The sequence below is a fragment of the Pseudoalteromonas sp. P1-7a genome, assembly GCF_001401855.1.
Lineage (GTDB): Bacteria > Pseudomonadota > Gammaproteobacteria > Enterobacterales > Alteromonadaceae > Pseudoalteromonas.
On sequence record NZ_LKDU01000015.1, the window covers coordinates 1 to 57671 of the forward strand.

Here is a 57671-nt window from a genome sequence, read left to right on the forward strand (position 1 = left end):
CTTGCTCACGTGAAAAGCGCAGCTTTTTAAATTAAGAAATAATCCACAAAGAGAAACAAATGAGGAGCAAATGAGAAGACATAAGCCACTAATCGTTTTTAATAAATCTCTTCCTCTAAAAGCGCAGCGCCTCTTACCCTCTTTGTGAATTAATCACTTTACGGGCTTTGCCCGTCACGCAAGCAAGCTTGGCGTCTACAAGTAAAACCCATACCTACACCTTGGTGGTAGGCGAAGAGCTTGCTCACGTGAAAAGCGCAGCTTTTTAAATTAAGAAATAATCCACAAAGAGAAACAAATGAGGAGCAAATGAGAAGACATAAGCCGTTAATCGTTTTTAGTAAATCTCTTCCTCTCAAAGCGCAGCGCCTCTTACCCTCTTTGTGAATAAATCACTTTACGGGCTTTGCCCGTCATGCAAGCAAGCTTGGCGTCTACAAGAAAACCCATACCTACACCTTGGTGGTAGGCGTAGAGCTTGCTCACGTGAAAAGCGCAGCTTTTTAAATTAAAAAATAATCCACAAAGAGAAACAAATGAGGAGTAAATGAGAATACATAAGCCATTAATCGTGTTTAATTAATCTCTTTCTCAAAAAGCGCAGCGCCTCATATCCTCTTTGTGAATTAATCATTTTACGGGCTTTGCCCGTCACGCAAGCAAGCTTGGCGTCTACAAGTAAAATCCATACCTACACCTTGGTGGTAGGCGAAGAGCTGGCTCAGGCGAAAAGTACAGCTTTTAATCTTTAAAATGTGAAACGTTATTTTTTATGCAGCGCTTCTATTCGTGCAAGTAAGCTTGATGTATCGTATCGGCCGCCACCAAGTGCTTGTACATCAGCGTAGTACTGATCAACCGTTGCGGTCATCGGTAACGTCGCACCGTTGTTTTTAGCTTCATCAAGCGCGATGCCTAAATCTTTACGCATCCAATCTACCGCAAAACCAAACTCGTACTCTCCTGCCCACATTGTTTTGTAGCGGTTTTCCATTTGCCACGACCCCGCAGCCCCTTTTGAAATGGTTTCAATTACTTTTTCACCATCAAGGCCTGCTTGCTTGGCAAAATGTAGGCCTTCTGCTAGGCCTTGCACTACGCCGGCAATACAAATTTGATTAACCATTTTACATAATTGCCCTGCGCCCACATCGCCTAATAACTGGCTAAAACGGCTATAGGCTGCCATTACGGGTTGCACTTTAGTAAATACAGCTTCGTTTCCGCCTGCCATAACTGTAAGCACGCCGTTTTCAGCACCAGCTTGCCCGCCTGATACGGGTGCGTCTATAAAATCGATATTTTGCAAAGCTGCTTTTGCTGCTACTTCACGCGCTACTTCAGCTGAGGTTGTTGTATGATCAACTAATACCGTGTGTGGTAACATGCCGGCTAAAACACCGTCGTCGCCATATACTACAGAGCGTAAATCGTTATCGTTCCCAACACACATAAACACTATATCGGCTTCACTTACCGCTTCACGTGGAGTGGGCGCAAAGCAACCTGTGTATTGTTCTGTCCACGTTTGAGCCTTAGCTGTAGTACGGTTATATACACACACATTAAAACCAGATTTTGCTAAATGCCCTGCCATTGGGTAACCCATTACCCCTAAACCTATAAATGCAACATTGATTGACATAAAAGTGCCTTATTTTCCTGATAACTTAGAAACTAGGCTCCGATTATGTCAATCGGATGGTGAAAAAGCGAATGAAAGTCTTTATAAAATTTCCATAAACTGGAAATTAAGTAGGTAACCTATGGATAGCATTTATCAATTCAACGCACCACTTTATAACAGTGAAAGTTTCCCCCTTAGCCAATTAAAAGGTAAAACCATACTTATTGTAAATACAGCCAGTAAGTGTAACTTTTCTATGCAGTTAAGTGCTCTTGAAAAACTTTATCAAGAATACAAAAAAAGCGGATTTACAATATTGGCGTTTCCGTGCAATCAATTTGGTCAAAATGAACCGCTTGATAATTTAGCCATTAAAGACTTTTACCAAGCGCAATTTAACGTCTCGTTTGAGGTGTTTGGAAAAGTGATGGTCAACGGCCCTGAAGCGCACCCGCTTTTTAATTATTTAAAAGCGCACACACGTGGTATTTCACAAAACCGCGCCGTAAAGTGGAACTTTACTAAATTTTTAATTAATTGTGATGGGCAGCTGGTTGCACGTTACGCTCCACGTACCAAGCCCGAAACACTAAAACAGGTCATTGAGGCAAACTTACCTAGCGCGGTGAGCGCTAATAATTTAAATAACGCTAAAATAATACCCAACTTTAATGCATTAAAAGGTGCTTAATTATTCTAAATCAATAAACCGGTGGTTACTCAAGCATGCTTTATTAAACTAGTTTAAGGTTATGTATAGTACCAACCACAATAATACTTAATTATTTTTGGGGCTAAACGTGTTGCTATCTGCGTTATAAAACTCTCATTTACGACTGCTTGAATGCAGAAGGTAGAGCAATGCAGGAGCAATTGCCGAGAACAACTAAATAGCGAATTTTTTGCCTTGCTATCAACACGTTCTTCCATCCTCAAAATAGCTCACTTGATTATGCGGATTGCTATAACAGCTCGGCTTTGGAGTAAATAACATGAACATTGCTTTTTTTAGTACGCAAAAATACGAGCAGCCATTTTTTGAGCGCAGTTTTAGTAAACACCCTCAAATAGAGGTTTGTTACTTTGAGCAAGCGCTTAACGAGCAAACAGCACTGCTTGCTAAAGGGTTTGATGCGGTGTGTGTATTTGTAAACGACACGGTTAATGCAGTCGTAATAGAGCAATTGGCAGAGCTTGGTGTGGGCACTATTTTACTTCGCTGTGCGGGGTTTAATAATGTTGATTTAGTTGCCGCTAAAGCACATAACATTAAGGTATTACGAGTACCCGCGTACAGCCCAGAAGCCGTAGCTGAGCACTGTGTGGCACTTATGCTTACCCTTAGTCGTAAAACACATAAAGCCTATAACCGCGTACGCGAAGACAACTTTGATTTAAACGGTTTATTAGGTTTTAACTTACATGGCAAAACAGTTGGAATTATAGGCTGTGGTAAAATTGGCCTTGCACTTTGTAAAATATTAAATGGCTTTGGCGCGCATATTTTAGTGTGCGACCCTTATGCAACACCTGACGATTACACTATTACCGATTTAGATTCGCTGCTTACGCAAAGCGATATAATTTCACTGCACTGCCCATTGAACGAGCACACACACCACTTAATAAACGATGACGCGTTTAATAAAATGAAACCCGGCGTTATGCTTATTAATACCTCGCGTGGCGCGCTACTTAATAGCAAAGCCTGTATAAACGCGCTTAAAACTAAAAAGCTTGGGTATTTAGGGCTTGACGTATACGAGCAGGAGTCTGAGCTGTTTTTTAAAAACCATAGCGATGAAATAAACCAAGACGATATATTCTCGCGCTTAGTGAGCTTTAAAAATGTATTAGTTACTGGCCATCAAGGCTTTTTTACCCAAGAAGCACTTACCGAAATTGCTAATACCACCTTACAAAATGCGCAGGAAATAAACCAAGGTAAGCAGCTCACTAATGAGGTTTTATAAATTATTTACCTTTAATTAGTAGGCACAAAAAAGCGAAGTAAGCTTTAAACTTACTTCGCTTTTTTATTTTACTTATCAGTTACTTTATGGCCTGATGATAATTAACCAAACGCAACGTTTGCAAAAACAAGGGTCATTAATATTGGGCACACAAAGCGAATATACTGTGCAAACCAATAATGCGCCCCTGTGGTTGCTTGGCGCAATTTATTACCACGCTGCCACATCCATCCTGCGGTAACAAAGTAAAACAAGCCCATAAGCGGTAATTGGTATTGGGTAAACAACATAATAACTAAACCAAATAACCACTCAAAATTTAATATAATGGCACTTGCGCATACAAGCACAATTAAACTGACAGCCCACGTGGCTTTAGTACGATCTACGCTGTGGTTTTCGACTAAAAAGGCAACGGGTATTTCGGTGGTTGAAATAGTTGATGTAACCGAGGCAATCGACATTAGTACAAAAAACAACAAGCCTATTAGTAAACCTATTTCACCCATCGTGCTAAATAGCTCTGGCAAAATAGCAAATATAAGCTGCCCTTCGCCAATTAGTTTACCGCCACTAAACACCTCAACCCCATTGTGTTGTGCAACGTAAATTGCTGGCACAATAAGTAAGCCTGCTAAAAATGCCACGCTGGTATCAAGCAGTGCAACGCTTGCGGTTAGTTTTGGCAGGTTAGCATTGGGCTGTAAGTACGAGCCGTAAATCATCATACAACCTACACCTAATGAGAGCGAGAAAAACGCCTGCCCCATAGCTGCAATAATTAAATTAGGGTCGAGCACTTGGCTAAAATCAGGTATTAAATACGCGGCAAAGCCTTCGCTTGCCCCCTCAAGGCTGGCTATATAAACAATTAAACCAACCAATAAAACTAATAGTAACGGCATTAAGCGGCGCGACCAGGTTTCAATACCCGATTTAACCCCTTTTAAAATAATGCTGGCGGTTAAAATAAGCATAAGCGGGGTAAATATAAAATTGCGCAGTACCGAGTCGCTATGTAAAAACTCGCTTACGCCATCAAAGCCTAAAAATGACGTTATGGGTTCAATAGCGTATGAAAGCATCCACCCGGCTACAATAGAATAAAAGCTAAGCATAACCACAGCGCCTGCAAGGCCTATATACCCCGCCGCAGCCCCAACTTTTTTGTTGGTATTTTGCCACGCATTCCCTAATGCTTTTACTGGGTTTGCTTGTGCTTGGTGCCCTAAATAAAGCTCGGTATAAAGCGCAGGTAGCGCAAGTAAAAATATAACAACAAAGTAAACCAATAAAAATGCACCGCCACCATGGTTGGCCGCTTGCGTAGGAAAACCCCATATATTACCTAAACCCACTGCTGCGCCTGCAGCGGCTAAAACAAAACCAAAACGGCTTTGAAATCCATCACGCACTTGTGCCATACATCTACAAATTCTGTTATTCTTTGATTATTGTGAATTAAACCATATTTAATGCCAACTGAGTAATAAAATTGCTGTTGGCATAAATAAGTGCTGTTAACCGCTCATTATTACAGCACTCTCTTAATTTAAGCGTGTATGACTAACCATTTTTTTAAAAACACCCTAAGTATTGCTCCCTCTTTTTATAGCGATTTACCCCGTAGCAACAATACTATTTTAGTGTTTAATGCCAACACACTTAATGTAGAACACCTTGATTTAAGCCAGTACCTAAGCCCATTTGAACTAAGCGTTATAAATCGCCGTAAACGTATGCAAGCAAAGCAAGAGTACCTTGCATCGCGCTTATTACTAAAGCAACTCGCAAAGCATACTCAGCCCCAATACGCGCACGTACCGCTTAATAAAATGAGCACCCACTTTAATGAAGAGTGCTCAAAACTGCAGCTCCATGTAAACCGCAGCGTTATTAATACGTGTATTTCGCACTCACATGGCTTAGTGGGTGTAGCTCTTAATGTTACTAATACAGAGTTTGGGTTTGATATTGAAAAAATAAGCTTAAAACGCCCATTCGAAAAGCTCGCTAAACATTTTTACAATAAAGCTGAAATTGACTTAATTACCGCACCTACTGCTATTGTGGATCAAGCGTACACATTCTTTAGAATTTGGACTTTAAAAGAGGCGCTCGCTAAAGCAACTAACCGCCCTATAGCGCAATTGCTTAGCCCAAATGTATTTAGTGAGTTCTCACAGCAAAACCTTCTAGCAGCGAGCAACAATATAGCGTGTGGCAATGCGCTATTTGATGTAAGCGTGGCATATAAAAAAAGCACCGACTGGCGGTGCTATGTGCTTAATAACTTAGATACTTAATGACTTGGCTTTATAAGCTTAGGCAGCGCTTTCTAATAAGCGGCTATGTATTGCTTGTACTACAGTATCAGATTCGCCCTGCTCTACTAAAAAGCAAAGGTTGTGCTTACTTGCACCGTGGCAAATTAAACGAATATTAAACTCTTTTAGAACATTCATTAAATTCATTTCGTGCTGGCGTAGCTGTATTTCAGAGCCTATAAGCGCCACTAACGTTAAGTTATTTTCAACCGATACATGGCAAAATTCAGCAAGCTTATCTAAACACGCTTGCTCAAGCTCGGGGCGCGAGGCATTGGGCGCGTTATCGAGGGTAATGGCTACGCTTATTTCTGAAGTTGTCACTAAATCTACCGATATATTAAACTCACTTAAAATGGTAAATACACGGGCTAAAAAGCCACTTGCTAATAGCATTTCAGGGCTTTTAAGAGTAAGCAATATTTGATTTTTACGTTGCGTTACAGCGCGTATACCCGGCTGCTGAGATTTTTCGCGCTCAATCCACGTGCCACCGCGCTCTGGCTCACGGCTTGAGCCGACAAATACATTAATGTGGCTGCGGCTGGCTGGTAAAATAGTAGCTGGGTGCAACACTTTTGCGCCAAATGTAGCCATTTCTGCGGCTTCGTCAAAGCTTAAACGGGCAATTGGTGTTGCTTTTGCACACAAACGAGGGTCGGTGCTAAATATACCCACTACGTCGGTCCAAATATGTACGCTTTTAGCGTTAATTGCCTCTGCAAGTAATGCTGCGCTGTAATCTGAGCCACCACGGCCAAGCGTGGTTGTTTGGCCAAACTCATCGCTGCCCACAAAACCTTGAGTCACAATTACTTGCTCATCTAGAAGCGGAATTAATACTTCTTTAGCCGCTTGCGCTGTGGCTTTAACATTAGGTGTTGCTTTACCAAATTGGCTGTCGGTTTTCAGTACTTTTCGTACATCAAAACGGTCAGCATTTAAGCCTTTTAAACGCAGCACTTGCGCAAATAAGTAAGACGACAAGCGCTCACCAAAGCTAAGTAATTCATCGTGTTGTTGATCTGTAGTAAGTGTTTCAAGGGCTAGTGTTTGGAATGCTTTTAATGTTTCGTTAAAGCCTACGGCTAAATCGGCATCAAGCGACAACTCATCTAAAATAGCCTGCTGAATAGCCAATACGCCATCAATGTGCTCTTGGCGTTGTTCTTTACTAAGGTCGGGTTTGCACAATGCAACTAAGTGGTTAGTTACGCCAGCACTGGCGCTCACAACAACAATACGTACGCTTTTATCTTCAACAATAATTTCGCTGCAACGATTCATCGCTTCAAAGTTTGCAACACTGGTTCCGCCAAATTTGGCAACGATGTAATCTGATTTTGCGCCTGATACTGTTTGTGGCACTGATTGGGTAGTCATTTCGTCTCCTTTCGCGGTATCCAGACCGCTGAAAAACAAGAAGAACTTGGCAAAGGAATATATTTGATGTGTCCGCTGCCAGAAGCTCTCCACCTAAGTTGGTGACAGTTTTGGGGATTCAGCCCCATAAACCGAAAAACATTGTCGACGTAACTTTGTTTTCCTCGGCGAGTACTTCCCTCTTTAATGGTTATGGGCGTTCGTCACCTACCATTAAATACCTAAGTATCGCACCTCTTCTGAATGCTTTATTAACCATTGGCTAAATAAAACAAAGCCCCGCTAATTAGCGGGGCTTTGAAAGTTATCGTTTAGACGTCTAGGTGTCAAGCATTTATAGTAAAATTAAACAAAGCTACCCATAAAATAAGCGCCTGTATAACCTACGGTATAACAAATTAATAATTGCAGTGATAATTTAAAATAACTAGTAAAAGTAAGTGCTTTAAGTTTGCTCATTGCAATTATACCCGCTGCTGAACCAATTATTAGCATTGACCCACCTACCCCTGTTGCATAGGTAAACGACAACCAATGCTGTTGGCTCATTACTATATCTGCTTTTAATAGCGCAGCGGTAAGCGGTACATTATCAACCCCAGCTGATAATATGCCCATTAAGTAGTTAGCGTACTCAGGTGACATTATTGCGTATAAATCGGTAAATTTACTTAAAATGCCAATCTCTTTTAATGCCCCTACCAATAATAAAACCCCAACGAAAAACAGTAGCGTGTCGTATTCTATGTCGCGCACAAAGTCTATTATGTCTTTGTTTATATCTTTTTTGCGCATTAAAAATTGCGCCACTAAAAACATAACCGACAAACCAAATAAAAATGTAAGTAGCGGCGGTACGCTGTAAATTACGCTAAGTGTTAACGTACTTACCACGGTTGATAAAAATATAATGGCAATAGTAATGTCAGTTTTTTCTATGCGTTTTTTTTGCGAGCCTTGGAACTCTATTTTCCCTTTCATACCAATAGAGAGCAAAAGCGCGAGTAGCATCACACTTATAAACGCAGGCGCTATAAGCAGTAATAAGTTGGCAATAGACACTTTGCCATCTAAAAATATCATTAAGGTGGTTACATCACCGGTTATTAACGATACACCGCCAGAGTTAACCCCAAACACAATAAGTGTGGCGTATTTAATCAGCTTTTTAGCTTCAAGCTGTAACGACATAACCACAGCAAGTGATATAAGGGTAGCGGTTACGTTGTCAGAAATAGACGAAAACAAAAAAGCAAACCCGCCCACTAAAAACATAAGTTGTCGCTCGCTAATGCTTTTAGGCATTACCCGATGCACTATGTTTTCTATAAACCCTTTAGAATTTAAATACGCAACAAAGGTCATGGCGGCCATTAAAAACAACCAAAGTGAGGCTATTTCTAGTATGTTTTCGTTTAAAAGGTGCTGAATTTCGGTGGGACTTTGCCCATGAAGAGGGTTAACAAAAAGTATAATCCAACAAAGCGTGCCAAAAAATAGCGTTGTTTTAGCTTTATTTACGTGAATTATATCTTCTATAACGATCAGTAAGAAGGCAATCGCTATTAGGGTTAAAATTATCGAGGGGACCATGGTAGTTAAATAACCTTTGATATAGTTTTAAAGAACACACAAAAATCACTCCTTTGTGCGTGCCCAATTTCGGTGCGAATTTTAGCACCGCCCTCATGCAAAAACTATTATTAAATGGTCTTAAAAACGAATACTATTTACTGGTAGAATACGTAATAATGAGTCAACTTTAAGAACTCAATAATAAAATACTAGGATGTTGTAACCTCTTATGATCCCAGCTAAAAAGCTGCTAAATACCCTTAGCGAACATTGGGGTGTTTTAGAGCTATTATTTAAACGTTTTAAAATGGCCGACTTTAGCCTAAAAGACGTACAAAACGCTATTAAACAAAAACAGCCTACGTGGACAAACGAGCGCATATACAAAGAAACAAATCGTTTGCTCAATCAAGATATACTTATTCCATTGGCTAAGTCTTCGCAGCTTGAAATTAACCGTGCCATTGCCGATTTTGCGACCTTTTTATTACAAGAAGAACACCTAGGTTTAGCACAAGAAATTAGCGTTTTGGTTGATGATTTAGCCCGCCTAGGAAACCGACTAGATAACGCAGGCGAAATGGAAGACTTTGACGATTTACGCCGTTTTAGCCGCATTATGGATGATCGGGTGCGTAAAATAATGAAGCTTTACGCACACAACGAAAACGCCATATTAAATATAGTTGAGCAGGCTAAATCTGATCATGCTGTGCAATCTTTGCAAAAGCGATACAAAGCCGTAATAGAGGCCTTTGACGAATACATAGAGCCCATGCTTGAAATGGTCGATATTAGAGGCGACTTTCATGCTTGCTTTACCCGTATTGAGCAGCAAATAAGTAAGCAAATAGAGCACATCGAACGCTCAGGTAAAGCGTACAGTGACAAACGCATGCTTGAGCAATTACGCACCCGTATACTCGAAATGCATTTGATTGGCCGAGAAAGCTTACGTAAAAGTGCCGATATGCTTATGCCACTGCGCGAAGAGCTGCGCCGTAATAACTTAATTACCCGTCAAGCGGCAAAAGTGCTTGGCCTGGTACGTAAAAATGGCGTAGACAACATGCTAAGCGCGGTGCAACCAAACTTTGTAAGTGATGCCCAACGTTACTCGCTTGGGCAACAGCGCCATATAGTAGCCTACATGGCAAGCTTGGTAGAATTTGAACACGAAGAATACCAGCTTCCAGAGCAACAAGACGTACCGGCATTTGTAACGCCTAACATTCCTGATTACCACGATGTTAAAAAAACCTTTGCAAAACGCTTTAATAAAAAACGCAAAAAGCCTCAGCCATTGCTGCAATTTTTAGACGAAAGCTACCCCGAGTTAGAGGCCGACGAAATGCTATTTTTATATCAAAAATTAGTCAGCGACAGTGAAATTCACATTAGCCAAAGCGATGAAAAAGCGCGCATAAAAATTGCCGGCCAGCATTTTTCGTTATACCCATTTAATTCAGCGCCTCAGCCAGATACACAGGCAGACGAGTAACACATGACACATATAAACCTAGACGAGCTAACACACCTGCAAGCCATTAATAAAAAATTAGGCGCGGGTTATCATATTTGCGAACAAGACAACGTAATGTGGCAAGAGCTTGACCAACACATAGAATCTTACAGTGCCTTATTTAGCGCCCTGGGCCACGATTTAAAACACGACAGCCGTGGCTTTTACTATTTTGCCAGCGACGAAAGTACACCGAATATGGGTAAAATCTCCCGTGCTATTGCGCTAACTATTTACATTTTAATTGAGCACTTTGCCAATACAGGTAAAGACCCAATGCGCGCCCTATTTGATGAAGTAAACGATTTAGAACTGATGCAAACCTTAGTGCAAATTAACAAACATTTGTTTGATCAGCTTGAGATCTTTTCGGGCTCAGATTTACGAAAAGACGTTTACCTGCGCATGGTACGTTTAGGGCTTGCCCGCGAAGTAGAAGGCGGCTTTATGCTACAAGCGCCTATTCACCGTTACATTGATGCACTCATGGAAGTAAACGAAGAAACCTACATTACGGAGGACGAGCAATGAAAAACTTATACGGACTAAGTAAACTCGCCCTACTTAATACCGCAGGTTATGCAAAGTGTGTGATCCCACTTGATAAAAGCAGCTCTATTTGTGCGCCAAACAATACCGGTAAAAGCTCGGTTATTAACGCCCTGCAATTTCCGCTAATAAACGATTTGCGCCTAACCGAATGGGACGGCCATGATTTAGATGAAACCCGTAAATTTTATTTTTCATCGGATCAATCGTACATTTTACTCGAAGCCAACCTCCCTCATGGCTCGGTCGTAATTGGGGTCGCAGGCCTTGGTAAAATAGCTGGTTATGCGCATCAGTACTTTTGTTATCAAGGCACACTTGATTTAGCGCAGTACACGCAAGGTAATACCATAATTAAATTTACCAAGCTGTTTAATCATTTAAAAACGCAAGGTTACAACCCAATAGAGCTAAAAGCACAAGAGCTAAACGCCCTGCTTACCGGTGGCGCAACGCCCTTTGACGGCGACATTAATTTAAAAATGATCCCGCTTAATAACGTGCAAGACTCCGCCATTTATAAAGAAATATTTAGGCGTATTCTTAACTTACACAAATTAGGCGCAAGCGATGTTAAACGCTTTATGTTACGTGTGTTTGAGCGCCATATGTCAAACTCTAAAGTGGACTTTTATGAAGTATGGCGTCGCTCGTTTGATAAAGTAAACCGCGCTAAACGCGAATTAAAAGCGCTTGAATCAATGCAAGAGCCAATAAGTGCGCTTGAATCAATGCTTGAAAACCAAACCGTGCTTAAAGGTAAGTTAGCAGCCTACGCACCTAAAATTGACCAAGCACTAATAGACTTTGACACCTACCAAGAAGAGCAACTAAGCGAACTCGCCATTGCCCTTGAAGACATAGAGCACGAAAAACACGAGTTTGAACAAAAGCAAAGCCTATACGTGCAGCAATCTCGTGATATAGAGCGCAAACAAACCCAAATTGAGCAGTGGTTTTTAGATTACAGCGCTTTAAAAAGCGAGTTTGAACTGGTAAATAAAGCCACCCTTAAAGCAAACCTTGCGCAACTAAAGCAAGATTACGAGTCGCTTTCGCACTCAATAACCAGCGCACAAGGGCAAAGCCTACATACGCTTGATTACCGCATTAGCGAAACCCAAAAACAAATAAAAAGTTTAAAACTACAGCTTAAAAACCTTGAGTTTAATTTGTTTACTCGTATGCGCGAAGACTTATCACTTAAAGAAGTAGAAGAAATATCGCGCATTTTAAATCCCGACCTACTCTCGTTCGCAACCACCAGCCAGGGCGATATAACCATTGATGACGAAGACGCCTTTGGGGAATTTTTATCGCTATTAAGTGAAAACGTTAAAGGCGGTGTGCTAACCCTTCCAGGGGCAAGCATTAAGCTTAAAAAACTCTCGCCTGTACAAATGCAAAGCGGAGAAAACAAAGCCCAGCTTAGCGCTCAATTAGACGCGCTTGAACGCTCCTTAAAAGAGTTTAAACAACAGCGCGAAGTAGCCGCTAACGTGGCAGAGAAACAAAAAGAAAAAGATGCACTTTATGATGAGCTATTGAGCGCAGAGAGCGCACTTAAACGCTTAGAGCAATTTGAGGTAATGCAGCAGTCGGTAGAAGCGCAAGCCATGCTAAAAGAGCAATTATTAGCAGAGCGCGAACAAGTTGACGACTACCTGCAAGATATTCAAAAAAATAGTGGCTCAATTGCAGACAGACGTTCGTTAATTAAATCTAAGCAAGAGCAAATTAATCGCCAAACCGAGCGCCTTCGCCAAGTTAAAAGCGAGCGAATTGACCACACGCTTGATTTATACAGCGGGAAAGTAACCCCATATATGATTGATATAACAGTCGATTTTGATAACTTAAGCGACCTAGTACATCACTTTAATAAAGACTGCCAAGAGCTGCGCAACTTTGACATAAACGTACGTAATACCTATTTGCATGTATATAACGCGGGTATTACTAAGTTCGATAACGAAAACGACGAATTTACTAAATACCAAAAGTTGATTAGTGCATTTCATAACCTTGATAACGAACGCGATGCCGTTGAGCGCCAAGGTCGCGTAGCCCTAACCGAAGTAGCCGCAACCATTAAAGGCTTGCGTGAAGATTTAGATCGCCTTCGTCGCGAAATGAACAGCTTTAATAAAGGCATAAGCCAGCACCGTATTTCTAACCTGCAAGCGTTTAAAATTAACGTAATACCGCGCAAGATGCTGGTTGATAGTATTGATACCATTATCAGCACGTCGCATCAGTTTGAGCAAGGCGACACCCTTGATTTATTAAGCCAAGAACCTTACAGCGAAAGCGCAGTAAACGAAGCAAAAGATCACTTAATAAAACTTGCCTCAGACAAAGCTGGCCTTACATTAACTGATTTGTTCGACATTCGTTTTGAAGTGGTAAACCGCGCAGGTGAAACCGAACACTTTGAAAAAATAGACTCAGCCGGTTCAAACGGCACACGTATTACTATTAAGTTATTATGTGGCATGTTGTTTATTCGTTATTTATTAAGCGATCAAGAACAAAACCTTTACCGTATACCTATTTATATTGATGAAGCGGCCGATATCGACCCGCAAAACCAAAAAGCAATCATAGAAACCGCATTGAGCTTTGGCTTTGTGCCAATTTTTGCCTCGGTTAAACCGCAAATAAGTTGTGACTACATTGTACCTATTCGTTCAGTAAAGGATGGCGCACAAAATTGGGTAGACGAAAAAGACTGGATAGAAGTTGAACACAGTTAATTGGCCGTTAAGGCAAACTAACTAAACTAAAATATAGGACGTTAAACTAATACACATTTAAACCATGTGTGTTATTTTAAATTAACGCATTTTATTGGAGCAAAGGTAATGAAAAATATACTTATTGTTGCAGCGCTGGCATTACTTACAGCCTGTACGCAAACCCCAGACTGGGATTACGACAAATCAGCCAACTTTAGTAATTTTAAAACATTTGCTTGGGTAGAAAACGCGAGCCTAACCAAAGACACCACAAACTACCAAATTAACGGTTTAATGGAAAAACGCGTACGTACCGCTGTTAATAAAGAACTTAGCCAAACATTAGGTATGACCCTAGTTGACGCCGCACAAGCTGACGTATTAGTTAACTACCATGCATCGGTAGATAAAGAGCTCGAAGTAGACAGCTTTAACGTAGGCTACGGCGCACGTTGGGGGTACTGGGGTACGGGCTTTCAACGCGATATTAGCGCCCGCGAGTACGAAGTAGGTACTTTAGTAATTGATATTATTGACCGCGAATCAAACCAGCTGATATGGCGCGGTGCTAAAGAGGGCCGTTTAAAGAAAAAACAATCGCCTGAGCAACGCGAAGCGTCAATTAAAGAAACAGTCGCTAATATTTTAAGCAACTTCCCGCCGCAAAAGCAGCAGTAAGTTAAAATTAGCGTTAAGTAAGTTTTAAAAAGCTCACAGTATGTGAGCTTTTTTATGGCTGTTTGTTTTGGGACTTTAGATTGAAGTAATTACGAGCTTCGCTCGTCACGTCAGCAAGCTGCATGTCTACAAAACATCGGTTAAGCTTTACTTTTAGGCGCTAAGCTTGCTTGCGCGAGAAGCGCAGCCTCTAATTACTTATGATTTCTCAAATATAATTTAAATTTTAAGCCCTCCTATAATAGCTTTGGCAGAATTACTTTATAAATAGGTCTTACATTAGCTAAAGGAGCACAAACACTTACATCACTCCCAAAGACTGGTATTTACAGTAAACCGCAGATCAAGCTATATTGATTCTAAAGTATTAAGAGAAATTAAAAAGGTTAAATAAAGGATTAAAATGAAACCTACATGCCCTAGCTGTCAGAATAAAATCAATAATAGAGATATAAAAAATACTAATAAAAAAGGGATATTTTTTGAAGTCGAGTGCCCATCTTGTCAAACATGGATACGTTTGAATAAAACACTAGAAATTATAAAAGCTGCTGGAATATCACTTTTGTTAATAACTAGTCTGCTAAATATTTTCAGCATTAAAAGTGAATATAGCTTGGTTTTCTCAACCGTTGGCTTTGTTGGAATATTTATAGCTATGCTTATTACTTTTTTTGGTAAACATGAAGAAATCAAATAATAAAAAAACAAAAAAGAAGCCAAAAATAAAACACGCTAATATTAGTAATACCAGAATGTTATTAAATCAAATAGCATTCTCCTTGTTTTCTTTAGCTATAGGCTCCTTATCCATCATAATCGCAGTAAAATCTATATACGACGGTTATGTGCTGACACCAACAGATTATCGTGTTGAATCTGAGGTTTATTTTTTCTCGATCTCTCCATTTGCTTATATTTTTAACCTTCTTTTTTACTTAGGATGTGGGATCTTTTTTTTAGCAGTACCATACCTAAGCAGAGACATGTTTCCGCGTAAAAAAGAGAAAAAGCTAAGCAAAAAAGCTCAAAGAAAAAATAAACAATAGTTTTTATTAACTCGTTTTGTATTTATACAATAACTCAAAGGGTATATGGCAATAGTCATCAGGGTGGTTAGTTAATCGGTCTTGGTGCTCTGCATCGCTTGGTACGTAATTAGTAAGCTTCTCAACGCTTACTACAACTTTTTCTGCATCACTGCGCTTATTTATATAATTGCTTGCTGCGTCTAAATGGGTTTGGTGTTTACTGTAAATAGCAGTGCGGTATTTAGGGCCTACGTCATCTCCTTGTTTATTAATACTGTATGGGTCAATAATTTCAAAAAAGTAGTCAAACAGCTTATTTAGGCTAACGGCGTTTGGGTCTAAAATTACCTTTACGCATTCTGCATAACCATCGTAGTCGCCACCTGTCGTTTTATTTGTACCATTAGCGCGTCCTGCTTCAGTACTTATTACGCCTGGTAAGTGTTTCATAAACTCTTGTACGCCCCACAGGCAGCCACCAGCAAAGTAAATAGTATTATGTTCTTTAGTATCCATTATAAATGTTACCTAATGAGAAAAGTGTGAATGGTTATCAAATGCAGTTATTAACAAATTAATGTACAATCGCGCACAAAATGTCTGCTGTTACATTTAGTTATTTTATCATGCTCAAATATATGCTTTGAAATTAATTGTAACCGCCGCTACAAATAAAAAACGACGAGAAACACATGAGCCGCACACCACACATTATATTACCTGCACTATTATGCAGCGTTACCCCATTTGTTGATGCTAATACGCTACCTGATGAGTCTTCAATAGAGCAAATAACGGTTGAAGCTTCGCCTACAGCCAATAAACTGCCTGTCGGTACATTTGACTCGCCTATTTCTAATTTAGAGTATGACCCGCGTGTTGATTTACAGTCGCGTAATATGGCTGAGGCGCAAGCTGATGTAACTATTCGTGGTGGAATTTTTGAAAATACCGGTTTTAGAGTCGGCAGTGCTACCCTACTTGACCCGCAATCTGGTCATTATTTTGCTGAAATACCTATTGCACCGCAAATGCTAAGCGGCCCCGCAGTTTTAACCGGTGCCGATAACGCACTGTACGGTATGAACAGCTCTGTAGGTACAGTTTCGTTTGGTTGGAAACCAATTATTACTGGCGGTAGTGTATCGCTTGGCTCTGGTACGAACGACTTTAACCTGCAAAGTATTCACGCTGCTAAAAACACACAACTTGATAGCTTAGCTAACTATACACTGGGCTTTGAAGGTGAGTACTCTCACTCGCAAAGTGATGGCACTATTGATAATGGCGATCATGACTTTTCGCGCGCCTCAGTTCGCGTGCAATTGGCAAGTGAGCATAGCCAAACCGATTTATTTTATGGCTCGCAAGATAAGTTTTTTGGCTGGCCTAACTTATATACCCCTTTTGGCGTTAACGAAACTGAAGATCTAGAAACACGCCTTTGGATGCTTAATCACAAACAAACCTATGCGGATAACAGTCACTTTGAAGTATCGGCGTATTACCGTACCCATGACGATCACTATATTTACTCGCGCGAAAACCCAAGTGCATTTGAAGCTTTTCATAAAAGTGAAGTTAAATCGCTTGCTCTTTCGGGTCGCCATACACAAAGCGATGCACTGGCAATCAATTACTCGGCACAATTTATTGATGACTCGATTGAATCAACCACACTTGAAAACAACTTTACCTCACGAAAATATTATAAGCTGAGCGTATTGCCTGAATACACAATAGCGCTAAAAAACGAACAACTTACCTTTCGCTTAGGGGCTGCGTATGATGATACCAATCGTGATGATGCTGAAGTATCAGCTATTGGTGATATAACCCTAAATACGCAAAATAGTGACGGCACAGCACACACTCTTTATTTATCGTACGCGCAGGCAAGCCAAGTTGCAGGCTACACAGCCATTGGCGGCAGCGATTCTGGCGGGTTATTTAGAAGTAACTACAACCTTGAGCGCGAAACAACGTCAAACTTAGAGCTTGGCTTATTACTTGAAGAGCAAAGCTGGCAGTTAAACTCGGCTATTTTTTATCGAAAAGATAATAACTTAACCGACTGGACCTTTAATTTTGACTCCACCTCTGCGCGCTTTGCAAACCCCGTTGATATTGATACTGCAGGGGTTGAATTTTTAGCGACTAAACACTTTGATTCTGCGAAACTTATTGCTAGCTACACCTATTTGCATAAATCAGAAAACTACGGCGCAGCCGATATTGATGCTAGTTTTTACGCGTTAAACTTTCCTGATCACCGTTTAACACTCGGCGCTGTGTACAACCCAACTGATATTTTAGAATTTAGAATAGATAACGAATGGCGTACACAACACAAAAACGCGCTTAGAAACGGCCACGACAACGCGTTATTTACCCAGCTAACGCTTAAAATAACCCCGCCTCAGTTAAGCAATTTATTTATTACTTTAGCGGCTGACAACTTATGGGATGAGTCGTTTGAAGAAATACCAGGTACACCAGGACGCGGTGAGCAATATACGTTAAGCGCAACGTATAGTTGGTAAAAATTAAAGTGGCGTTTACAAACTCAATTTATACTTTGATTTGTAAACGCTGTGTTTTTTATAAAAGCGTTATTTTAGACAGAAAATATTGTACAAAAAGAAGCGAATGAGAAGTAAATGAGAAAACACAAACCAACTATTACTTAAAGTTAATCTCTTCCTCTAAAAGCGCAGCGCCTCTTCCCCTCTTTGTGAATAAATCACTTTTACAGGCTTTGCCTGTCACCTAAGCAAGCTTTACGTCTACAAAGTAAGCGTATATCTACACATTAGCGGTAGACGCCGAGCTTGCTCGCGTTAAAAGCGCAGCTTTTAATTACTTAAAAAAATCACTCGGTAATAGATAAATGTAAATATATGTGTATTAACCTCGTGAGCTAGGTTAATTGCTCAAGCTCGGTTATAAGTGCTAGAGCCTCTGCATTAGTTGACCCACACACATCAAATGTGGCGCTAAAATCGCTACATACTTTAGGACGGCTTTCATCGCCAAATAATTTACATAAATTACGTTCATCTAGCTGAATACAACGCTCTCCGGCTTTTTTACCGTTTGGCATTCCCGGGATTGGCGAGCTAATACTGGGGGCAATGCAGCAAGCACCGCAGCCTAAACGACATGCCATAGGCTCTGTTTTCATAAACACCTCTGTTAGTAAAAGCCAGGCCTTTGTATTTAAATTAACACCCTACCTAGCTCATTATTTATCTGTAATACACATATGTAATGCTTTGTTACATCTTCAAACGCCTTGTAAACACTTTATTGCGTATTATTGCCTTGTCACCAAATATATGAAGGAATGCCTTGTGGCTACTAAAAAACAAATTTTATTACCTGTCGCAGTTTTAGCTGCCGGAATTGCACTGGCAATTGGCCTTACAGCAATGAAAGCGCCACCAGAAGAAAAACCAGAGCAAGACACTCGCCCACTTGTTGCTGCGCAAAACGTAAACATTGATGCGATAACGCTTGATGTTAAATCGTACGGCGTTGTAAAACCTAAAGACCGTACTGAACTTGTTGCGCAAGTAAGCGGGCAAGTTATTTCAGTAGCCGAACAATTTGTTGAAGGCGCGTTTGTTAAGCAAGGCGATATTTTAGCACGAATTGATCCAAATGATTACGAAGCCGACTTAATTGAAGCCCAAGCAGGCCTTGCACAAGCAAGTTCAGCACTTGAAATTGAACGCGCACAAGCCCATGTTGCTAAAGCTGAATGGGAACGTATCAAATCAGACTCAGGCGATGCAATTGCATCTGAACTTTATTTACGTAAACCACAACTTGCCGAAAAAATGGCAAATTTTAAATCTGCTCAAGCGCGTGTAAAACGCACTAAACGTAACTTAGAACGCACCTACATTAGAGCCCCCTATGATGCCATTATTAACGAGCGCACAATTAGCTTAGGCTCTGTAGTGAGTGCTGGCAGTAAATTTGGTGAGCTAAGCGCGACCTCGGTTGCAGAGGTACGTTTACCGGTTGCAGATAAAGAGCTGCAATACTTAAATAACGGCGGTATTGGCGCACAGGTTACACTTAATGCCGAATTTGCCGGTAAGCAAACTACCTGGCAAGCCAAGGTTGTACGTAGCGAAGGTGTTGTTGATCAAACCAGCCGTATGAGCTACTTAGTTGCGCAGTTACCTACCCCGTATGCTGATAACACTAAGCCACTGCGTTTTGGCTCTTACATTAACGCTACTATTGAAGGGCGAGCGCTTGATAACGCCATTATAGTGCCGCACCATTTAGTTAAAAATAACAAAATTGCTATCTTAAACGACAATCAAACCCTTAGCTTTAAAACGCTTAATATTGTACGTGAACAAAACGGCATGGTCATAGCCGACCAAGGGTTAAGCAGTGGCGAACAACTTATTACCTCTGCCCTGGAATACCCAACAGAAGGCATGGCGGTTAAGCTTGAGGGCATTGAACCTAAAAGCGATGTTACTCAATTAGCACTTAAAGAGGATACACCATGAGTACCTCAGAAAAAGGCTTAATTGCATGGTTTGCACGTAACCCAGTGGCGGCAAACCTCATCATGATTTTTATTCTCATTGGTGGGCTTTTAACAGCGCTGACCATTCGCAAACAGGCATTTCCGCAGTTTGAAAGTAACTGGGTGAGTATTCAAGCGATATACCCAGGCGCCGCCCCGCAAGAGGTTGAAGAAGGCATAACCATAAAAATTGAAGAAAACCTTGAAGGTACCGAGGGGATAAAACGTTTAATAACCTACTCTAACCGAGGTTATGCGCAAGCGTGGGTAGAAATAGAAGAAAAATACGACCTACAAGAAGCACTAGACGAAATTAAAGCGCAAGTAGACTCTATTAATACCTTTCCTGCGGGGATGGAACGGCCCGTTATTCAACGTGAAAAATTTCAGCAAGAGGTCATGATCCTCGCGCTTTACGGCGACATGAGTTACTACCAGCTTAAAGAGTTAGGTAACGACATAAAAGATGAACTGCTTGCCCTGCCTGGCGTTAACTTAGTCGATTTTTACAGTGGCCTAGATTACGAAATAGGCATAGAAATAAGCCCCGATAAACTACGTGAATATGGCCTTACATTTAGAGATGTTTCAAGCGCGGTGCAAAGCTTTTCTACTAATATGTCGGCAGGACAAATTCGCTCCGACACAGGCTATATCTCTATGCGTGTTGAAAAGCAGGCCTACCGTGGCGGAGAATTTGCAAAGCTTCCGCTTATAACGCTTGCCGATGGTGCACAAATTAATTTAGGCGATGTAGCGACGATTAACGACGGCTTTGAAGAAGGCCTGCTTTACTCTAAATATAACGGTAAAAACTCACTTTCGTTTGAAGTAGATGCCTCAAAAGATCAAGACATAACCGATGTAGCTAAAGTTCTTAAAGGCTACATGGCAGAAAAACAGTCAAAACTTCCACAAGGTGTAAAGCTCTCACCTATTGTTGATTTAACCTACTACCTTGAAGGTCGACTCGATATGATGATCGACAACATGGTATGGGGCGGTATTTTAGTAATGATTGTATTGGCACTATTTTTACCGCTGCGTTTAGCGTTTTGGGTAATGATGGGCTTACCAGTGTCTTTTTTAGGTGCTTTTTTGTTTATGCCAATTGGCTTTTTAGACATCACCATAAACATGGTGTCGTTATTTGCCTTCATTATTGTACTCGGGATTGTGGTCGACGATGCCATAGTTGTGGGCGAATCTGCCAGTGCCGAAATTGAAAAACATGGTCATAGCCTTGATAATGTTATTCGCGGTGTTAAGCGCGTTGCTATGCCCGCTACATTTGGCGTGCTAACCACTATTGCAGCGTTTTTACCCCAAGCTATGGCATCAGGCCCAGGTGCTGCGTTTTCTAAAGCCATTGGTGTGGTTATTATACTGTGTTTGATTTTCTCGTTAATTGAATCAAAGCTAATATTACCTGCGCATATTGCAGCCATGAACCCACGTAAACCTAACCCTAAAAATCCATTACACAAACTGCGTAATGTAGTTGATAACGGTTTAAAACACTTTGTACAAAACTACTACACGCCTTTTATAGGCCATTGTATACATTATCGTTATACCGTAATTATTGGCTTTTTATGTATTTTAATAGTCAGTGCAGGTATGTTTGCAGGCGGGTTGGTTAAGTTTGTGCCTAATCCTAAAATACCGCATGACTTTCCGCGTATTACGTTAGAAATGAACCTAGCCTCTTCGGAGCAGGCAACCCTTGAAACTGCCCGTAAAATTGAAGATGTATTACTCAAAGTAGATAAAGAACTTGAAGAGCAATACGGACAAAGCATGATCCGCGATTTATCGGTAAGCCTACGCGGGCGTACAGAGGCAAACATTATGGCTATTTTAGTAGAGCCACACTTGCGCCCTATCGATACCTTTGAATTAAGCACCCTTTGGCGCGAACAAATGCCACCGCTACCAGGTGTTAAAACGCTTAATATTCAAGATAATATTTTTAGTGGCGGGCGTGATGACGGCGACGTAAGTTTTAGACTACAAGGCAAAAATGCCGATGAGTTAAAAGAAGTAGCCGGTAAATTAAAAGCTAAATTACAAAGCATGGAAGGTGTAGGCGATGTAAACGACTCATTGCAAAGTGCCACAGACGAAGTACAGCTTGATTTAAAACCACTGGCCTACAGCATGGGACTTACACTTGCCGATGTTGCATCGCAAGTAAGCTTTAGTTACTACGGATTAGAAGCACAGCGTATTTTACGCGAAGGCGAAGAAATTAAAGTAATGATCCGCTACCCAGAAAGCGAGCGTAACTCAATTAGCAACATTCAAAATGCGCGCATTATTACGCCAACTGGTGCAGAAGTGCCGTTAAGCGAAGTAGCCGAAGTTAAGCTTGTTGATGGCGTAAACCGTATTCGCCGTGAAAACTCAAACCGTACCGTTAATGTGTGGGCAGCGGTCAATACTGATCAAGTTGAGCCGTTTGCCATTGCACAAGAAATTCGCGATGCCTATTTACCTTCGCTGCTTAAAAGCTACCCAGGCGTTAAAAGTAATGTGGCTGGACGCGTACAAGAAGAGATGGACAGCGCCGATGAGCAGTTACGCGACTTTGCTATATCGCTGATGATTATATTTGCGTTATTAGCTATACCGCTTCGCTCTTACTCGCAGCCGCTTATTATCATGTCGGTTATTCCATTTGGTGTGGTAGGTGCAATGTTTGGTCACGTAATATTAGGTATGACCATGAGCGGACTGTCTATGTTTGGCATTATTGCGGTAGCGGGTATTGTAGTAAACGACTCCCTCGTTATGGTTGATTTTGTAAATAAAGCACGCGCGGAAGGTATGGCTATTAAACAAGCTGTTATGCAAGCCGGTGCAAAGCGCTTTAGAGCTATATTGCTTACCTCAATCACTACATTTATTGGGGTAATGCCAATTATTATGGAAACAAGCTTACAAGCTAAAATAGTTATTCCTATGGCGGTATCGCTGGCCTTTGGTGTGCTTTTTGCCACGGTAATTACCTTGATACTTATACCTTGCCAGTACGTAGCACTAGAAGACGCCAAGCGCCTTACCCGTAAACTATTTGGTAAATCGCAACCTATAAGTATTCAACCAACACCCACTACCAAATAATTAAAGTTTCTCTCCCAACCATTAAAGCTCGGCCTAATACGCCGAGCTTTTTATTAGCCCTGCATTATTAATAGTTTTTATAAAGTGTTTCAAATAAATTATAGGTAATTATTTTAATAATATCAGCGTATTATGCGCCCTCATTTAAAGCACAGCTAACGCATTAAAATGTTATTGCTTAGCATTACGCTCACACCGCAATGGCTTTGAGCAGCTTGTCAGTTAAGTGCCCTCCACTTAGCTCTAATAACGAGGGCGTGTTGACCTTTGGCGTTTGAATTTACAGCAGTATGTTTGGTTTTTAGGCAAGGCAGAGCCTATGAAGTGCGGTTACTCCCCATAAATAGGCGATAACGTAGCATAAATGCCAAACATACGCTGCCCTTTGGGTTCTGCCTAGGGGCGATAAACTCTTTGTTGCCTACATGGATGTTGGTAAGGGCCGTGAGCAGGACGCGGAAGCTTTGCTCGGTTATTACTTATTCTTACATGGATGTAAGTCATTAGAATAACGCAGGAGCAGTTATCGAGCCCACTAGGTTACAAACCTCGCGCCGTGATTTGATCGCCCCTAGATTGAACAAATTTCAATCCGCAAAGATCAACACGCCCTATACACGTAAATTTAAAACACCTAAACATACTGCTATTCGCGAAAAAGCGCTATGGCATGTAGTTTATTTATGTACCCTAAGGAACCCTATGTTTGATTTAATAAGCAAACGCAGCGCTAATTTAAAAAATGACGTACTAGCCGGCTTAACCGCTGTGCTTACGCTCATTCCCGAAGCCGTTGCGTTTACATTTGTAGCGGGAATTGACCCAATGATGGGTCTTTATGGCTCGTTTTTTGTTGGTTTTATTACCGCTGTGTTTGGCGGCCGCCCTGGTATGATCTCGGGTGCGGCGGGCTCTATGGCTGTAGTCACTACCGCCTTTATTATTATGTTTGGGCTGGAGTACTTGTTGGCCGCCGTGGTATTAACCGGTGTACTGCAAGTTGTGTTTGGCGCGTTTAAAATGGGTAAATTTATTAGGCTGTTACCTCACCCTGTAATGCTTGGCTTTGTAAATGGCTTAGCTATTGTGATTGGTATGGCGCAATTTGGCCAATTTAAAGAAAACGTACGTGTAGTCTACGATAAGCAACACGATATGTTTACCTACGCAGGCGATTGGATGCAATTAACCAGCCCAGCCATGCTTACCATGATGGGGCTAATAGCGTTAACCATGGCCATTGTGTATTTTTTACCACGCTATACCAAAGCAATTCCTGCGCCCCTTGTTGCTATTGCCGTATGTACAGCCCTAGTTACATTTACGCCGCTTGAGTCTAAACTTGTTAGTGACGTTGTGCACACGCAGCGTACCTCAATGATTGAAAAAGAGATCATTACTGAAAACTTTGCAGCTATAAAAAATCAAGTACCTCATGGGCAATACAGCGAAGTGGCACAAAATATTGCACTTGAGCGCCCAACCGATGCGCAAATTACGGCTAAATGGCAAGAAAACGAAGCGCAAAAAGTAGCTGAGGGCTTAAAAGACACCATAGACCCACTTGATGGTAGTTTAAAAGGTGCATTACCGAGTTTTCACTTTCCGCAAATTAGTTGGGATTTAACCAATAGCGACTCGCTCGATGCACTTATTACCGTGCTCATGCTTGCGCTTATTTTGTCATCAGTGGGGTTAATAGAAACCCTTATGACGCTTTCGCTTATTGATGAAATAACACAAACCCGCGGCCAAGGTAATCGCGAGTCTGTAGCACAAGGTTCGGGCAATATTTTAAGCGGTTTATTTGGTGGCATGTGCGGCTGCGCAATGATTGGCCAAAGCATGGTCTGTTTAAATTCAGGCGGCCGAGGCCGTGCTGCAGGTATTGCTACCGCTTTATTTATGTTGGTATTTATTTTGTTTTTCCCAAGCTTAATTGAAATCATACCGGTGGCATCTTTAATTGGCGTTATGTTTATGGTGGTTATTGCAACCTTTGAATGGTCCTCTTTACGCTTATTTGGCCGCGTTCCAAAGTCTGAAATATTTATCATTATTGTGGTATCAACCGTTACCGTATTGCTTGATTTAGCCGTTGCAGTAGGCATAGGTATTGTTATTTCAGCCTTAGTTTATGCGTGGAATTCTGCAAAAGAAATTCGTATTCAATGCAGCGATGAATCGCAAAACGAAAAAACCTACCAAGTGGCAGGCAACTTATTTTTTGGCTCTATAACCTCGTTTAAAGAAGGGTTTAACCCACATCACGACCCACAAAAAGTGTGTATTGATTTTGCCAATGCTAAAGTATGCGACCAATCAAGTATTGAGGCCATACATGGTTTAAGTGAGCGTTATAAAGCATTAGGTAAAACGTTGTATTTACGCCACTTAAGCCCTGAGTCTGCCCAGTTATTACAAAAAGCCGGTGATTTAGTTGAAGTTAACATTGTTGAAGACCCTAAATACCCTGTAGCCAACGACGCTATGGCGTAACAGCCAATTAGGTAACTTACTCAAAAAGCTCGGCGTTTTCCGAGCTTTTTATTTTAAATCAATTGTTTAAATTATTTTCAGCTGATAAGTTAGACACTTATATGGACTCACGCACATAAAAGGGTGTAACAATGCTACGTGTACAACTTATTCTATTTATTACTTTTTCCGTCTTAACCTAGTTACAAAAAAACAGCCGTAAACTAATGATATTAGGCGCTATTGCTATATCGTTCGCATTTGTGGTACTTGATTTTTAACAGGCGTAGATGAAGGGTTATCTGGCATTAATTAATCAAAAAATTTTAGCTTGAAAATTAAAGGGACTTTAATGCGCATATACATACTGATTATTTCTTTAGTTATTTTTTTAAGTGGGTGTCAGAGCTATATTGCTTATCAAATAACTAAACCTCCGCAGAAAGTTCTCCCTAAAGAATTTGAGAGCTCTATCGCTTTATCTGGAGTACAAACCCATTACTGTAGTAGCGAAGTAGATTGTCTTGATTTTAGATTTATCTCACCTAAGGATATCGAAAGCTACCTACTCGATGGTAATACACTTTCGTTAAGTTTGATTGTTAAAGGAAGCACTGAAGATGATGTTTTTGAATACCAACTTACTTCAGATGATATACCAAACAGCCAAAATAGCGGGCTTTTAATCATCTTTCCGGGGTATGGCGTAGACAGCTTGATTTACACCATGCAAGCAAGATGGCTTAGCCATGTCACTGGAAAAAATGTGATAGTGATGCCTGCAAGTAATCAATACGAGAAATTTAGATTTGGTTTAAACTCGCTTGATGTGCTAGTCAATTATGTAAATAAAGAAAACTACACTGATATTTCCTTAATTAGCTACTCAATGGGCGCAATTGCGGGAGTTGAGTTGGCATCTAAGCTGAACATTAGTAAGCATATACTTTATGCCCCAATGATTAATTTTGAGGCCGCACTAAGCACAATTGCTAACTTATCACACCCTATTTATAGCAAACTATTAGGCGATGATTATTTAAACGAAGTCGCGGCTAAAATAATAGAAAAAAGTGAAGTACCTCTTAACAAACTCAACTTATTAAATAATCTAAATAAGACCCCGCATGCTAGGCACACTTACATCTTTTCAAGTAATACAGATAAAGTGAGTCCATATAATAGGATGCTTACTCTTAACAACCCAAAAGTGAGCATTTATGAGGTAAAAGATTTAAACCACATTGAAATGGTTTCTTTAATTTCCACACAGCAAAGGAATGTGCTCCTTTGCTTGCTTGACGGATAACTTTGCCAACATTCCTAATAATTGAGAAAAATATTGCTCGTTTTTTATCCCTAATACGTTATGGTAATAAATAGCAATACATAACTAATAATAATGGAAGGAGCAGCCATGAATACCCCGCAATCAAATCATATCCCGCAAGAAGCCTTCGATTGGTATGACGAATACGCCCACGGTTTAATGGACCGACGTACATTTATGAAAAAACTAGGTGGGTTAGCTGCACTTGGCTTTTCAATGAGCGTACTAACCAGTGCCCTGTTACCTAATTATGCGTTTGCAGAGCAAGTGTCGTTTAACGATGACGATATTAAAGCCACCTACGAAGAATTTGATTCGCCAAACGGGCATGGTAAAGGCAAAGGCTACTTAGCTGTGCCGAGCAAAATTGAAGGTAAACTGCCGGTTGTATTAGTTATTCACGAAAACCGTGGTTTAAACCCATATATTAAAGATGTAGCAAGACGCTTAGCCAAAAAAGGTTTTATTGCCTTTGCACCCGATGCACTCTTTGCGCTTGGTGGCTACCCGGGTAATGACGATGAAGGCCGTGCCATGCAAAAAACCATGGACAGAGCTAAAATCCAAAATGACTTTGTAGCCGCTGCGCACTTTTTAAAAAGTCATTCAAATAGTAACGGCAAATTAGGGGCTGTGGGCTTTTGTTTTGGGGGTTATATTGTTAATTACTTAGCGGCGGTTGAGAGTGATTTACTCAGCGCGGGCGTGCCCTTTTATGGCACTCCTGCAAGTGAGTCACTGCACAAAAATATAAAAGCACCTTTAATGATTCAATTAGGTGAGCTTGATAAACGCGTTAACGCTACATGGCCTGATTATGAAAAAAGCTTAAAAGCTAACAATGTTGAGTACATTATGCACATGTACGAAGGCGCTAATCATGGTTTTCATAACGACTCTACGGGGCGTTATGATGAGCAAAAAGCTGAACTCGCTTGGCAGCGTACCTTAGCGTTTTTTAATGAAAAACTAAGTTAATAATAAGGTAATGCCACCAGCTTAAAATGGGTGGCGTTATTTAAGTTAATTAGCCAAAGCCCTGATTAACTAAGCTTTGGTTAATTAAGCTCTGTAACATGTAAAAGCTTGCCCGAAGGTCCCCATAAATAAATCACTTTCCCCACGGTTCTTGTTTTATTCCTTCAAAGCGAATATCAAAGTGAGTTAACTTACTAATAGTGTTAAAGGCTTCGTTTATGTTTAATACGCACACTTGCAGCATTAAATTTTCAGCAAATTCTTTGTTGTAGTAACGTTTAATACCAATCGACTTAAATATTTAATCATTCTAGCGTGCTAAATAGAGCGCTAACAGCGTTATAAATTTCTTATGTAGAACAACTGCATGGCGATATTTATGCCTTGTTATCACGCTATTTAACTGCCGCTATAAATGCCTAATAACTTAACACGATTGGTATAAAAAAAACTACATTCACCTGATGTTGCAATACTTAAATCAGCTGATGCTTGCTCAACATTAAAGCCAAGCGCCTGATAAAAGTCGCACGATTGCTGATAATTTTTACACGGCACAAACATTCTAATGTCATGAACTTGCATTCTCAGTCCTTCATTAGCCAAGCACGCTTTTATCAATAATTCCTTTTGCAATAAGGGCTTTTAAAATACCGGCGCTTTTTTCTCTAAATGCATCGCGAAGTAAGCGCACTGCCGGAGTGATTGACTGCCTACTTGGGCACACCAACCAAAGCTCTGTAGGCGTGGGTTTAAAACTTGGCATAACACTTACAACATTACCAGCCAATAATTCATTAGACATATCTAAGCAGGATTTAACCGCCAGCCCCTTGCCCGATACACACCAACGCCTTACTAAATCGCCATCGTTAGTTGCGTGGCCACCGTTGAGCTTTACTTTAAACTCTTCGCTACCATTACTAAACAGCCACACATCTTTAATTATATCTTGAAGTTGATAAAACAGCCCTTTATGTGATGTTAAATCATGTGGATGAGCAGGCGTACCGTGTGTATCAAGGTAGCTTTGCGCTGCGCATAAAATACGCGGTACGTCGCAAATTTTAAAACCGTACATGCTGGCATCGTTAGGTTTACCATAACGCAGCGCAATGTCGACCGAGTCACGATAAAAGTCGATATTACTGTCGCTAATATTGGCGCGAAGGCTTAACTGAGTGTGAGTTTGCATGAACTCGTCAAGCCATGGGATCACAATATTGCGCCCTAAATCAGAAGAAAGTGCAATACGCAGCTCGCCATCAATTATATCATCATCGCTTTTTAGTGTATTTTTAGCTTGTTCAAGCATCGTCACTGCTTGTTGGCACTGCGGAATATAACGCTCACCGGCGGCAGAAAGCCTTAAATGACGAGTAGTACGTATGAATAGTTCAAAGCCTAAAGCCTGCTCTACCCTTTTAACAGCAGCACTTGCTGTAGCGGTGCGCATATCTAAATTGGATGCGGCAGCAGTAATACTTTTAAACTCTGCTACTTTTAAAATTACCTGTAAGTCTTCTAAAAGCATTGTGTATTAATCCGTTATCAACTTTTAATTATTATTTTTGGCAAAATTAAGCGCTTTAGGTTTGCTTACATGCGTGTTGAGCAATCAAAAAGTGATTTATTGTCTATTTATATTTGACAATGCTTAGGTATTGCGTGATTTATCAATATAAAGGCTAATATTACACTGTACCCACTACCTAGTCACTAACCACTATTTATTAAATTAGGACAATCTTTAGTAACCCTATGTTAGTTTAATAACTCTCAATACTGTTCAGAAAAAATACATTTATTAAACGCTTTTAAGTATGTGTATAACGACACTAGGTATTAACCGCACGCTTTAAAATACATTCATAAAAAGCTCAGCCAGCTATTAAACAATATTTTTTGATAAAGATTCAATTATTACCCTGTTTATTGATTGAAAACACTCACCTATTATTCACCTCAACGCAAGCGAAGCCATTTAGGCTATTTAGATCGCTTTATTCTATTTTTTAGCATAACGGGTATCAATGTATGAAACGATTAAAAACCACCCTAGCAATAGCATCACTTTCACTAGCAGTAACTGCTGCTTCAGGCGCCTATGCAGCAGAGGTTGGCGCCCTTGAAACGGTGACCACGTTTAATAAATATCGCGGTGCAGGTATAGCTATAACACCTGCAGGACGAATGATTGTAAGCATGCATCCGCTTGACGCACCAAAAACGCGAGTAATTGAAATTATGGCAAATGGTGCTCAACAACCTTTCCCTACCGTCGATTGGGCAGACGGCCCTGAGCTTGGCAAAGTAGGCCTTGCAGCTGTAATTGGTGTACATAGCGATAGTAAAGGTGTGGTGTGGATTTTAGATATGGGCAGCGAGCGAATAGCCCCAAAACTTATAGCCTGGGACAGCGTTGCCAATACCTTAGTTAATACCATTGAATTAAATAAAGACGCCGTGCTTGCTAACTCATTTTTACAAGACTTTGTCATTGATGAGCGTAACGACAAAATTTACATTGCCGATATGTCATTTGGTAACTTTATGGGTGCAACCAAACCTGCTTTTATAGTGGTTGATTTAAAAACGGGTGAATCCACTCGCGTACTTGAAGGCAATGCTAAGCTAATGCCAGAGGAGCGCGATATTGTCATCGAAGCCTCTCCCGTTGCCTCTAAATCAGCAGAAGGTGAAACGACAAACCTTCGCTTTGGTTTAAACCCAATTACCATTGATGATAAAAATGAGTGGGTCTACTTTGGCGCATTTACAGGCACACGCGTCTACCGTATTCCGGCAAAAACGCTCGCTAATAGCACGTATTCAGATGCTAAAAAAGCAAAAAGCATTGAACTGTTTGGCCCTAAAAACCCAAGCGATGGCATGACCTACGCGCCAGGTGGCGGTATTTTAGTAACCGACCTTGAAAACAATGCCATTGGCTTAACCACTAAAGGCCACTACGAAATAATTGTTCAAGATAAACGATTATCATGGCCAGATAGCCTAGCGCTAAGCAATGGTTGGGTTTATGTAACACAAGATCAGCTCCATCAACACCCTGCATTTAGCCAAGGCTTTGGTAATGCAAAACCACCCTACGTATTAACACGCTTTCGTTTTAATCAGTAAAAAAGTGCCTAGGAGCCAGTTTTTGTACTGGCCCGTTAAAAGGTTTTATCAACGAAATTTTTAAACATATTTGCTCTAGTTCAACTTAATTACTGGTATTCAAATAAGGCTGACCCTATGCGTAAACCAATTTTAAAATTGGGCGTAACCGATTTATCGTTTCACCATGTTACGGCTTCTTTAGTGAGCCATGTTTTAGCTGATATGGGCTTTAATGTTGAGCGTATTTATGCGCCGCATGAAAATAACTTTAAAAACCTCAAATCGGGTGAAGTAGATTTACTCGCCTCAGCGTGGCTGCCTTCAAGCCACGGTATTTATAAGTCCGATGTTGAGCAAGCTACACCACTCATTGAGCTTGGCTTGCATTATGAGCCTTATGCGCATTGGGGCGTACCAGATTACGTACCGCAAAGTGCAGTGAATGAAGTTAGTGATTTGCTTAAACCAAATGTGCTTATAAAAATGGAAAAAACAATTCAGGGCATTAATGCCGGTGCTGGTATTACCCGTTTTTCTATTAATATGATGAAAGAATATGGGCTGACGAGCGCAGGATATGAGTTTATAACCGGCACAGAGCATGATTGTTTTAGCGCGTTTGAAAACGCAGTAGCCACCCAAACTTGGTGCGTAGTGCCATTATGGAAGCCACAATTTTTGCATTACAAGCACACAATACGAGCGCTTATAGAACCAAAAGGCTTACTAGGCGTTGTTGATAGAGCTGTTTTACTCCTACGAGAAGATAAACAAGTGCTGTTTAATCAAGCACAGATAAACACTCTTGATAAATTACGCTTTTCCAATGAGATCATTGCCGAGCTCGACTATAAAGTATGCAAGAACTTACAGCCCCTCGATGACGTAACGCGTAATTGGCTTAATCACAATCCATTTAAATAGTAGTTTGTGCTTTGTTTTTTTAAAAAAGGCTCAATATAGACACTACTTGGCTAAAATTGCCACTTAACGGAGATAACCATGACCCATCCAATTATTAATGATTTAGAAAAACGTTATACAACTAAACGCTATACAACCCAGCGTATTCCTCAAGATGACTTAGATGTAATTTACGAAGCTATGCGTCTTTCTCCTTCATCTATTAACTCGCAGCCGTGGAAATTTATTGTTATTGAATCAGACGAAGCTAAAGAGCGTATGCACTCTACGTTTGAAAATAAATTTCAATTTAATCAGCCGCATATTAAAACTGCATCGCACGTTATTTTATTTGCTTACAACCCTAAATATAAACGTGATGATTACGCACAAGTCATTGATGCAGATATTAAAAATGGCCGTACCCAAAGTGAAAACCGCGAACAAGCATTTGGTGCGTTTGCCTTTGTTGATATGAATACCGATGAGCAAGGCAACAATGCGATGTGGACCAAAGCGCAAACTTACATTGCCCTGGGCAACACAATGCACGCCGCAGCACGCTTAGGTATTGATTCAACGCCTATGGAAGGTGTAGATGCACAGCTTATTGGTGAAGTGTTTGAAGACGAGCTCGATGGCTATATTTGTGATGTAGCGCTGGTACTTGGTTATCACGATGACACTGAAGATTATAACGCTAAGTTACCTAAATCTCGCTTAGCAAAAGAGCAAGTTATTCAGGTTTTATAAAAACCGAGTAAAAAAGCTTAGCGCTAATGAGCGCTAAGCTTTTATATTCATTTTATTTTTTAGCAATAGCCTGCAGTACCGATGCTAAACCTGTGTGGTATGTGCCTTCAAACACTTCTCGCCTTAATTCTTCAAAATGTACAAAGCTAAGCTCGGTTAAGTCGTTTTGTAAATCGCTTTTTGAGGTTTTAGTATCGACACTTGGGCCGCCTCCAGTATTATAATTTACTTGCTCAGGCGTATAGGCCTCAAGTAAAAACACCCCACCTGGCTTTAAACCTTTAACAGCGCGCTTATATACGGCTGAACGCACAGCACTTGGTAAAGGGCAATAAATAGAGACTACCGCATCCCATTTTTCTTTTCCAAAATCAAACTTCGCTAAATCGGCGTGTACTAGCTCAATGGTTACGTTGTGCTCTTTGGCAAGCTTTGCCGCTTTTTCAAGCCCTACTTTAGAGCCATCAACAGCGGTAACGCGATAACCCATTTTTGCTAAAAATACCGCATTTCGGCCCTCGCCTTCGGCTAAGCTTATAACATTTCCTTTAGGTAATTGCTTATAGTGATCGGCTAAAAAATCGTTTGGCTGTTTGCCATAAGCGTATTGCTGAGTGTTATAGCGTTCATCCCACATAATTTCTCCTGAGCTAAATTTGTTTACACAAGCATGTATAAAATACGCTTTAGTTGCTTAATAATTCCACGAATAACATGGGGAGTAAATACGTAACAAGATTAAATAAAAAAAGACCAGTGACGGGATCACTGGCCTAAAAAACAATACGAAGGGAGTCGCATTGGTTGTAAAAACTGCTGTTTACTTAACTAATGGCACACCTGACTCAAGTGCCTGATTATGCATCCACTGGTTTAATTGCTCTGGCCAAGTAATGGTTGGCTCGCAATATAAACCACGTAATATAGAAAAATAAATTGCGCTATCGAGCAAACTTAATGACGTTTTACCCTCATTAATATTGAGCTGTTTTTCGGTGCCAATTAAAAATTCATTTACTTGTAAAACGATCTCAGGAGTTGTTGCTATTAGGTTTACAAAGTTAAGCTCTGTCGATTGCTTGTTATCTTCCCACGCTATACGGCTAGATTCTGTTTTAAACTCTTTTAAATCCAGTAATGGCCAACGTGGCAAACCAATTTGCAATAAAGGCGCAAACGAGCCACCTTGCCACTCAATAGCCCCTTGCGTTGGCGTGTTTGATTCGCTAGAACCAGCAAGTTCAATAAACAGGCTAATAATTTCGTTACTTTCACTCATAATAGTGCCGTCATCTTTTTCAAGAATAGGTACCATTTTTTTACCAATTAGTTTTGTTGGTGTTTCAGTGTCGTCGTAATCAAGTACAACATCATCAAGCTTAATACCTAATTTACCTGCTACATATTTAACACGCGCACAAAAAGGACAATGAGAGTAACTGTATAGTTTCATAATTAATTAAAGCCGAAAGCGGTTAAATACCTATGCCCGTAAGATACCCAAATACTCAGCACAGAAAAACCGCATTTAGGTTGAAACTTTATCTTGTAAAAATTGATAATCACGCGCTTAAAAGCAAATATCATAAAAAACACGCCATAAAGGCGTGTTTAAAAATGTACTCAATTTACACATTATAGTTAGCGCCCTATTACGCCTTCAGCTAAAGGTTTAAATCTAAATATGTAATAAGGTGCTTTGTTTTCAGCATGACCGTTATTAAGTTGTGCCGAAAGCGGCAATTGCGCAGCGCCGGTGTACATGTAACCCTCTGGTCCAATGCTTACGCCATCTGGCCAAATCATGTTTTTATCGTACACATAATCACGGTACGTACGTGTTTTGGCATCAATAACGCCCACCGTACGCTCACCCACTATGGTTAAATATAAATTATCATCAGCATCAATACTTAAACCACCGTTTACTGGTTTTTGTGCGTATTGCTCTACTCGTTCACCTAGTTGTTTATCGGTTAATTGCTCGTTAGCAATGTCGGCCATTTTAATACGGTAAACATACTTTTTATTAAGCGGAGCAAAGTAAAGCCATTGCTGCGCGTTATCAAGCACAATGCCATCGGCACCAATAAAGGCATTAAGTTGCTTTTGATTATCAGTCCCTTCATCAATCATTATTGGCATGGTGTAATCGGGCAAAGTGCTTTCGTGACCTTGCAATACTCGCCAGCTCTTGCCTGTTTTAGTATTAACGATAATAAGGGCGGCTTGCTTGCCATTTCCGCCATCTGCAATACCTTCATCGGCAATCACTAATGTATTGTATTTACTCGATATAGCTAAATCATTAAGTTGAGATTGAGCAACCGATATAGGGCTAGGTAAATAAATAATTTTGTTAACCTTATTGTTTATCGCATCCCATGCTACCAGCTTTGGCGTAATACGCGGCTGCGCCTGGCCTGAGTCGAGTATCCAAACGTTACCTCTGTCATCAGCCCTTACCCCTAATACCCAATTTAAATAGTTAGCGGGATTTTTTAAGCTGCCATCACTTTTATAAGGAGTTTGCATTTGCGCATTAGGAAATGGGACTACATCGCCATTTTTTAAAAGCTCCCCTACTTTTACTGATGGGTTATAAAAGGGGTGATAACTAAAAATAAAGCGCTTGTTTTGTGTATACGTAATACCGCCTACTGCGCTATCTGTTTGTGCGTAAACCTCAGCGGGTACCATGTCGTTTGCAATAGCCGAGGCACTTATTAGTAAGGCTATAGCGCTTAGCCCTAATTTAGATTTATTTAAGAACATAATTTGCCCTATTTTTGCTTAATGTAATTAGCTGTGCCGTCTATCCAGTCTTGTCGAGCTGGGGCAAAAAAATCAATATCCACCGTATCTTGGGTAAAGTGAAATTCGTGCGGTACATTGGCCGGTATCACCATCATGTCACCCGCTTTCATAAGGTATTGTTTACCGCCAGAAAACACTTTAGCCTCGCCTGACATAATCCACGTTACTTGTTCATTCGGGTGTTTATGAAGCGCCACTTTGCCCCCTTTTTTGGCCACCCATTTTACAAACGTAGATTGCGTACCATGAAAATATTGGCGTGTTAAATATGGGCCCATTTGCTCTTTGGGCTGGCTATCGAGATTAAGTAAAAAAGGGGCGTTGGTAATGTGCTGGTTATAACTATCCATTATGCCCATTTGGGGTGCAGGCGTTATTTGCTGTGCAAGTTTACTTTGCGCTGCCCATACGCCAGAGCTTGTTAAAGCAGCTGCTAATAAAAGCGTGTTAATTTTCATAGTTTCACCTAAATAATAAACTGTGTGCGGCTGCACTGACTATTTAGGCAAAGTTTACAGGCTGAGAATTTTTGAAAAAGCCGCTTAGCCGAGAAACATTTTCAAATAAAAACGAGCAATAAATCACTTATTGAAAAACAAAAACCCAGCAATAAAGCTGGGTTTTACTTAGGTCATGCTTAATAAACCTTAACTGACCTTGAGTTCTTGCATTTGTATGTACTGTACTAGGTCTTCAATCGATACCACGGTCATGCTGTGTTTATTAGCATACTCGCTTATCTGTGGTAAGCGTGCCATGGTGCCATCTGGATTTGTGAGTTCACAAATAACCCCAAACGGTTTTAAACCAGCCAGCTGCATTAAATCTACAGACGCCTCGGTGTGACCACGGCGAACTAAAACCCCACCTGTTTGTGCTTTTAAGCCAAATACATGCCCTGGGCGCGATAAATCACTCGGTTTTGCGTTATCGGCTGTGGCGGCTTTAATAGTTGCGACTCTGTCGGCTGCCGATACGCCGGTTGTAACACCGTGTTTAGCTTCAATGGTTACTGTGTAGGCTGTGTTATTTTGGCTGGTGTTGTTAGTTACCATTTGCGGTAGATCGAGCTGCTTAATGCGCTCATCACCCATACACAGGCACACAATACCGCTGCCTTCGCGGATCATTTCGGCCATTTGTTGGGTCGTTAAATGCTCGGCAGAAAAAACAAAATCACCTTCGTTTTCGCGGTCCTCATCATCAACAACAAGTACCCCTTGGCCTTGCTGCAAAGCAGCAATGGCGTTTTCTACGCGGGTGTGGCTTTCGCCAAATTGGCTAAGTAAAGACTGAATCATTATTATATTCCACATAAAAATAAATAGATTCAGGACACTGAAAGACATGGCAAAACACACAAACTAAATTGCGCACTTTTACCACTAAACAGCTTATACCAATCCGCTTAATTCAGTGATCAATTTTGAGGCGGGAAAACGTGTTGATAACGACACTTTTAGCCCCTCAAAATGATTAAGTATTTTTGCAAATTGGTATTAAACACGCAGCCACAGGCCACGTGTTTGCATACGCTACAAGCTATATTCTCTTTCATCCGGACTATAACCGTCGGCTCTGGCCTCTCACCAGATCTGCTTGACCTTTATTTAATACATTAAAAACGATTATTAAATAAAGCGCTCGCGGGCTCATTTTATTCATAAAGTCATGAGTAAAACATACCGCCGGTGGGGAATTTCACCCCGCCCTGAGAATGTACCATGAACTTACCTGTTCACGGCCTGCGCATTATACGCGTGTATGACCATGTTATTCAAAAATAAACGTTAAATAAGCTCAGTGTTCAGTGAGGCATTGAGCACTTTACCTTGATTTATATCGGCCGTGAGTGAGCATTTTGCGCCATTAACTAAGTTTAAATTTGGCTGCACATGGCCAATATCAGCATCTATTATTACCGGAAACAAGCACCCACCCAATGCCACATCTAGCGCATGGCGGTAATCAAAGGCATCGTGATGACTTTGTGTTATTTCACTGCGCCCTAAAATAAGGCCGTTAATATCATCAAATACACCGGCAAGTTTGAGCGACAGTAAAAAGCGTGCCACGGTGGTAGGGGTAAGCTCTGAGTTTTCAAGGTATAAAATAAGGCCTTCGTTCGCACTGTGTTTTTTAAAGTCGTGCAATGCTAAAAAAGGTGAATCTAATAATAACCCTACCGTATCAAGGCAGCCGCCAAATAAGCGCCCAGACATCTCTATTGTGCGCTCATCGGTGTAATTTAAGCACTGCCACTGAGTAGGCTCGCTTGGTGCTAACAGCTCATCGGGGGTTTGTGCGTAATTGGGTTTATTTTTTTGATAATATGCAGAGGGTCCTTGCTCAAATTTACTGCCCGATTCGTAGGTAATGGTTTCAAAAATTTGTAAGCTAAAGGGATTTGTTTCATCGGGATGAAGCTGCATTAAGTTGGCACTATGAAGTGTCGCCCATTGGCACTTAGCTGTAAGTGCACAGGCAATTGTACTCACATCAGAAAAACCCACCAGCCATTTAGGCTTAGCTTCTTTAATGGCATTAAAATCAAGTAGTGGTAAAATTTCCATTGCAAGCTCTCCACCCATTGGTGGCATAATGGCGGCAACGTCATTGTCTAGCAAAAAGCCCATCAATTGCTTGGCATGGGCTTTTGCATCTAATTCATCGCGGGGTTTATTTTGGCGTAAAAACTCCCCTTCTACTACCTCGTAACCACGGTTCTTCAAACCGTCTATCACTCTATCTAGTCGTGCATGGTATTTTTCTTTTAAGCCCGACGAAAGCGAGCAAATAGCAATTTTAGAGCCTACTTTTAAAGGCGCTGGATAAAGTATATTAGCCATGAGTGTTCCTTTTGATAAAGTAATTCCAGTGCGTGAAAAGTTTCCCCTTCTACACGTATTGTAGATGTGTACCCATATCAACACGTTTACTCTTTATACAATATGAATGCAAGAAGTAAATTTGGTGTAGTCTACGGGTTGTTTAAGTGATTTTACTTGCTTAAATATGGGTTTTTCTAAAATTATTAGGCGTGACACCGAAACGCTTTTTAAATGCGGTAGTGAATGAAGAAACATGGCTGTAACCCAGTAAGAAAGAGACTTCACCTATCGATTTACCATCCAAAACAAGCCAGCTTTTCGCTTTATCCAAGCGTTTATTTCTTAAGTACTCTATTGCCGTGACTTGGTACTTGTTTTTAACTTGCCGTTGTAACGTGCTGACACTAACCCCCAAATAATCTGCAATTTGGCTTAAACAACCATGCGATAAAGCTAAATCCTCAAATGCTTTGTCTATTTTACATTTGTGATGTGCTTTCAAAGATTGTCTGTGAAGATTAATTATTGGTGCTGACTTTGCTTGGCTAGGCTCAGTGAAGAGTAAAATTAAACTCTTATATATTAGTTGGATTGATAGTTGCTCTGCCTTGAGTTGATCTTCAAACATAAGGCTAGACTTTAATGTAAACAACTGATTTGCAATGTCTGTTAATTCATCAGCGCAGTCAAATGTAAAAACACGACTTGGGTGAGCAAAAATTCTGTCTATTTTTATTCTATCGTCGCCGGTTTTACATCGTGAATAAAGCCATTGTTTGTTAATTGATACATTAATTTTTTTTACTTTTTGATTTTTATTTAAATGGCGGGTAAACATCTCTTTGCCTGAAATTGTATTAATAAACAATAACGGCCTGTGTGGGTCTGCCCTAAGCTGGTAAGTACTTTTACCTAAACTAAAGCACAACGTTCCCCTGTATAAAATATTAATACTTATACCGGCATCAATGGCAACCGTACTGCTGGCCGCTTGTTTTTCTTCGCCATCACAACAGTGCATAGTGATACCCTGCGCTACACTTTCAAATGTTAAATCACCTACAAATAATGGCTTGTGATCCGCATTATGTTGTAAAACATGATTATCGTAGCCCTGCAAAACAAGTGCCGAATGAAGGTTATCTTTGTTTAAGTTTAATGCTAATTTCATAGCTCTTTCACTTTCACGTTATTAATGGCGATTAATCAAAATTAATTGGCGATTTTACTTAATTATTTTCCGCATAAAATACTACCACATATGTAAAATAGTGCGAACAATTCTTATTTGCAATAATTCTACTATTTAAAAATAATTAAGGATAAGCATGGCCCCTTTTAGTTTTTCTAAACGCATTATTTCTGGCGCTGTTGCCTCTGCGCTAGGTGCAACAGTTATATCTGCAAACGCAAATGAAGCGCAAAACAATACTGCTGATAATGAAATAGAACGTGTTTCTGTGTGGAGTACAGCCGTTAATACTTCATCACTGTACCTTAATGAAGGTGATATTAGTAATAAGCAAGCGGATCATATTTCTGACCTATTACGAACCATTCCTGGGGTAGATGTAGGCGGAGCTCACTCTCTAAATCAACGAATCACCATTCGGAGTATGGATGATAAAGATTTAAAAATAAGCATCGATGGCGCAGCACAAAATACGTATATGTATCACCATATGGGTAACTTACAAATTCATGCCGACATTTTAAAATCAGTAGATATTGAAATTGGTACCAACTCAGTGGTGAATGGCGGCTTAGGGGGTGCGGTCAAATTTGAAACTAAACAGGCTCAAGAGCTGCTTAATGCAAATGAACAAATTGGTGGACGTATCCATGTGAGCGCCGGTGATAACTCGGGCACCAACTACTCATTAACAGGTTATGGTTTACTGGCCGATAACGTTGATTTTTTAGCTTACTATAATTATGTAGATCGCAAAAACTATGATGTTGGTGGCAATCAGATCAAAGATGCCAGTGGTGCTGAAATTGAGGGCACTGATGGTGAAGTAAAAGGCTTAGAAGGGACAACTACCGATGCGTTAATTAAGCTAGGCTGGGATATAAACAACAATCAACGCCTCGCTTTCAGTTATGAAAGCTATAAAGATGAAGGTGATTACAGCTACCGACCTGATATGGGCTTAGCCACCGATTTAGCTATAACTAACTCTTTGGCGATTCCGCTGTTGTGGCCTACAGAGTTTACACGCGACACATTAACGCTAAACTACACACTTCATTGGTCAGATTATTCAATGCTTAAAGCCTCAGTATTTTCCAATACCAGTGAATTATGGCGTGATGAGTTAGGCTGGGCCGAAAACGAAAGCTTTGCAAGTTCAGCCGGTATAATCACCGGTGAAGCCAAAAACACAGGGGTTAATATTTTAGCCAACACGTTAATTTCTAACAGCGTTGAGCATGATATTACTTACGGCCTAGATATAGTTAAGCATGAAACACACTATTATGCTGATTACACAACAATCGATGATGCGGTATCTGCAGAAGAAGCAACAACAACAGCATTATTTATTCAAGATAAAATAGCAATTAGTCCAAGTTTTGCCATCATTCCAGGCGCCCGTTATGAGCATTACGACATTGACTCAACCTTAGTGGATAATACATTTAACGAAACATCATTTGCCTTAGCTGCCGAATACTCGCCTACAGAGCAATTGATCTTTAAATTAAGTTCTACACAAATTTTTAAGGCACCAGAAATTGCTGAGGTATTTATTGGTGCAGGCTTATATGACGAAGCTAACCCTGATATTAAAGCCGAAACCGGTACCAATAGCGAGTTCTCATTCGCGTATCAAACACATATTAAAGATGATGATCAGATCTCTTTAGGGGCAACATTATTTAAAACGTCAATCAACGATTATATTTATGATTATGCCAGTGGCTCACTCAAAGATAATATTGGCGACATGGAAATTGATGGCTTTGAAGCATATCTAGGCTACAAATTAAACGGTTTCAATAGTCAAATAACTTACTCATCAGCCGAGAGTGAACTTGATGCTTTTGATCAATACGATGCCTTAAACGGTGCAAGACTAGACCGCCAACAAGGTGATACCTTAACAGTCAGTGCCGATTATGTATTCTCTGCTGTCGATTTAACTCTACACTGGGAGTTAATGAATGTAGATGATGTTGATGCCGGCGTAGACCTTGACGGCGCGACACTTAATAACGAGAAAGACGGATTTACGGTACATAATATCTCTCTAAATTGGCAACCACAAAGCCAACCACAAATAAATATCGTGTTTGGTGTGGATAACCTGTTTGATGAATATTACGCCTCGCAATCATCAAGAACAGGAACTTCATTCCACCCTCGCTTTGGCGAACTCTATCTACTCGATTATGAACCAGGCAGAAATATCAAAGCAACGTTTGCCTATCAGTTTTAATACCAATCCGCATAATTAAGTGATCTATTTTGAGGATGGATAAATGTGTTGATAGCAAGGAAAAATTCGCTATTTAGTTGTTATAAATGAGAATTTTTTAACGCAAATAGCAATACGCTTAGCCCCGCAAAATGATTAAGTATTAAGCATAACCTTATAAACCAGTTAAGTTGTTAACTGGTTTATATTATTTAATGAGGACTATGATGCGCTTTAAAGCTATTAGAATATTCTCCATGTCACTATTGGTAAGCTTGTTTTTAGCCCCAGTGAGTTACGCTAAAAAAGCAGAGCCGATCAATTTAAGCATCGACTTTACCTTACCAAAAATTAATACCGAACCCTACCACCGTCCTTATGTGGCTATTTGGCTGGAAACGCCCGATCGCGAAGGTATACATACTTTAGTTTTTTGGCACGAGCAACAAGAGTGGTTTAAAGACTTACGCCAGTGGTGGCGAAAAATTGGCCGCAAAGCAAGCGCAAATTACGATGGCGTGTCAGGCGCTACAAGAAAACCAAATAGCTATCAAGTCAGCTGGCAAGGCCAATTAAGTGACACTGAGATGTTGCCGCAAGGCGAATACACACTTAATTTTGAAGCGGTACGTGAAGAAGGCAGCCGAGAGTATTTAAAACAAAAAATACGCTGGGATAACAATCAACCACAGCATTATCAACTGCAAGGTCAAACCGAACTTGGCGCTATCACCATCACAATAGAGTAAAACAATGAAAAAAATAATTTCACATTCGATCAAAGGGCTTGTTGCAAGCTGTAGCTTATTGGCACTAACATTGAGTAACATAAGTATTGCCCACGAGCGCTTCATGGTGCCTTCTCATACTGTGTTTTCAGGCGATGATGTTCAATATGCAACCATTATTTCGAGTATTTCTAACGATATTTTTCACCCAGACCGCCCGCTGGGCAATAATAATAAAGGTATTGATGCGGGTGATTTAAAGCCTTTGTTCTCTTTATTGGAGTCAAATGTATTGTTACCTAATGGTGAAAACGACAGCTCAATACAATGGCAAGCATTTCAGCGCTTGTCTGTGGCTGATGTGCCTTTTAGCCAATCAGGCACTTATCGCGTGAGCTTAGTGCAAAAAGAAGTGGCCATGACCACATTTAAAAAGGCTAATGGCGCGCCTGGGCGAGTATTTGGTCCCAAACCGGTTATCCCTGAAGGCGCCACTAATATAGTACGAAGAACAACCGCGGCGCGCGTCGAGACTTTTATTACCATGAACGAGCCTTCTTTTAGCACTTTTCAGCCTATTGGAAAAGGTTTAGAGTTAACAGGTAAAACACATCCCAATGATTTATTTGCTCAAGAGCCTGCTCACTTTAAACTGGTGTATAACGGTAAAACGGTGCCAAAAAATACGCAGTTAAAAGTTATAAAAGCAGGTACTCGCCACAGAAACACCCGTAATGAACAAATCATTAAAGTAAACGAAAGCGGTGAGTTTACCTTTACCCCAAAACAAGCTGGGTTTTACTTTTTAACCGCCGAAACCGCACTTGATATAGAGCAACCAACCAATGTAGATGTAAAACATGACAGCCTCTATGTCACGTTAGAGGTATTCCCGCAATAATGTTTATCGCGAGGCGAGAATTGTGATCACTTTAAGAGAATAAAGCCTGAAATGTGCGACTTTATAAGCTACTGATTTAAGATAACGTAACACGATTGATATAAGCGAACTGCTTAACCTGAAATTCAAATATAAAAAAACCACACCCTATTGCTAAGGTGTGGTTTTTGTTAAAACTAAGTATTAAATGTACTCAACGTCAATGATTTCGTACTCAACGTCGCCTTTAGGCGTTTTAATGGTCACAGCATCATCTGTTTGTTTACCAATTAATCCGCGCGCAATTGGTGAATTCACAGAGATTAAATTATTTTTAATATCCGCTTCGTCATCACCCACAATACGGTAGGTTACTTCAGCATCTGTCTCTACATTTACGATAGTGACAGTCGTACCAAAAATAACTTTACCGGTATTAGGCATTTTAGTTACGTCAATAATTTGCACATTTGAAAGCTTAGCTTCAATTTCTTGAATACGGCCTTCACAAAAACCCTGTTGCTCACGCGCAGCGTGATATTCAGCGTTTTCTTTTAAGTCACCATGTTCACGCGCCACCGCAATGTCATTTACGATTTTAGGACGGGTAACTGTTTTTAATTCGTTAAGCTCTTCGCGCAGTAACTCTGCGCCACGAACTGTCATCGGAATTGATTGCATACTTTTCTCACTTAACACCAAGGCCTAATGGCCTTGGTACATTTCCTTAGTTCAATCGCTGGTGTAGCTCTTGAACTGACGTCACTTTACTACGGTCGTCCGCTTGGTTAGCAGTACAGTTAGCAAATGCCGCGTTCAAGGTTGTCGTGTAGTTGGTTTTGTTTTGCAATGCACCACGACGCAACACCTTCGAATCTTCGATCGCTTGGCGACCTTCGGTGGTATTTACGATATAGCTGTACTCTTTATTCTTGATGTTATCAAGAATATGCGGGCGGCCTTCATATACTTTGTTTACACGGCGTACTTCAATACCAGCCTCTTTTAAAGCCTCTGCTGTGCCACCTGTTGCATCAATTTCAAAACCTAGGTCTATCATGGTTTTAGCAAGTTCTACAACACGAGACTTATCGCTGTTACGTACAGATAGTAACGCGCGACCACCGCGTGGTAAAGTGTTGCTTGCACCTAATTGTGCTTTTGCGAACGCTTCGGCGAAAGTATCGCCAACACCCATTACTTCACCTGTAGAGCGCATCTCTGGGCCGCGGATAGGATCCACACCTTGGAACTTAGCAAATGGTAAAACCACTTCTTTAACGCTGTAGTAAGGTGGAATCACCTCTTTTGTAATACCTTGGCTGGCTAACGACTGACCCGCCATACAACGCGCTGCTACTTTTGCAAGTGCAATACCGGTCGCTTTTGATACAAACGGTACAGTACGCGCCGCACGTGGATTCACTTCAATTAAGTACACTTTGCCATCTTTTACAGCAAATTGTGTATTCATTAAGCCCACTACGCCAAGCTCAAGTGCCATATCGGTTACTTGTTTGCGCATAACATCCTGCACTTCTTGTGATAAAGAGTGTGCAGGTAATGAACATGCTGAGTCACCAGAGTGAACACCCGCTTGCTCAATGTGCTCCATTATACCGCCGATAATGACTTGCTCGCCGTCACAAATTGCATCCACGTCCACTTCAATCGCGTTATCTAAAAAGTGATCAAGTAGTACTGGCGCTTCATTTGACGCTTGTACTGCTTCGGTCATGTATCGACGTAAGTCTTGCTCATCGTATACAATTTCCATTGCACGGCCACCCAGTACGTACGATGGACGTACAACCAATGGGAAGCCAATTTCAACTGATTTAAGTAATGCTTCTTCCGTTGATGTAACCGTTGCGTTTTCTGGTTGTAGTAAATCAAGACGCTCTACTAACTGTTGGAAACGCTCACGGTCTTCTGCGCGGTCAATCGCATCGGGTGAAGTACCAATTACTGGCACACCATTCGCTTCCAGTTCACGTGCTAGTTTAAGTGGTGTTTGGCCACCGTACTGAACAATCACACCTTTTGGTTTTTCAACACGTACAATCTCTAACACGTCTTCAAGTGTAATTGGCTCAAAGAATAAACGGTCAGAGGTATCGTAATCGGTAGAAACCGTTTCAGGGTTACAGTTAACCATGATGGTTTCATAGCCGTCTTCACGTAGCGCAAGGGCTGCGTGTACACAACAATAGTCAAACTCAATACCTTGGCCGATACGGTTAGGACCGCCACCAATTACCATGATTTTGTCTTTATCTGACGGGTTAGCTTCACACTCTTCATCGTACGATGAGTACATGTAAGCGGTATCTGAGCTAAATTCGGCAGCACACGTATCAACACGCTTGTACACAGGGACGATGTTTAATTGATGACGCTTTTTACGAATTTCGGCTTCAGATACACCCGCAATTTCAGCTATACGTGGGTCGGCGAAACCTTTACGTTTAAGTTTACGTAAAAACTCTGCATTTAAGCCGGCCATGCCACCTTCAGCAATCTTTGCTTCGTCTTTTAAAATGTCTTCTATTTGTACTAAGTACCAAGGGTCAACTTTGGTTAGTTCAAAAACTTCTTCTACGCTCATACCGTGGCGCATTGCATCGGCAATGTACCAAATACGCTCAGCGCCTGGCTCGCGTAGTTCGCGAATAATTTTTTCGCGGGCTTTCGGATCATCAAGTGCCACTATTGGGTTAAAGCCCGTTGCGCCAACTTCAAGACCGCGTAATGCTTTGTGTAACGATTCTTGCTGGTTACGACCAATCGCCATTACTTCGCCCACTGATTTCATTTGCGTTGTTAAGCGGTCGTTCGCGCCGGCAAATTTTTCAAAGTTAAAGCGAGGAATTTTTGTTACTACGTAGTCGATTGAAGGCTCAAATGACGCGGGTGTTTTGCCACCTGTAATGTCGTTTTGAAGTTCATCTAACGTGTAGCCAATCGCTAATTTAGCAGCGATTTTTGCAATAGGAAAACCCGTTGCTTTTGATGCAAGAGCAGATGAGCGAGATACACGTGGATTCATCTCAATGATAACCATACGCCCGTCAACTGGGTTTACACCAAACTGTACGTTTGAACCACCGGTTTCTACACCAATTTCACGCAGTACTGCCATAGAGGCATTACGCATTAATTGGTATTCTTTGTCGGTTAAGGTTTGTGCTGGTGCCACGGTGATTGAGTCACCTGTGTGTACACCCATCGGGTCAAAGTTTTCGATAGAACATACAATGATACAGTTGTCTTTTTTGTCACGAACAACTTCCATTTCATATTCTTTCCAGCCAATCAGTGATTCATCAATCAGCAACTCACTTGTTGGTGATAAATCTAAGCCGCGCTCACAGATTTCGTTAAATTCTTCCATGTTGTAAGCCACACCGCCCCCGGTGCCACCCATAGTGAAAGAAGGACGAATAATACACGGAAAACCAATTCGTGTTAGCGTGTCGTGTGCTTCATCCATAGAGTGAGCAATTTCTGCACGCGGGCATTCAAGGCCAATATTTCTCATGGCTACGTCAAAGCGTTCACGGTTCTCTGCTTTGTCGATTGCATCAGCAGTTGCGCCTATTAGCTCAACGCCGTGTTTAGCCAGTACGCCGTGCTTATCTAAATCAAGTGCACAGTTTAGTGCCGTTTGACCACCCATCGTTGGTAGGACTGCATCTGGCTTTTCTTTTTCAATAATTTTTTCTACGACTTCCCAATGAATAGGTTCGATGTACGTTGCATCGGCCATTTCAGGGTCGGTCATGATAGTCGCTGGGTTTGAGTTAACTAATATAACTCTAAAGCCTTCTTCTCTAAGTGCTTTACACGCTTGAGCACCAGAGTAATCAAATTCACAAGCTTGACCAATTACAATTGGGCCTGCGCCTAAGATAAGAATGCTTTTTAAATCGGTACGTTTTGGCATTATTACTCCAGTTGAATTAGTTATTACGCGCTTGCATCAGGTCGATGAAGTGGTCAAATAATGGGGCTGCATCGTGCGGGCCTGGGCTTGCTTCTGGGTGACCTTGGAAGCTAAACGCTGGCTTATCAGTACGATGAATACCTTGTAGTGTTCCATCAAATAACGATTTGTGCGTGGCACGTAAGTTACTTGGTAGTGTGTCTTCATCGGCAGCAAAACCGTGGTTTTGTGCGGTGATCATTACTACATCGCGGTCTAAGTCTTTTACTGGGTGGTTACCACCGTGGTGGCCAAATTTCATTTTTACTGTTTTAGCACCTGAGGCCAGTGCTAATAATTGATGCCCTAAACAAATACCAAAGATTGGTGTGTCGGTTTCTAAAAAGGTTTTAATTGCATCAATAGCGTAAGTACAGGGTTCTGGATCGCCAGGGCCATTAGATAAGAAGATACCATCTGGGTTTAAAGCAAGTACCTCGGCGGCTGAGGTTTGCGCTGGTACAACGGTTAATTTACAACCGCGATCAACTAGCATACGTAAAATATTACGTTTAACACCGAAGTCGTAGGCTACTACATGAAACTTTTCATCATCGCTGCTAAGGGTTTTAAATCCTTGGCCTAATGTCCAGCTTGATTCGCGCCACTCAAAATTTTCCTTGGTTGAGACAACTTTTGCTAAATCCATACCTTTTAAACCTGGGAAGGTTTGCGCGGCTTGTAACGCTTTGCTTTCGTCTAACTCGTCACCGGCAATAATACAGCCGTTTTGTGCACCTTTGTCGCGCAAAATACGGGTAAGCTTTCTGGTGTCGATGTCCGCAATACCTAAAATATTACGTTGTTTTAAGTAATCATCTAACGATTGCTCGTTACGAAAGTTACTTGCTAGCAGTGGCAAATCACGGATCACAAGGCCTTTCGCCCAAATTTGATTCGCTTCTTCGTCTTCGCTGTTGGTACCCGTATTGCCGATATGTGGGTACGTCAAAGTTACGATTTGTTCCGCGTATGATGGATCAGTCAAAATTTCTTGATAACCAGTCATAGACGTATTGAATACTACTTCACCGACTGACATGCCGTCAGCGCCGATTGCAGTACCGCGAAACACTGTGCCGTCTTCTAGGACTAACAGAGCGGATTTAGTCAAGTTAAACCTCCTAACAGTAAAAAACGGGAGTAAGCAAATGCTTAACACCCCGCCAATACCCAGAGGGATCGTCAAAACCAGATTTTTTTGTGAGCTTAAATTGTTTTACGCAGTCTTAAATGATGCCGATATAAAACGCTAAACCTTCAATCATTTTTCTTGCCTAAAACTCTTTTCATTCCCACTGAAACCCCTGGTTTTACTAGCCACTTGGGTATAATTGGAAACACGCATTTAGTAATTTTTGGCAAATTGGCTGCATTCTACATGAAGATGCTATTTAGGTCTAACGTTATTTAGATAAACACTAAAAATAAGTCGCTTTAGACAAAAATAGACCCAAACAGCTAAAAAAGTAACTAAACTACTTCAGATCTAGCACATCTTGCATATCATAAAGTCCTGCCGGTTTGTTTTGTAACCACTGCGCAGCCCTTATAGCACCTAACGCAAAGGTCATTCGCGAGCTTGCTTTGTGGGTTAATTCAAGCCTTTCGCCCATAGTTGCGAAATAGGCGGTGTGTTCACCTACTATGTCACCGCCTCTTAAGACCGAATAGCCAATTTCATTTTGCGATTTTGCGGTTTCTACTTGGCTGCGGTCGTATACTGCTACTTCATCGTGATCCCACCCTTTAGCCTGTGCAATAGATTCACCAATGGCCAATGCCGTGCCCGATGGTGCATCTATTTTATGACGATGATGCGCTTCAAAAACTTCTATATCTAAGTCATCACCAAATTTAGTGGCCGCCGTTTGCACTAGGTTGAGTAGCACATTAACGCCAACGCTGTAGTTACGCGCAAACACAATAGGAATATGTTTAGCAGCATTTTCTAATAATGCCATGTCTTCGCTTGTTAAACCTGTGGTGCCTATAACCATAGGCAGTTTTTTATCGAGCGCTGTTTTTAAGTGATTGCGCATACCTGCTGGTAACGTAAAGTCGATAAGTACATCAACATCAACAACCTTATTCTCGTCGCTAAAACAAATGGTTTTGTCGGCTGCACTGTTTACTTGATTTACATTAATACCCAATAACGATGAGCTGCTGCGAACATACGCACCACCAAGTTGTGTTTGCTCTTTAATTGTCGCGGCTTCTAATAAGGCTAAGCCCATTCTGCCGTTAGCACCAAAAACACCGATTCGATTCATTGTTATTGCCTTAATTTGATTTAGTTGGATCTGTTGTTGCGTATCTTGACTAATTTGCCGACCTACACTTGCATTGAACAATTATTAGTCGCATATAATCGCACACCGGTAGATATTATCTAAAAGTCGTGCAATAGTCAGGTAAGCCTTTAATTAAATAATAATAACAATACCAGTTTACTTTAGCCATCTATACATTTAAACTTCTCTTTCGCGTCGATTTGGTCTTTGGCTTGCGGGCGCTGTGGTCATCACCTTTTTACTAAAGCGTGATCTACTAAATTCAGCTAAAAGAGGAGTTTTGGCTGTGGTTATACTAACTGGTTATGAGGAATACTAATGCAGCCAACATTTAATAAAAACAAAGCAATATTGTCTTTGCTTCCCCTTCTTACTTTTGTAGCCCTTTTTTTAGGCTCAGGTTTATATTTACAATCTCAAGGGGTCGATTACGCTTTTTATCAGCTCCCTGCCCCGGTTGCAATTTTACCCGCTATTATGCTTGCCTTTATTTTAAACAAAGGCACTGTAAACCAATGTGTTGAAACCTTTATTAAAGGTGCAGGACACAATAACATTATTACCATGTGTTTAATTTATTTACTTGCCGGTGCATTTTCGGCCGTTGCAAGTGCAACCGGTGGTGTAGATGCAGTGGTAAATGCTGGCTTGTCACTTATACCCCCGTCGCTGTTATTGCCTGGTCTATTTTTAATTGCAGCGGTTGTCTCTACCGCAATGGGTACATCTATGGGTACCATTGGCGCTATCGGGCCAATTGCTTATGCGGTATCGGTTAAAACTGGTATCGACCCTGCGCTAATGGCCGGTACGATAGTATCGGGCGCAATGTTTGGTGATAACCTTTCTATTATTTCAGACACAACCATTGCTGCAACACGTACGCAGAGCTGTGAAATGAAAGACAAGTTTAAAGAAAACTTAAAAATAGCGGTTCCTGCGGCAGTATTAACCATTGCTTTGCTGCTTTATTTAACCCCTGCGCCACAAGCAGTAGAAACAAAAGATTTTGATTTATTATTAGTGCTGCCCTATGCCTTTATTTTAGTATTGGCTGTAGCCGGTATGAACGTCTTTGTGGTGCTATTTAGCGGTATTGTATTTGCTGCGCTAATGGGCTTTACCGGCAGCTATGAAGGTGCAAGCTTTGTAAAAGATATTTACAAAGGCTTTACCGATATGCAGGAAATATTTTTACTTTCTATGTTCATTGGTGGCTTATCTGAATTTATTCGTATTAACGGCGGCCTTGATTTTCTGGCACAAAAAATTCAAGCCATTACAAAAGTGATTGCCAAGTGGCACCGCAAAGTAGCTGATCAGCTTGGTATAGCAGCCTTGGTATTAACCAGTAACGTGTGTATAGCCAATAACACGGTGTCAATTATAGTTGCAGGTCCTATTGCTAAAAAGCTTGCTGATGATGGTGAAATAACTGGTAAACGCTCTGCAAGCTTGCTCGATATTTTTGCATGTGTTACGCAAGGCTCACTGCCCTATGGTGCGCAAGCATTACTGTTAGGTGCTACGTTTAAAATTAGCCCGTGGGAAGTATCAACCTCATCTTACTACTGCTTTATTTTAGCTTTTACTGCCATTGCCGTTATTTGTTTACGTCGTAATAAAGCCTAAACTTTGTGCAAAACCCGATGTTGCAGCTTAATAAGTAAGCTGCAACATATGTTAAAATAATAATCTACAAATCAAGACCTTGTGCTATAATGCGCGCTTTCGCGTGTCACTAAAATTATAGTTAAATACAGATTATGAAATTTAAAAAATTACTCCCCCTCGTTACCCTTACGTCAATCGCTTTATCACCTTCTGCCCTTGCCGCTAACTGGAGCAGTACCGCATTACATGTTAATAATGGCGATCAAAAAAACCCATTTACCAAACAAGAATCAGATACGACTGTTTACTCGCTGCAGCATGCATCGGGCTATGATTACGGTGATAACTTTTTCTTTATTGATTACAGCAAAGACGATACAACCGACGGCTACCAAGATAGTGACTTTTACGGCGAATGGTATTCAACGCTAAGCTTATCGGCTATCAGCGGTGAAAAAATTGGCGCAGGTGCACTACTAGATGTAGGCCTTACTGGCGGTATTAACGTAGCTGGCGATGCTAAAATGATGAAGTACTTGCCGGGTGTTAAATTAAGCTGGGATGTGCCCGGGTTCAACTTTTTTCAAACACTTGTGACTGCCTATATTGACGACAGTGAAGGCGTAGCAAAAGGCGGCGCTCCTATTGAAACTAATAGCTGGATGTTTGATGTTGCCTTTGAATACCCGTTTACCCTAGGCTCGCAAAAATTAAGCTTTAAAGGACACGCTGAATACATCGCAGAGCGCGAAGATGAATTTGGTAACGACGTAGAAGCATGGATACTTGCACAGCCTATTTTAGTGTGGGATATGGGCCACGCCCTAGAAATGAAAGAAAACACGCTGTTACTGGGTATGGAATTACAATATTGGCACAACAAGCTAGGGACCGAGGTCACTGAGTCAGTTCCACAAATACATGTTGAGTGGACATTTTAAGTAGTCTCTTTAGGTTTAAAATACATTAACGGAGTCCTTTAAAGCGCTCCGTTTTTTTATGCCTTGAACACTATTTAATTGAACAGCCTGTAATACTTGGTTATTGTCTTACTTCTTTTGAGCTTATGGCTCTTCTTTTAAAGGAGTAACAAAATGTCGCCATTTAAAGTTATATGTTTTTCTACATTGTTAGCATTAACGAATAATACGTTTGCCAGTAGTACAGAACACTCTCACTCCCTCGCTTATGATGCCCTTTTAACTAATTACCAGTACGACTTTAAAGTAAATTACTATAATATTGAGTCACAAAAACATTCCCTAAAAATGGCATATATTCATTTAAAGCCAACTAAAAAAAATATGCCTACCGTTACGCTAATGCACGGTAAAAACTTTAATGCCGACTACTGGAGCCCCACAGCACGTTACTTACAATCGCTTGGCTTTGGCGTGTTGATCCCTGACCAAATTGGCTTTGGTAAATCCTCTAAGCCGACTAACTATCAATATTCGTTTGCGGCGCTAGCTCATCATACACGCGCATTAATGGACTCGCTAAATTTACAGAAGTCGATTGTTGTTGGTCACTCTATGGGCGGGATGCTAGCGAGCCGCTTTGCATTAATGTACCCAGATACAACCTCTAAACTGATTTTACTTAACCCCATAGGGCTTGAAAACTATCTACACTATGTAAAATACAAAGACACCAACTTCTTTTATAAAAATGAGCTTAACAAAACCCCCGAGGGCGTTAAAAAGTACCAACAAAAAAACTATTACGATGGAAAGTGGAATGCCACCTACTCTGCCCTTACTGACTTTATAACAGGACAGATACAAGGCCCAGATAAAGAGCAAATTGCTTGGGTTAACGCTAAAACCTACGATATGATTTTTACCCAACCTGTGATCACTGAATTTAAAGACCTATCCGTGCCAGTTAAATTAATTATTGGCACACGCGACAGAACGGGGCCTGGCCGAAACTGGAAAAAAGACGGAATTGATTACGAGCTGGGGCGTTACGACAAATTAGGAAAGCACGCTGCTGCGCTTATTCCTAATGCACAATTGTTTGAACTTGATAATTTAGGGCACTTACCACAAGTAGAAGATTTTGAGCGCTTTAAAGCAGTGTTTAAACAAGCACTAAGTAATACCAATCCGCAATAATATCTAATCATTTTGCGGGGCTAAACGTGTCGCTATCTGCGTTAAAAAATTCTCATTTAGAACAACTAAATAGCGAATTTTTTGCCTTGCTATCAACATGTTTATCCATCCCCAAAATAGATCACTTATTTATGCGAATTGGTATGAGTAATAACTTGATACTTAATAAAATAAAGCCCCTGTAAGTAAACTGCTTACAGGGGCTTTTTATATAAAAACTAATTTACAGCGTACATTGCGGGTTTTTACCCTGCGATTTAGCCTTATTTTGCTCGCTAAGCGCTTCGCTCATTTGTGATTGTAAGTTTTTAATACGATTACTCGGTGCAGGGTGAGTAGATAAAAACTCTGGTGTGCTACCACTGCCTGCTGCGCTCATATTTTGCCAAAGCGTTACCGACTCTTGTGGGTTAAAGCCCGCCTGCGCCATTAAATCTAAGCCAATGGTATCGGCCTCTGATTCGTGCGAGCGGCTAAACGGTAAAACTACGCCATACTGTGCGCCGAGTCCAAGACCTTGCATAATTTCGTTACGGTATTGCACGTTACCCATCTCAAGTGCAGCGCTGCCTAACTGCATACCTGTATCTAATATTGAGCTTTGTGATACACGTTCATTTGAATGCTCTGCTATAACGTGGCCTACTTCGTGCCCGAGTACTGTTGCAAGCTGATCTTGATTGGTGGCTATTTTTAATAAGCCCGTATGTACACCAATATAGCCCCCAGGTAGTGCAAAAGCATTGGCCGACTCATCTTCAAATACAACAACTTCCCAGTTTTGAGAAGCATATTCTTGTGGTAAAACAGCCACGACCTTATCAGCAATACAATTTACATACGCATTGGTTTTAGCATCTTTATTAATTGGCTGTGATTCTTTCATTTGAGCAAAACTGGCCGAGCCCATTTCACTCATTTGTTGGTCTGAATACAGTGCTATTTGCGTACGCCCCGTAGGCGATGTTTTACAGCCTGCTAAAACTGCAGTTGCGAGTAAGGCAAGGGCTAGTTTTTTCATAGTGTTTCCTTCAAGTCTTTATTTTTTATTAGCTGTAGAATAGCAAACACAGTGCCAGTTTAGAATCTTTGCTCCTTTATTGCTTCGCTTTTTATTGTATGTAAATAAATTAACTTACTAGTCAAACTCAGTTTATACCCTTGCTTTGCCCTGTTACACTGTAGGCCCTGTTTTTAGTGAATGTTGAGTGATTACATGGACGCCTCGGCCTCGTCTTTTAATACCCGAATATTGTTACCTTTGTTAGCCAGTATTGTGGCTATAACGCCATTAGCTATTGATATGTATTTACCGGCCATGTTGGTTATAGCGAACGATTTACAAACCAGTATGCCAAATGTACAAATTTCGCTAAGTATTTATTTGGCTGGCTACTCGTTAGGTATGCTATTTTTTGGCCCTGTTGCCGATCAACTCGGACGGCGAAAACTAGCCCGTATTGGCTTAACCTTATTTGGTGCAAGCTCATTTGCGCTGGCCTTTACCACCGAAATACAGACCTTTTGGGTACTTAGAGCCGTGCAAGCATTCACCGGGGCGGCCGCCACGGTGGTTGTGCCTGGCGTAATTAGGCATATTTATCAAAAAAACACCGCTAAAGGCATGTCGTATGTTTCTATGATTATGATGGTAGCCCCCTTAGTTGCCCCCTCTGTTGGGTCATTTATTTTAGGGTTTTCGGTATGGTCAACTATATTCTTAGTGCTTGCTGGATATAGCTTTTTAATATTAGCGCTTGTTCAAATATATTTAATAGATATCCCCATTCATAAAAATGAAAAAAAAGGCCTAGCCTTGTTTTTTGATAGTTATAAAACTGTGCTGAGTAACAAAAATGCCCGTGCAGATATTTTAAGCTCGATGTTTGTCTCGTTTGGCTTTTTTTGTTTTTTAACCTCAGTGCCTTTTGTATACCTTGATTTATATGATGTCTCCGAGCAATTATTCGGGATTTTATTTGCCTTTAATGTCATGGCTCTAATGTTTGGTAACTTTTTAAATACCAGAATAGTGCCAAAAATCGGCTCTCGTAAAATGCTCTACATTGGACTTGTATGTGGTTTTTGCTCAGGACTGGCACTGCTTACGTTTAGTTTATTACACCTTTCTTTATATTATATTGTAGCGGCTATTGCGCCATTAATGATGAGCTTAGGGGTAACAGCGAGTAATGCTGATTCGTTGATATTAATGAAGTTTGAAAAAAACACCGGCACCGCTACAGCTGTCATCGGTACGCTGCGCTTTGGCAGTGGCGCACTTGTAGGTCCTCTTCTGGCAGTTATGCATGCTAAAAGTGCTGTGCCGTTTTCGAGCTTAATGTTTAGCGCTGTGCTACTGACTATACTTGTGCAATTAATCCACTATAAAATAGACAAAAAAAATGCCTCATCATGAGGCATTTTTTATAACAAGCAGTAACTAATTAAGCGTCAGCTTCTTTAGATACCATAACCATTGCTGGGCGCAATAAACGGCCATTTAAAGTATAGCCTTTTTGCATTACTGCAAGTACTGTATTTGGTGATACATCGTTACTCGGCTGGATAGACATAGCCTGATGGAATTCTGGATTAAACTGCTCACCTTGTGGATTAACAATTTCAACGCCAAACTTTGCAACCGCATCGTTGAAGCTTTTAACTGTCATATCAATACCTTCAAGCACTGGCTTTAAGGTTTCGTTTTCTTTATCAGAAAACTCAATAGCGCGCTCTAGGTTATCGATTACCGGTAGTAATTCGTTAGCAAACTTTTCCAGTGCAAATTTATGTGCTTTTTCTACGTCTTGTGCGGCACGACGACGAATATTATCTACATCTGCGGCGGCGCGTACAACACTGTCTTTTTGATCTGCAATTGTTTGTTTTGCAGCTTCAAGCTCTGCATATAACATTGCAATTTCAGCTTCAGGGCTTTGCTCTTGGTCTGCCTCATGCTGCTCTGCGGCTTCCACTGCAGCTTCAACATCAGCTTCCATTTGAGCTACTTCTTCGTTTAGTTCTACTTCTTGCTCTGGTTTTTGTGTCTGCTCAGACATAAAATACGTGCTCCAATTCTTTACAACTGCGGTAATTATGGGGATTGAATAAAAAGATTCAAGAGTTAGATGGCTCTAATAATTTAAATTCTTGGATTAATTGTTCAATTTGCGCCGATTTAGGACAAATTACGCAAAAACGGCTTTGATATTCTTGTTCCTGAAAATACGGAACACTAATTACAATCAGCTCATTGCAGTCAGTAAACGGTAAGTTTTCAGTGTTTAATACTGATACACCATTTTTAAATGCGAGTTTATCTTCGACAAAATTTAAAAATGAAACGCCAATATTTAAGCTTTGTTCGCAGTCGATTTTTTTATATAAATAGTTTTCGCCGACGACAATGCTGTTATCAGACCCTAACTTTTGACTAAGTTGGCGTGTCCACTGTGTAAGTGAGTCATGGCAGTTACGCGGTGCGGTGTTTGCCATAGCTTGCATGCGGTACAAACCCTCCATTAAAGTTTGTTGGCTGAAAACCGTGTTTAACCAAGTAGCAAATTGGTAGCGCACTGCATCTGATGAGTCATCAGGTTTGTTGATGCAAATATTGTGGCTTTGCCCTGCCCTGTCTATGAGTAATACCAACCAATTGTTAGAATCAAACTCAAGCACTTCTACTCTAAATACTTGTTGTGAACTTGCCTGAGGTAGGCCAACGCAGCAACATACTTGATACTTTTGGCTCAGCCCATGCGCAAGCTCAACTAACTGTGTTTGCTCTGGCTGCCAATAATTTGCAATATCAGCTAACGGAAAAAACTCATCAAACCAATAATCAAACCCTTGGTTTGTTGGCACACGCCCTGCTGATGTATGAGGGGAATATAACAAGCCTACTTTTTCAAGTCGCGCCATAGCATTTCGTACAGTGGCAGAGCATACCGCCATACCTTTTTGCTTCGCTATTTTTGTTGATGGAACGGGCAATCCTTCACCATTACAATAAAGGCTCATCACTGCTGAAAAAATTTGTTGATCTCGTGGGTTTATATTCATGTTATCTACATCTTGTTGCATGAAAGATATATCGGGGCAGTTAAAACAAATTCAAGCCTAAAGCACGCTTTAAGTGAATATGCTATTGCAGGTATTCCAATAAAACGCCGCAAGCACTATTTTTAAACAGTAAATACCAAAGTTAAAGTGGAATTTAATATATTAAGCTAATAACTATTACTTAGCGGCTTTGTAATATAAAGCCTTAATTGAATCATTATCATATAGCTAAATCTATGTTTTCAAACATTTGTGTTTTGAGT

The 57671-nt window shown here is 40.8% G+C and carries 47 protein-coding genes and 2 riboswitches; of the genes, 25 read left to right on the plus strand and 22 right to left on the minus strand.

Translation table 11 applies throughout. The annotated features are described in order from the left end of the window. Positions 1-763: 763 nt before the first annotated feature. Entirely contained in the window at positions 764-1645 is an 882-nt protein-coding gene (locus AN389_RS10865) for an NAD(P)-dependent oxidoreductase (RefSeq protein ID WP_055019784.1), read from the minus strand. Positions 1646-1766: 121 nt separating this feature from the next. On the opposite strand from AN389_RS10865, the gene AN389_RS10870 reads away from it, so the two are divergent. Together AN389_RS10870 and AN389_RS10875 are read left to right on the plus strand one after the other, a co-directional pair. Continuing rightward, positions 1767-2318, plus strand: coding sequence for a glutathione peroxidase (locus AN389_RS10870; protein WP_055019785.1), 552 nt, complete (start codon positions 1767-1769; stop codon positions 2316-2318). Positions 2319-2619: 301 nt separating this feature from the next. Continuing rightward, positions 2620-3600, plus strand: coding sequence for a 2-hydroxyacid dehydrogenase (locus AN389_RS10875; protein ID WP_055015183.1), 981 nt, complete (start codon positions 2620-2622; stop codon positions 3598-3600). Between the two features lie 101 nt (positions 3601-3701). Here AN389_RS10875 and AN389_RS10880 read toward each other — a convergent pair whose 3' ends face one another. Further along, entirely contained in the window at positions 3702-5024 is a 1323-nt protein-coding gene (locus tag AN389_RS10880) for a sodium-dependent transporter (RefSeq protein WP_055015184.1), read from the minus strand. Positions 5025-5162: 138 nt separating this feature from the next. Between AN389_RS10880 and AN389_RS10885 the strand changes: the two genes are divergently transcribed. After that, a complete protein-coding gene (locus AN389_RS10885; protein ID WP_055019786.1) occupies positions 5163-5906 on the plus strand; it encodes a 4'-phosphopantetheinyl transferase superfamily protein in 744 nt (247 codons plus the stop codon). A gap of 18 nt (positions 5907-5924) precedes the next feature. Here AN389_RS10885 and lysC read toward each other — a convergent pair whose 3' ends face one another. Together lysC and nhaD are read right to left on the minus strand one after the other, a co-directional pair. Continuing rightward, positions 5925-7310: a lysine-sensitive aspartokinase 3 gene (gene lysC, locus AN389_RS10890; protein WP_055018604.1), complete on the minus strand. Its 1386-nt coding sequence runs from the start codon at positions 7308-7310 to the stop codon at positions 5925-5927. Between the two features lie 74 nt (positions 7311-7384). After that, positions 7385-7557, minus strand: a riboswitch (Lysine riboswitch). A 98-nt stretch (positions 7558-7655) separates the two neighbouring features. Next, a complete protein-coding gene (gene nhaD / locus AN389_RS10895) occupies positions 7656-8903 on the minus strand; it encodes a sodium:proton antiporter NhaD (protein WP_055015187.1) in 1248 nt (415 codons plus the stop codon). Between the two features lie 211 nt (positions 8904-9114). Between nhaD and AN389_RS10900 the strand changes: the two genes are divergently transcribed. From AN389_RS10900 to AN389_RS10925, 6 genes are all read left to right on the plus strand, one after another. Continuing rightward, a complete protein-coding gene (locus AN389_RS10900) occupies positions 9115-10386 on the plus strand; it encodes a hypothetical protein (RefSeq protein WP_055015188.1) in 1272 nt (423 codons plus the stop codon). A 3-nt stretch (positions 10387-10389) separates the two neighbouring features. Continuing rightward, on the plus strand, positions 10390-10938 hold the full coding sequence (locus tag AN389_RS10905; protein WP_024033404.1) for a condensin complex protein MksE: 549 nt from the start codon (positions 10390-10392) through the stop codon (positions 10936-10938). Then, positions 10935-13712: a hypothetical protein gene (locus tag AN389_RS10910; RefSeq protein WP_055019787.1), complete on the plus strand. Its 2778-nt coding sequence runs from the start codon at positions 10935-10937 to the stop codon at positions 13710-13712. Before AN389_RS10905 ends, AN389_RS10910 begins: the two co-directional genes overlap by 4 nt. Positions 13713-13820: 108 nt before the next feature. Further along, positions 13821-14372, plus strand: coding sequence for a DUF4136 domain-containing protein (locus AN389_RS10915; protein WP_055018603.1), 552 nt, complete (start codon positions 13821-13823; stop codon positions 14370-14372). A gap of 403 nt (positions 14373-14775) precedes the next feature. Beyond that, on the plus strand, positions 14776-15072 hold the full coding sequence (locus tag AN389_RS10920; RefSeq protein ID WP_055019788.1) for a hypothetical protein: 297 nt from the start codon (positions 14776-14778) through the stop codon (positions 15070-15072). Beyond that, positions 15056-15421, plus strand: a complete 366-nt coding sequence (locus AN389_RS10925) for a hypothetical protein (RefSeq protein WP_055019789.1) — start codon at positions 15056-15058, stop codon at positions 15419-15421. Before AN389_RS10920 ends, AN389_RS10925 begins: the two co-directional genes overlap by 17 nt. A gap of 6 nt (positions 15422-15427) precedes the next feature. Here the strand turns inward: AN389_RS10925 and AN389_RS10930 are convergent, their stop codons facing one another. Next, a complete protein-coding gene (locus AN389_RS10930; RefSeq protein ID WP_055019790.1) occupies positions 15428-15919 on the minus strand; it encodes a peptide-methionine (S)-S-oxide reductase in 492 nt (163 codons plus the stop codon). Between the two features lie 176 nt (positions 15920-16095). Between AN389_RS10930 and AN389_RS10935 the strand changes: the two genes are divergently transcribed. Beyond that, on the plus strand, positions 16096-17946 hold the full coding sequence (locus AN389_RS10935; RefSeq protein ID WP_055019791.1) for a TonB-dependent siderophore receptor: 1851 nt from the start codon (positions 16096-16098) through the stop codon (positions 17944-17946). 377 nt (positions 17947-18323) lie between these two features. Here AN389_RS10935 and AN389_RS10940 read toward each other — a convergent pair whose 3' ends face one another. Beyond that, positions 18324-18587, minus strand: a complete 264-nt coding sequence (locus tag AN389_RS10940) for a YkgJ family cysteine cluster protein (RefSeq protein WP_055015194.1) — start codon at positions 18585-18587, stop codon at positions 18324-18326. Positions 18588-18756: 169 nt separating this feature from the next. Between AN389_RS10940 and AN389_RS10945 the strand changes: the two genes are divergently transcribed. From AN389_RS10945 to AN389_RS10965, 5 genes are all read left to right on the plus strand, one after another. Next, entirely contained in the window at positions 18757-19938 is a 1182-nt protein-coding gene (locus AN389_RS10945; protein WP_055019792.1) for an efflux RND transporter periplasmic adaptor subunit, read from the plus strand. Next, positions 19935-23084, plus strand: coding sequence for an efflux RND transporter permease subunit (locus tag AN389_RS10950; protein ID WP_055019793.1), 3150 nt, complete (start codon positions 19935-19937; stop codon positions 23082-23084). The genes AN389_RS10945 and AN389_RS10950 overlap by 4 nt, the downstream gene beginning before the upstream one ends. A gap of 702 nt (positions 23085-23786) precedes the next feature. Beyond that, the gene (locus AN389_RS10955) at positions 23787-25583 is read left to right on the plus strand and encodes a SulP family inorganic anion transporter (RefSeq protein WP_055018530.1); all 1797 of its coding nucleotides are present in this window, start codon (positions 23787-23789) and stop codon (positions 25581-25583) included. 331 nt (positions 25584-25914) lie between these two features. Then, complete coding sequence (locus tag AN389_RS10960; protein ID WP_146258076.1) at positions 25915-26871, plus strand: alpha/beta hydrolase; 957 nt, start codon at positions 25915-25917, stop codon at positions 26869-26871. Positions 26872-26979: 108 nt separating this feature from the next. Beyond that, positions 26980-27870 carry a dienelactone hydrolase family protein gene (locus tag AN389_RS10965; RefSeq protein ID WP_055018528.1) on the plus strand — a complete coding sequence of 297 codons (891 nt, stop codon included), beginning with the start codon at positions 26980-26982 and terminating at the stop codon, positions 27868-27870. 399 nt (positions 27871-28269) lie between these two features. On the opposite strand, the gene AN389_RS10975 is transcribed toward AN389_RS10965, so the two are convergent. Next, positions 28270-28455, minus strand: a complete 186-nt coding sequence (locus AN389_RS10975) for a hypothetical protein (RefSeq protein WP_235575964.1) — start codon at positions 28453-28455, stop codon at positions 28270-28272. Positions 28456-28468: 13 nt separating this feature from the next. After that, on the minus strand, positions 28469-29404 hold the full coding sequence (locus AN389_RS10980) for a LysR family transcriptional regulator (protein WP_055015200.1): 936 nt from the start codon (positions 29402-29404) through the stop codon (positions 28469-28471). Between the two features lie 503 nt (positions 29405-29907). Here AN389_RS10980 and AN389_RS10985 point away from each other — a divergent pair. From AN389_RS10985 to AN389_RS10995, 3 genes are all read left to right on the plus strand, one after another. Beyond that, complete coding sequence (locus AN389_RS10985; protein ID WP_055019794.1) at positions 29908-31011, plus strand: L-dopachrome tautomerase-related protein; 1104 nt, start codon at positions 29908-29910, stop codon at positions 31009-31011. A gap of 117 nt (positions 31012-31128) precedes the next feature. Continuing rightward, positions 31129-31917, plus strand: a complete 789-nt coding sequence (locus AN389_RS10990; protein ID WP_055015202.1) for a glycine betaine ABC transporter substrate-binding protein — start codon at positions 31129-31131, stop codon at positions 31915-31917. 78 nt (positions 31918-31995) lie between these two features. Further along, a complete protein-coding gene (locus AN389_RS10995; RefSeq protein ID WP_055019795.1) occupies positions 31996-32649 on the plus strand; it encodes a nitroreductase family protein in 654 nt (217 codons plus the stop codon). A gap of 52 nt (positions 32650-32701) precedes the next feature. Here AN389_RS10995 and AN389_RS11000 read toward each other — a convergent pair whose 3' ends face one another. The 7 genes from AN389_RS11000 to AN389_RS11030 form a co-directional block, all read right to left on the minus strand. After that, positions 32702-33286, minus strand: a complete 585-nt coding sequence (locus AN389_RS11000; protein WP_055019796.1) for a bifunctional 2-polyprenyl-6-hydroxyphenol methylase/3-demethylubiquinol 3-O-methyltransferase UbiG — start codon at positions 33284-33286, stop codon at positions 32702-32704. Positions 33287-33469: 183 nt separating this feature from the next. After that, on the minus strand, positions 33470-34102 hold the full coding sequence (gene grxB / locus AN389_RS11005) for a glutaredoxin 2 (RefSeq protein ID WP_055019797.1): 633 nt from the start codon (positions 34100-34102) through the stop codon (positions 33470-33472). Positions 34103-34290: 188 nt separating this feature from the next. Next, the gene (locus AN389_RS11010) at positions 34291-35424 is read right to left on the minus strand and encodes an L-dopachrome tautomerase-related protein (protein ID WP_055019798.1); all 1134 of its coding nucleotides are present in this window, start codon (positions 35422-35424) and stop codon (positions 34291-34293) included. 8 nt (positions 35425-35432) lie between these two features. Next, on the minus strand, positions 35433-35924 hold the full coding sequence (locus AN389_RS11015) for a cupin domain-containing protein (protein WP_055019799.1): 492 nt from the start codon (positions 35922-35924) through the stop codon (positions 35433-35435). 189 nt (positions 35925-36113) lie between these two features. Continuing rightward, complete coding sequence (gene ribB / locus AN389_RS11020; RefSeq protein WP_055015208.1) at positions 36114-36767, minus strand: 3,4-dihydroxy-2-butanone-4-phosphate synthase; 654 nt, start codon at positions 36765-36767, stop codon at positions 36114-36116. A gap of 241 nt (positions 36768-37008) precedes the next feature. After that, a riboswitch (FMN riboswitch) is annotated at positions 37009-37189 on the minus strand. 67 nt (positions 37190-37256) lie between these two features. Continuing rightward, on the minus strand, positions 37257-38315 hold the full coding sequence (locus tag AN389_RS11025) for a S66 peptidase family protein (protein WP_055019800.1): 1059 nt from the start codon (positions 38313-38315) through the stop codon (positions 37257-37259). A 160-nt stretch (positions 38316-38475) separates the two neighbouring features. Next, positions 38476-39468: an AraC family transcriptional regulator gene (locus AN389_RS11030; protein WP_055015210.1), complete on the minus strand. Its 993-nt coding sequence runs from the start codon at positions 39466-39468 to the stop codon at positions 38476-38478. 157 nt (positions 39469-39625) lie between these two features. On the opposite strand from AN389_RS11030, the gene AN389_RS11035 reads away from it, so the two are divergent. The 3 genes from AN389_RS11035 to AN389_RS11045 all read left to right on the plus strand — a co-directional run bounded on the left by AN389_RS11035 (position 39626) and on the right by AN389_RS11045 (position 43348). Beyond that, entirely contained in the window at positions 39626-41740 is a 2115-nt protein-coding gene (locus AN389_RS11035) for a TonB-dependent receptor domain-containing protein (RefSeq protein ID WP_055019801.1), read from the plus strand. Positions 41741-41976: 236 nt separating this feature from the next. Continuing rightward, on the plus strand, positions 41977-42468 hold the full coding sequence (locus AN389_RS11040; protein ID WP_055015212.1) for a DUF2271 domain-containing protein: 492 nt from the start codon (positions 41977-41979) through the stop codon (positions 42466-42468). A 4-nt stretch (positions 42469-42472) separates the two neighbouring features. Beyond that, positions 42473-43348 (plus strand): DUF4198 domain-containing protein, encoded by an 876-nt coding sequence (locus AN389_RS11045; protein ID WP_055019803.1) that lies wholly within the window; start codon positions 42473-42475, stop codon positions 43346-43348. A gap of 183 nt (positions 43349-43531) precedes the next feature. On the opposite strand, the gene greA is transcribed toward AN389_RS11045, so the two are convergent. From greA to dapB, 4 genes are all read right to left on the minus strand, one after another. Next, positions 43532-44008, minus strand: a complete 477-nt coding sequence (greA, locus tag AN389_RS11050; protein ID WP_055015248.1) for a transcription elongation factor GreA — start codon at positions 44006-44008, stop codon at positions 43532-43534. 46 nt (positions 44009-44054) lie between these two features. Beyond that, a complete protein-coding gene (carB, locus tag AN389_RS11055; protein WP_055015214.1) occupies positions 44055-47273 on the minus strand; it encodes a carbamoyl-phosphate synthase large subunit in 3219 nt (1072 codons plus the stop codon). Between the two features lie 16 nt (positions 47274-47289). Then, positions 47290-48426 carry a glutamine-hydrolyzing carbamoyl-phosphate synthase small subunit gene (gene carA / locus AN389_RS11060; RefSeq protein WP_055018521.1) on the minus strand — a complete coding sequence of 379 codons (1137 nt, stop codon included), beginning with the start codon at positions 48424-48426 and terminating at the stop codon, positions 47290-47292. Between the two features lie 364 nt (positions 48427-48790). Next, the gene (gene dapB / locus AN389_RS11065) at positions 48791-49588 is read right to left on the minus strand and encodes a 4-hydroxy-tetrahydrodipicolinate reductase (protein WP_055015216.1); all 798 of its coding nucleotides are present in this window, start codon (positions 49586-49588) and stop codon (positions 48791-48793) included. Positions 49589-49927: 339 nt separating this feature from the next. Between dapB and AN389_RS11070 the strand changes: the two genes are divergently transcribed. From AN389_RS11070 to AN389_RS11080, 3 genes are all read left to right on the plus strand, one after another. Then, positions 49928-51241 (plus strand): Na+/H+ antiporter NhaC family protein, encoded by a 1314-nt coding sequence (locus tag AN389_RS11070; protein ID WP_055015217.1) that lies wholly within the window; start codon positions 49928-49930, stop codon positions 51239-51241. A 134-nt stretch (positions 51242-51375) separates the two neighbouring features. Beyond that, entirely contained in the window at positions 51376-52164 is a 789-nt protein-coding gene (locus tag AN389_RS11075) for a hypothetical protein (RefSeq protein ID WP_055019804.1), read from the plus strand. A 153-nt stretch (positions 52165-52317) separates the two neighbouring features. Next, a complete protein-coding gene (locus AN389_RS11080; RefSeq protein WP_055019805.1) occupies positions 52318-53343 on the plus strand; it encodes an alpha/beta fold hydrolase in 1026 nt (341 codons plus the stop codon). A gap of 223 nt (positions 53344-53566) precedes the next feature. Here the strand turns inward: AN389_RS11080 and AN389_RS11085 are convergent, their stop codons facing one another. Then, entirely contained in the window at positions 53567-54364 is a 798-nt protein-coding gene (locus tag AN389_RS11085; RefSeq protein ID WP_055018518.1) for a M48 family metallopeptidase, read from the minus strand. A 195-nt stretch (positions 54365-54559) separates the two neighbouring features. Here AN389_RS11085 and AN389_RS11090 point away from each other — a divergent pair, with 195 nt between their 5' ends. Continuing rightward, a complete protein-coding gene (locus AN389_RS11090) occupies positions 54560-55762 on the plus strand; it encodes a Bcr/CflA family multidrug efflux MFS transporter (RefSeq protein WP_055018517.1) in 1203 nt (400 codons plus the stop codon). A 28-nt stretch (positions 55763-55790) separates the two neighbouring features. Here the strand turns inward: AN389_RS11090 and grpE are convergent, their stop codons facing one another. Both grpE and AN389_RS11100 read right to left on the minus strand, forming a co-directional pair. After that, complete coding sequence (gene grpE / locus AN389_RS11095; RefSeq protein ID WP_055015222.1) at positions 55791-56405, minus strand: nucleotide exchange factor GrpE; 615 nt, start codon at positions 56403-56405, stop codon at positions 55791-55793. 58 nt (positions 56406-56463) lie between these two features. Beyond that, entirely contained in the window at positions 56464-57429 is a 966-nt protein-coding gene (locus tag AN389_RS11100) for an HrcA family transcriptional regulator (protein WP_055015223.1), read from the minus strand. Positions 57430-57671 lie beyond the last annotated feature (242 nt).

Bases quoted from the DNA above. Each gene is read 5' to 3' on its own strand.
- AN389_RS10915 (WP_055018603.1), top strand. From the start codon at position 13,821: ATGAAAAATATACTTATTGTTGCAGCGCTGGCATTACTTACAGCCTGT.
- AN389_RS10985 (WP_055019794.1), top strand. From the start codon at position 29,908: ATGAAACGATTAAAAACCACCCTAGCAATAGCATCACTTTCACTAGCA.
- AN389_RS11010 (WP_055019798.1), bottom strand. From the start codon at position 35,424: ATGTTCTTAAATAAATCTAAATTAGGGCTAAGCGCTATAGCCTTACTA.
- AN389_RS10870 (WP_055019785.1), top strand. From the start codon at position 1,767: ATGGATAGCATTTATCAATTCAACGCACCACTTTATAACAGTGAAAGT.
- AN389_RS10910 (WP_055019787.1), top strand. From the start codon at position 10,935: ATGAAAAACTTATACGGACTAAGTAAACTCGCCCTACTTAATACCGCA.
- AN389_RS10980 (WP_055015200.1), bottom strand. From the start codon at position 29,404: ATGCTTTTAGAAGACTTACAGGTAATTTTAAAAGTAGCAGAGTTTAAA.
- nhaD (WP_055015187.1), bottom strand. From the start codon at position 8,903: ATGGTCCCCTCGATAATTTTAACCCTAATAGCGATTGCCTTCTTACTG.
- AN389_RS11000 (WP_055019796.1), bottom strand. From the start codon at position 33,286: ATGTGGGATGAACGCTATAACACTCAGCAATACGCTTATGGCAAACAG.
- AN389_RS11030 (WP_055015210.1), bottom strand. From the start codon at position 39,468: ATGAAATTAGCATTAAACTTAAACAAAGATAACCTTCATTCGGCACTT.
- ribB (WP_055015208.1), bottom strand. From the start codon at position 36,767: ATGATTCAGTCTTTACTTAGCCAATTTGGCGAAAGCCACACCCGCGTA.
- AN389_RS10960 (WP_146258076.1), top strand. From the start codon at position 25,915: ATGCGCATATACATACTGATTATTTCTTTAGTTATTTTTTTAAGTGGG.
- AN389_RS10875 (WP_055015183.1), top strand. From the start codon at position 2,620: ATGAACATTGCTTTTTTTAGTACGCAAAAATACGAGCAGCCATTTTTT.
- AN389_RS10885 (WP_055019786.1), top strand. From the start codon at position 5,163: ATGACTAACCATTTTTTTAAAAACACCCTAAGTATTGCTCCCTCTTTT.
- AN389_RS10930 (WP_055019790.1), bottom strand. From the start codon at position 15,919: ATGGATACTAAAGAACATAATACTATTTACTTTGCTGGTGGCTGCCTG.
- AN389_RS11035 (WP_055019801.1), top strand. From the start codon at position 39,626: ATGGCCCCTTTTAGTTTTTCTAAACGCATTATTTCTGGCGCTGTTGCC.
- AN389_RS11045 (WP_055019803.1), top strand. From the start codon at position 42,473: ATGAAAAAAATAATTTCACATTCGATCAAAGGGCTTGTTGCAAGCTGT.
- AN389_RS11040 (WP_055015212.1), top strand. From the start codon at position 41,977: ATGTCACTATTGGTAAGCTTGTTTTTAGCCCCAGTGAGTTACGCTAAA.
- AN389_RS10920 (WP_055019788.1), top strand. From the start codon at position 14,776: ATGAAACCTACATGCCCTAGCTGTCAGAATAAAATCAATAATAGAGAT.
- AN389_RS11100 (WP_055015223.1), bottom strand. From the start codon at position 57,429: ATGCAACAAGATGTAGATAACATGAATATAAACCCACGAGATCAACAA.
- lysC (WP_055018604.1), bottom strand. From the start codon at position 7,310: ATGACTACCCAATCAGTGCCACAAACAGTATCAGGCGCAAAATCAGAT.
- AN389_RS10880 (WP_055015184.1), bottom strand. From the start codon at position 5,024: ATGGCACAAGTGCGTGATGGATTTCAAAGCCGTTTTGGTTTTGTTTTA.
- grpE (WP_055015222.1), bottom strand. From the start codon at position 56,405: ATGTCTGAGCAGACACAAAAACCAGAGCAAGAAGTAGAACTAAACGAA.
- dapB (WP_055015216.1), bottom strand. From the start codon at position 49,588: ATGAATCGAATCGGTGTTTTTGGTGCTAACGGCAGAATGGGCTTAGCC.
- AN389_RS10965 (WP_055018528.1), top strand. From the start codon at position 26,980: ATGAATACCCCGCAATCAAATCATATCCCGCAAGAAGCCTTCGATTGG.
- AN389_RS10995 (WP_055019795.1), top strand. From the start codon at position 31,996: ATGACCCATCCAATTATTAATGATTTAGAAAAACGTTATACAACTAAA.
- AN389_RS10990 (WP_055015202.1), top strand. From the start codon at position 31,129: ATGCGTAAACCAATTTTAAAATTGGGCGTAACCGATTTATCGTTTCAC.
- AN389_RS11070 (WP_055015217.1), top strand. From the start codon at position 49,928: ATGCAGCCAACATTTAATAAAAACAAAGCAATATTGTCTTTGCTTCCC.
- AN389_RS10905 (WP_024033404.1), top strand. From the start codon at position 10,390: ATGACACATATAAACCTAGACGAGCTAACACACCTGCAAGCCATTAAT.
- AN389_RS10975 (WP_235575964.1), bottom strand. From the start codon at position 28,455: ATGCAAGTTCATGACATTAGAATGTTTGTGCCGTGTAAAAATTATCAG.
- AN389_RS11080 (WP_055019805.1), top strand. From the start codon at position 52,318: ATGTCGCCATTTAAAGTTATATGTTTTTCTACATTGTTAGCATTAACG.
- grxB (WP_055019797.1), bottom strand. From the start codon at position 34,102: ATGAAACTATACAGTTACTCTCATTGTCCTTTTTGTGCGCGTGTTAAA.
- AN389_RS10935 (WP_055019791.1), top strand. From the start codon at position 16,096: ATGAGCCGCACACCACACATTATATTACCTGCACTATTATGCAGCGTT.
- AN389_RS11015 (WP_055019799.1), bottom strand. From the start codon at position 35,924: ATGAAAATTAACACGCTTTTATTAGCAGCTGCTTTAACAAGCTCTGGC.
- AN389_RS10950 (WP_055019793.1), top strand. From the start codon at position 19,935: ATGAGTACCTCAGAAAAAGGCTTAATTGCATGGTTTGCACGTAACCCA.
- AN389_RS11075 (WP_055019804.1), top strand. From the start codon at position 51,376: ATGAAATTTAAAAAATTACTCCCCCTCGTTACCCTTACGTCAATCGCT.
- AN389_RS10940 (WP_055015194.1), bottom strand. From the start codon at position 18,587: ATGAAAACAGAGCCTATGGCATGTCGTTTAGGCTGCGGTGCTTGCTGC.
- greA (WP_055015248.1), bottom strand. From the start codon at position 44,008: ATGCAATCAATTCCGATGACAGTTCGTGGCGCAGAGTTACTGCGCGAA.
- AN389_RS10865 (WP_055019784.1), bottom strand. From the start codon at position 1,645: ATGTCAATCAATGTTGCATTTATAGGTTTAGGGGTAATGGGTTACCCA.
- AN389_RS11090 (WP_055018517.1), top strand. From the start codon at position 54,560: ATGGACGCCTCGGCCTCGTCTTTTAATACCCGAATATTGTTACCTTTG.
- AN389_RS11085 (WP_055018518.1), bottom strand. From the start codon at position 54,364: ATGAAAAAACTAGCCCTTGCCTTACTCGCAACTGCAGTTTTAGCAGGC.
- AN389_RS11025 (WP_055019800.1), bottom strand. From the start codon at position 38,315: ATGGCTAATATACTTTATCCAGCGCCTTTAAAAGTAGGCTCTAAAATT.
- carB (WP_055015214.1), bottom strand. From the start codon at position 47,273: ATGCCAAAACGTACCGATTTAAAAAGCATTCTTATCTTAGGCGCAGGC.
- AN389_RS10955 (WP_055018530.1), top strand. From the start codon at position 23,787: ATGTTTGATTTAATAAGCAAACGCAGCGCTAATTTAAAAAATGACGTA.
- AN389_RS10925 (WP_055019789.1), top strand. From the start codon at position 15,056: ATGAAGAAATCAAATAATAAAAAAACAAAAAAGAAGCCAAAAATAAAA.
- AN389_RS10900 (WP_055015188.1), top strand. From the start codon at position 9,115: ATGATCCCAGCTAAAAAGCTGCTAAATACCCTTAGCGAACATTGGGGT.